The sequence below is a fragment of the Ensifer sp. Root954 genome (genome assembly GCF_001429005.1).
Lineage (GTDB): Bacteria > Pseudomonadota > Alphaproteobacteria > Rhizobiales > Rhizobiaceae > Ensifer > Ensifer adhaerens.
This window is the reverse complement of the sequence record NZ_LMJM01000045.1, coordinates 269-57939: the sequence shown is the minus strand read 5'-3', so window position 1 is coordinate 57939 and position 57671 is coordinate 269. Positions and strand designations below refer to the sequence as shown.

The following is a 57671-nucleotide window of genomic DNA, read 5'->3' as shown; positions in this document are numbered from 1 at the left end:
CATTGGTAACGGGTGGCGGCCGCGGTCTCGGCTTTGAAATGGCAAAGGCGCTCGCACGGGCAGGAGCAGCCGTCGCGATCAACGGCCGCGGTTCCGCCACACTCGAAACGGCCCGTACCCAGGCTGCCTCGGAAGGCACCGCACTCGACATCGTTCCCGGCGACGTTTCGACGGATGTGGAAAAGATCGTCGCTGCCGCCGCCGGCAGGACCGGCCAACTCGACGTCCTCATTCACGCCGTCGGCGAGCGCGACCGGCGCGGCACCGACGTCATGGATCCCGCCGCCTTTGCCACCCTCGTCAACACGGACCTGACGGCAGCCTATGCGATGGCGCGGGCAGCACTTCCCTATTTCCGCCGCTCCTCGTCCGCCCGGCTGATCTTCGTCACCTCGATCGCCGCCTCCGTCGCGCGGCCGGGCGACCCCGCCTATACCGCGGCAAAGGGCGGTCTTGATGCCCTCACCCGTTCATTGGCGGTGGAACTTGGATCGGCGACGCTGACGGTCAACGCGATTGCGCCCGGCTGGTTTGCAACCGAGACCAATGCCGCACTCGCCTCCGATCCCGCACTGCAGGCCTTCGTCGATATCCGAATTCCCTTGAAACGCTGGGGCCGACCGGAGGAGATCGCGCCGGCCGCCGTGTTCCTGGCCTCGCCTGCCGCCAGCTTCGTCAATGGCATAACCTTGACGGTGGACGGTGGCATGACCGCGCAGATGTGAGCGTCATCGTAGACCTTTTCCCGTGCAGCGGCTGCTTTCGGAATTCGCCTTGGCGCTGTGTGCTTGGATCCGGAATGCCCGTAGATCGGCGCGGCAGCGCCGCAGTCTTTCCGGGTGATCGTCTTCACCACCGCTCGGAACCGGCCGCCAGGCCTTCGGCAAGCAGTGTAGCGAGGTTCGACGCCGGCTTGTCGGCTTTGGCCTTCAATCGCAAACTGAATTCCGCATTCGGCAATGCCGGGAGCGAAAGTGTCTGGGGTGCGACCGCGATCCCCTCTCCGAGAAACCGCGCCGTGCGCGCGGTAACGGCAATCCCGCTTCGCACGGCTGCGCGCAGACCCGAAAGGCTGGGGCTTGTCGCCGCGATGCGGTAGCGACGACCTGTCTCATCGAGGGCTGCCGTCGCCGCAGCGCGAAAGCCGCAGGGCGGATCCAGCACCGCGATCGGCAACTCGCTGTCAGCCGTGGACGGAGCATCCGATGACGACAGCCACAGCATCGGTTCGCGCAGAATGGCAAGTTCGTCGGGCGTCGGCCCCTCCCGCATGACGATCAGCACTTCGATCAGCCCCTGATCGTAGGCCGAAGTCAGTTCACGGGATCTGCCGACCCTGAGATCCAACCGCACACGCGGGTGGGTGCGCCCGAAGCGGCGCAAGAGATCCGGCAGATTGCTGTCGGCAAAATCCTGGGTGCAGCCGAGCGCCAGACGGCCGTCGGTGCTGGCACCCTTGAGGCTCAGCCATGCATCCCGGTGAACTTCGAGAATCCGGCGTGCATGAACGACCAATTCCTCCCCGGCCGGCGTGAGAATTCGCCCCCGGCCTGAGGGCGCGAGAAGTGGCTCGCCGATCATCGTTTCCAGGCGCTGCATCTGGGCGGTCACAGCCGAAGGCGTCCGCCCAACGGCCGTGGCCGCATTCGCAAGAGAGCCACTCTCGGCGAAAGCAAGAAAGGTACGAAGCAGATCGGGATCGAAGGCTTGCATTACTTCAATGTAATCGAAGTTATCATATTAAACAATTCGATTTTTCCGAAGATAGAGACGTGGCAGATTGGGCTCACACACGAAACAGGAAACCCGAAAGGAACCACCCAATGCCCATCATCAACGTCACCGTCAGCGGCAAGCCGGACACCGCACTCTCGTCACGGATCGCCGCTTCGGTCAGCGAATTGACGGCAGCGCATCTGCGCAAGGATCCGACGATCACGGCAATCGTCGTCACCTATGCGGATCCGGAACACTGGTTCGCTGGCGGAAAGTCGCTTGCCGAACAGGATATCAACAGCTTCTGGCTCGACATCAAGGTCGTCGACGGCACCAACACCAAGCAGGAAATGGCTGCTTATCTCGAAGCCATCTTCGGGCGCTTTGAACAATTGCTCGGACGGGTACACCACGAGAGTTACGTTCTCGTCCACGAAGTTTCGGCTGCCGCCTATGGTTATGGCGGCAAGACGCAGGAATTCCGCTACATCAGCGGCAAGCTCAAATCAGGCGCCTGAAGCCCCCGGGGCGCCGCTTCGCGCAACTTAAACTCGGAGCGCCCGAAGCCATGGCCGGGCCGCTTCCTTCCTCCACCCGCCGGCTCAGCGCGCGCCATGTCATGGAGCTGCTGGTTGCGCTGGTGGGTGGCGGGCCCACGGTGCAGAGCCGTTGACAAGTCCCGCCTGGGCCATCGTCGGCGTCCCAAGAATGGAAGTTTAGCGCAACGCGTTCGGACGAGAATGCGCGCTGGCCCATCGGCAATCGTTTGCCTGTGGCGTCACCGCCCCTCTTAGCGGCCGGCAAACGTCGCTACCCGCAGGCCGCCTCACCGCGGAGATCACTGCAGCAGTCGTGCAAGCCCGGCTCGGAGATCGGTCACGCAGCGATAGGCCAGTTTTGCGTGGAGCGCTTCGACGCACCCCCGCGAGCGCCTGACTTCACCCAACAGGCCGTCGATATAGGTGATATCCGAGCGGCTGCCGGTTTCCTCGATCATGATCCGCGCAAGGTCGCTGATCGATGTCTCGACGCCGCTGCAAACATTGACGATGCGCGCGCCCGTGTCCCAGCGGCCAAGCGCGTGCAGCACAGCCTCCACAACGTCGTCCACATGGACGAAATCGCGGGTCTGACGGCCGTCCCCATGGATCGTGATGTTTTCACCGCGCTCTAGCCGTTCGGCGAACTTCGCGATCACGCCGGAATAGGGAGACGATGGATCCTGCCCCGGCCCGTACACGTTGAAGAAACGCAGACCCAGGCTCGCTATGCCGTAGACCTCATAGGCAGACCGCGCGTGAAGTTCGCAGGAAAGCTTGTCCGCACCATAAGGCGACAACGGAATGCAACGTCCGGCTTCCGAAAGCGGCAGTTCCTGGCTTGCCCCGTAAACCGCAGCCGATGAGGCATAGACAAGCGGAAAATGAGCCCCGGAGTGGGCAAGTTCCTCGATGATCGTGAGGAACCCCGTTATGTTGATTGCGTGCGATGACGTCAGTTGCCGCTTGCACCGTTCGACCGACGAGATCGCCGCCAAATGGATACAGGCGTCCACATTGGCGAGCGCACGGCGCACGGCGTCGCGGTCGAGCACCGACCCTTCGATGAAGGTCGCAGCCTGCGGGACGTTTTCTCGCTTTCCCGAACTCAGATCATCAAGGACGGTCACGTCATGGCCGGCCTTTATCAGCCGACGCGCGAGGTGTGCGCCAATGAAGCCGGCTCCACCGGTAACCAGTATCCTGTTCAAGCCGTTTTCCCTCGCGACACCTCATCGCGATCGGAGGCGCCTGGATCTTAAGTGTAGGTGGATGCCTGAGCCGCCGAGCCGATCGTGGAGCGCGACCGGCACTCGACCAGTGCGTCCGCGACCAGACCTTCCGTCTGGGTTGCAATCTTCCTTGTCGCCCAGACGGCGTCAAGGCTCCCGCAGCCAGGTTTACCGTTTCGCAGAGACTTGAGAAGGAACAAGGCTAAGGCTTGCCTTCGAAAAGACCTATAGGGAGAGCGTCAGGGCGCTGGACAGCCGAGGATCAGGTCTTCAACCTCGGATCCGGAGCCGACGCGCATCAGCACCGTAAACGCGCCGTCGGCGCCCACTTCGAAAAGCGTGCCCCCGTTTTCGCCCTTCTCGTTCGTCCGGGTCACGATCAGCAGGCTTCCAGCGCCGCTCAGATAGGATCGAATGTTGGACACTGCCGACCGGATCTGCGCGGCAGAGAAGTAACTCCTGTTGAGAATGTTCGCGGCTCTGACGAGATCGAAGCGGCCGGCGAAATCCGGTGAGCGCCGCATGATGTCATCCTCGACAAACGCGATGGAATCGTCGCGCGACAACGACCTGGTGATCATCTGGACCGGCTCGCTCCTTCCGCTGCGGATCAGCGCGCGCAGGCGCGGCTGCAGCATGGATTTCGCCAGATGCCGCGGGATGAAGGCAAGGGAGACATAGTCGAGCCGTCGGATCCAGGGCCGGATCGCAAGACCGGCGACATCATATTGCAGCGGCCAGCCTTCCGGATCGGCAAGAACGCGAACCCCCGGCGCCACCTCGACGATGTGCGCGTCGATGAAGAGATCGGTGGCTGTGATCTTCGGCTTCGCCCCGCAGGCCTCCAGGTATCGCAATAGCTCGACCGTCGTCACACCGGTAGAAACACCGACATCGAGCACCTCCCGCAACTGCGTCGCCCGCTGCGAAAGCAAGGGCCTGAATGCGGTTTCCAGCTCGCGAAAGCGCGACGGCTGCGTGAGTTTGAAGGTGCCGTTTCGCATCTTCAGTTTTGCGAAGAACTCCGACTCCCGGACCCAGTCCGTCGAGCCGTCGTTTCCAGAATAAAATTGCCGGGCGCTCATCACCATGGTCGGACAACCTGTAAAAATTGCCTGCGGCTCTCGAACCCAGAGGGCATCTGTCAGCGACCGTATACTTTGCCGCCTGCCTTTCCAGACAGGGGCTCAGCGCCCGCTACAGTGATCCCGAGGGTAGATTGGCCGACATCGGCTCCCAAAACATGAAAACGACAACAGTTAATTTCAGTATATTCGAAAACAATGCAGGGATAATACCAACTCCCCCGGAGATTCCAAGTTACATTTCAGCAGTTGCTTTCAAATGAGCCGCTGCGTCATGCCATGCCCCCGTTCGCCAGATCGTGCCGCCTTGTTTCTTCTCTGCTTCCCTCCGGCCGAACGCGACGACGACTCAGCGCAGGTCCTGTGAAGGGTGCGAGGAACGGTGGAACCGAGGGGCGCCGGCATCTGCGCCGGCCGCCGTCAATGACGGCGGACCGGGCTTGATCAGCTCGTAAAGGTCCTCGTAGCACGAGACGGTCCGGTCGATTGAAAAGCCTTGTGCACGGCGGCGCGCATAGGCCGTCGCATTGCGATACTTCTCATCATCGCTGGTAAGTTCGCGAATGCGGTCGGCGAGTTGCCCGTGGTTCTTCGCCGGGAACCGGTAGTCGTCGTTGTCAACGACCACGGCCAGCCCGCCGACATCGCTGACCAGGACCGGCAGGTCCGACGCCATCGCCTCGACCACGGCCACCCCGAAGCCTTCCCAATGGGACGATTGCACATAGAGATCAATGTGGCTGAGGAACGCCGGGATATCCCGGACCAGCCCGGAAAAGTGGACGCGCTCGCGCAGTCCCAGAGCTCCGGCCAGTTCTTCCACGATCGGTCGGCGGTCCCCCACACCGGCAAAGACCGCATGGACCTTGTCCGGAAGCCGCTGCAGGGCCCGCACGATGGTTTCCTGGTCCTTCTTCTCCGTGAAGCTTCCGACCATGCCTATGTAGAAGAGGCCATCCTCTCTCGGCTTGCGGTCGCGCGCCGACGCAAACCGGTCCAGGCTGACACCGTTTTCGACGATGTGGATTTTCGCGGTCATGGGCGCCAGCCATTCGGACAGGTGGTCGCGGACAGGTGCGCTGATTGCCGCAACGCAGTCATAACGGCCATAGACCCACCGTTCGATACCTCGCAGCCACCGCCTCGCCCTTCGGCGGTTCCAGGTGTTGTGTTCGGTGTAGATTTTCCGAAAAGGCAGAAACGCGCAAAAATAGAGGGACGGAAACAGGTGGACGTGCACGACGTCCGCCGCCCGCATCGCGCGCCATGCTCTGGCAATCGAACGGGGGCTCGACAGCTTGACCGCAATGATCGTCACTGCAGCAAAAGCCGCGTCTTCCAGGAGTTCGTTGTTTGCTCCCTTCCACACGATCACCGTTGCCGAAAACCGCGCCTGCCGCTGCGCCATTTCCACGACCAGGCGCTCGGCGCCGCCGTTTCCATTAAGGTCGTTGATGATGTGAACGACGCTGCCCGCCATCGTAAGACGATCGCCTCAAATATTCCTCAAAGGCGATTATGCATAGCAATGATCAATTCAACAACTATTAGTAATGTATACATCGAAAAATATGCGCTTCTCATTGGCGCGCTAGAAACGCTTGCAGCCGGAAAGTTCTGACAAAGCATCGTCGCGGTTGTTCTTTGTTATCGAACACTCGCGACTATTTCGGACAAGGTGAAATGTTCCTGTCAGATCAGTGCCATGCGCTCAAGAAGCAGCTTGTTCACAGCATGCACATCAAACTTTGATTGGGCCAGTTCCCGAGACCTGAGCCCCATGTCTGTGATCAGTGAAGGCGCCCTCAGGAAGCGGCACATGGCTTCGGCCAGTTGCTTGGCGTTGCGCGGCTCCACAAGGTAACCATTGAGCCCCTCGACCACTGTCTCGTCGCAGCCCGGCAGATCGGTTGTGACGATCGCGCGCCCGCTCGACATCGCCTCAAGAATGCTGCGCGGTATGCCCTCGCGATAGTAGGACGGAAGGACGAAGACGCTGCAATCGCTGAGATGCGGGCGCACATCCGTGGTTTCGCCGAGATAGTTCAGGCTGCCGTCCTTGACCCATCCATCGATGGTTTCAGCGGAGATCGCCGCCGGACTGGGATCGAACTGTCCCAGAAGACGAAATTCGGCCTCCGGGAACTGCTGGCGAACGAGGCGCGCGGCCTCGACATACTCGCTGATCCCTTTGTCCTTCAGCAGGCGGGCGACAAGCAGAAAAACCGGGCGCCCGCGGGGCGGGCTCGAAAAGGCATAGTGGTCGAGGTCGACGCCTGAGCCCGGCACGAGCGTCAGCGCGCGCTGGTCGGAAATCAGCCTGCAGCTCTCGATATCAGCCGAATCCGCACGATTATAGGCAAAGACCCCGCCGGCCCCCTTGAGCGCCAGCCGGTAGAGCAGCACGCTCAGTTGCTTGATGCGGCGCCCGACCCACCGCTTTCCTGCGGCCTCCGAGTAGACATGGCCAAGGCCGGTCACGAGAAAATACCGTCGCTTGACGCCGGCCAGACGAGCGGCAATGCCGCCGTAGACGATCGGCTTCATCGTATAGGGGATCACGACATCGATCTGCCGCGAGCGTAACAGCCGCCAGTAGGACCAGAGCGTCGCGAGATCCGTCAGTGGGTTGAGCCCTGTGCGGCTCATGGGCGAGCGGACGAACTCTACACCGATCGCGGCAAGCTGCCGGACGACGTCCTCGTCCTGCTCCGGCCCGACGGCCAGGACCGAATGGCCGGCCTCCACCAGGCGCCGCAGCAACTCCAGGCGAAAATTGGTGAGCGAGCGACTGTAGCTCGAAAGCACCGCGATCCGCTGTTTCGGAACCACGCCGGCAACCGCCGATCCCGCGGCGGCAGCCGCCCGCTGTGGCGGCAGCCTGACCGGAGAATAGTCGCTCGCGTCAATCAACATCAGGGCGCGCTCCATACAAGCGTTCGAAAGATCGTACAGATCACATCGGCATCGGCGTCGAAGGCGGCCCCCGCCTAAGGCTCGACAGCGCTGCTTGCAGGACATCGTCGGTGAGATGCGCGGCATCGGCGTCGGCGGCCACTTCCTCCCCGTCGTCCGGCGAGGGCGCGCCAGCCGTGCCTTCAGCCGGATGTTTGTCGAAGCCGGGAATGAGGCTGTTCATGATCGCAAAGACCATCGCCTGATCGCCGAGTTCAGCAAAGAGCTTCAGGCGCGCGAACATCTCCTTGAGCGTCGCCAGGGGCACGGCGTTCGGCATCGCGCCGAGCACACCTGGAATAGGTGAACTGATGCGTTGCTCGCCGCTGTCGAACAGCTCCTCATAGAGCTTTTCGCCGGGCCTGAGACCGATGATCTCGATATCGATATCCTTGCCCGGCGTAAGGCCGGCAAGGCGTATCATCCGCTTGGCGATGTCGATGATCTTGATCGGTTCATTCATGTCCAGAACGAAAATCTCGCCCTTGCCGATTTCGCCTTCCAGACCATAGGCCGAAGCCTGCAGCGTCAGTTCGACGGCTTCACGAATGGTCATGAAGAAGCGCGTCATGCGCGGATCTGTTACCGTCAGCGGACCACCCTTGGCGATCTGCCGCTTGAACAACGGGATCAGCGAGCCGCTCGATCCGAGCACGTTGCCGAAGCGAACGGTCATGAAGCGCGGGCCGGAACCCTTCTTCAGGCAATGAAGGTCGAGCGCCTGGCAATAGAGTTCGGCCAGCCGTTTGGTCCCGCCCATCACGCTCGTCGGGTTGACGACCTTGTCGGTCGACACCTGCACCATCGCCTGCACTTTGAAGCGGCGGGCGGCGTTCGCGACGTTCATCGTGCCGATCACATTGGTCAGCACGCCCTCGCAAGGGTTAAGCTCCACCATCGGCACATGCTTGAGAGCTGCGGCATGGAAGACCAATTCCGGCCGGTACTTGGCAAAGACGTCGTTGACGCGATTGGCCCGGCGTACGTTGCAAAGGTTTGCCGTCCGCTTGACGGCCGGATAGCGCTCGCCGAGTTCCATGTCGATCGCATAGAGATTGTATTCGCAGTTCTCGACGAGGATGAGTTCGGCCGGTTCACGCGCCGCCACCTGCAAGGTGAGTTCGCTGCCGATCGAACCACCGGCGCCGGTGATCAGGACGCGCCGACCGCGGACGAGGCGAAGAATTGCCTCGTTGTCGAGGGCTGCCTGCGGGCGCTCCAGAAGATCCGTCAGCTCGATCGAGCGTAGTTCGAAACGGCTTTCCTGCTTGGCGCTCTTGAGTTCCGTGATCTGCGTCAGGCGCGATACGGTCATGCCACGCGCTTCGGCGCGCCGCATCACATCCTCAGCGGCTTCGCCGAACGCCGAAAGCGCTTCGGTAAAGACGACATGGCGCGGCAGCTGTCCACTTTCTGCGAGTGCGCAGACCACAGTTTCGAAATCGCTGAGCGCGCCAAGGATCGGAATGCCGCGCAAGGTCATGTCCGTATGCTCCGGCGTCACTTCCAAGCAGCCGACCGGCTTATGGCTGCAATGCGGATCGCGGCGGAGCGCTCTCAGATAGAGATCTGCCGCATGGCCGCTGCCGACGAGCAAGGTCGGGATGCGGTCGGCATTGTCCTCGGCGACCGGCTGCCGCCGCGTTGGGCGCAGCGCCAGTTCGTCGAGCCGGAAGCTCAGTCGCGAAGCCGAAAGGAATGCGGTCAAAAGCAGCGCCTCGAGCGGCACAACGCTTCGCGGCATATCCTGGAGGCGGTTCGCAAAGAACGACATCAACACCAGCGCCGCCGAACTGATCAAGACGGCCTGAAGGATCGAGCGCAGGTCCGAGACGGAGCAGTAGCGCCAGTCGCGAGCGTACAATCCCGCAATCGGAAAAGCGAGCGCACAGGCCAGAAGATATTGCGGTCCGGTCGTTAGCAGCGCCCAGATAAGCTCCGGTCGCGTCGACATGGCGTCGAAGCCATAGCGCAGAAAAAAGGCGGCCACGAGCGCCAGGGCTGCAGACGCGATGTCCATCGCATAGAGAACGCGCGATCGACGAACCTGCTTGACCGACGATACGGTCGTTCTTGCCGCCAGGCGCAGAAGCGCACGTCCGACGGCGGCAAACCAGGTGAATATGGTGAGGAACCTTGCCCAGTATCTCGCCATAGACGGCGGAGACGGGGCGACGGCTTGCGTGGGCTGGGCAGCGGCCTCGTTGCGATGCATGCGACACCCTTCGATCCATAGAACGCCAGTCAACCGCCGCGCCGAGAACGGACGGACGAATGACGCGCCTTGAGACGTCATGTCTCGTTGAATTTGTTTGGAATAAACTTCTGATACCGATCAGATCATACAAAGTTACCTGAAATTTATTTTATCTATGCACTGATACAAGCTTTGGTCCTAGCAATAAGATACGCCAACTTCGCCAAAACTCTCGCACGCCAAAAACTGCGTGTAAATTATCTTTTCGTTTTATCGGAAGCAATTTCCCTAATTATCTTAGAACTCAATAGTATTACTGCAAATTAATCCATAATCCTTTGGGATTAACTAGCGACCATTCCATCACCCAAGAGACAGAATGCACCGCGCAAACGAAAGAAATAAAACTTAAGTTACGAAATCAAATCCGCGTATTTTTCAATATTAAATGGACGATAATTTTAGAGTATGAAATAATAATTAGAACACCAGAAATAACACCCAATGATATACATCAGATAAATCTTGGCGCGTCCGGAGATGGCACTCCAATACCCCAGCATGCAGCCTGGAACCGCTCTCAGGTGACGAGCGGGGGGCGACGACAGGACCTCGCCAACCACCGGAAAGGGACCAGCCATCCTGCCATCCAAAGAGCGCGTCCCTGCGACCCCAGCCTAAATGTCGACCCACTGCATTCCCGCCCGGGAAAGACCTTGTGGGGTCATTCCCCCGCAAAGGCGCGTCGATAAGAGTCGGAAATCGGCCGGATCAGATACTCAAGGAAGGTGCGGTCGCCGAGTTCGATAAAGGCGTCGATCGGCATCCCCGGATGCAGCTGCTCCATGCGCACGCCGGGCGGCAGCGGCGTATCCAGGCGCAACACGGCTCTGTAATAGGGCTCGCGCGTCGCCGGATCGGTGAGGCGGTCGGCCGAGACATGGGCGACCGTCGCAGAAACCTCTGGCGTCAAGCTGGTATTGAGCGCCGAGAGGCGGACCCTTGCCGGCTGACCGACATGGACGACGTCGATGTCCTGCGGATGAATACGCGCATCGATGACCAAGTCCCCTGTCGGCAGGATCTCCATGATCTTCTCGCCGGGACCGACGACACTGCCGACGGCATTGTAGACCGAGGCGACGACGACGCCGTCCACCGGCGCTTTGACGACGGTGCGCTCGAGCACACGGCGCGCGGCTTCGACTTGTTCTTCCACGTCGGCAAGCCCGGTCTTCACCTCGTTCATCGCGGTCACCGCCTGCTCGACGCGCTGGGTCTTCAGCCGTTCGATCTGCTCACGCGCTTCTGCGACTTGGGTGCGGCTCGACGAGGATTCTGCCTGTAGCATGCCGACCTGGCCGAGCAGGTCCGCCTCGACGCGAAGAAGCTGCGTGTACTCCGTGCGGTTCGTCAGCCCCTTTTCCAGGAGATTGAACTTTCGCTCGGCTTCACTGCGCACGATCTGCGTCTGCTTCTCGACGGCCGCCTTCTGCGCGGCCAGGCCATCGAGCGCATCGTTGATGCTTTCGACCCGTTGCTGCAGAATAACGGTCTCGGAGGTGAAGCGGGCAAGCCGGGTCTGAAACTCCTTCACCTGCTCTTCGGTCAGGTCACGGCTTGCGGCCGACATCGTGGCTGGCGCGTTGCCGATCGCGATCGTCAGGTCCCGCCGCCCGTCCCGTTCGGCGGCAAGGCGCGCCTCCCGCGCCTTCAGCGCCACCCATTGCTTGGCAAGGCGGTTGAGCTGCGTGCGGGCGACGGTGTCGTCGAGGACCACGAGCGTCTGCCCCCTTGCGACCGCATCGCCCTCGCGAACCGCGATTTCGCTGACGATCCCGCCTTCCAGATGCTGCACGAGAACATTGCGGCCCGTGGCCGTGATCGTGCCGGAAGCGACTGCGGCACCGGAGAGCGGCGCCGTTGCCGCCCAATAGCCAAAACCGGCAAGGATGAGGACAAGCGTTCCATAGCCGAGCCGGGCGACCAGCCCGGTATCGGTCACGATTGTCTCGCGCCAGGAGCGCCGAGTGGTCGCCGCCGTCATGGCCGATCCCCGGTTCTGCCAGGCAGGAAGGCGGAAATGTTTGTCGGCGGCGGGTTCGTCTGTCGCTTGACAGCCGCCGCCTTTGCCGCCCGGTCCGCCCTTTCGGACTGCGCCCGACGCGCCACCTCGTCCGTTGGGCCGAAGTCATCAATCCTGCCATTCTTCATCACCAGGATCCGGTCACACGTCGTGGCGATCGAAATGCGGTGCGTGACAATGACGACCGTGACGCCGCGCGCTTTCGCGTCTCTCAGCGCCCGTCCGAGTGCCGCTTCCCCTTCGCTGTCGAGGTTGGCGTTCGGCTCGTCGAGAACAAGAAGACGCGGGGAGCCGTAGAAGGCGCGCGCAAGCCCGATGCGCTGCCGCTCGCCGCCGGAGAGATTGTTGGAACCGGGCCCGATCGGGGTCTGATAGCCCTTCGCCTGCGACAGGATGAGATCATTTGCATGAGCCGCGCGCGCGGCCGCAACGACCGCCTCGTCGGCTGCATCCGGCTCGAAGCGAGAGATATTGGCGGCGATCGTGCCCGGCAGCAGCTGCACGTCCTGTGAGAGATAGCCGACGAGGCCGCCGAGCTGCGCCGTGTCCCAGGTTCTCAGGTCCGCACCGTCGATGGTGATCGAGCCCGCTGTCGGGGCAACGGCGCCGGTCAGAAGCCGCGCGAGCGTCGATTTGCCCGCCCGGCTCGGGCCGACCACTGCAACGCTTTCGCCGGCAGCGATCGTGAAATTCAGCCGTTTCAGGATCGGCTCAGGGTCGGCTCCGGCGTCGGGCGAAACATAGAGCAAATCACGCACGGCGATATCGCCGGCGGGGTTCGGCAGCAGAAGCTTGCGGCTATCGACACTGCCGGCCTCGATCACCTTTTCGAACCGCGACCAGGCGCTGCGCGCATCCATTGCCTGCTTCCAGATCCCGACCAGCTGATCGAGCGGCTGCAGCGCGCGGCCCGATAGGATCGACGACGCGAAAATCATGCCGGCAGTCATCTGCCCCTTTAAGACGAGGGTCGCGCCAACAGCGAGGATCGCCATCTGCAGGATCATTCTGATCGATCGCGATATGCCGCCGAAGATTGCGTTGACGACGAGGCTTCCGTCCGCTGCCGCGGTCGCGGCAGCAAACTGGCGGCCCCAGACCTCACCGACATTGTTCGTCATGCCCATCGCACGCACAGTCTCGGCATTGCGGCTGAACATCTGCGCCGTGAGATTAGCGCTGGTTATACGCTCCTGTGCGAACTGCGACGCCTTCTTGTTCATGTACTGATTGAGGAAAACCAAAAGCAGGATCACGATCGCGCCGATCGTCGTCATCAGAAAGAGCAGCGGATGCAGGAGATAAAGGAGTGCGGCGAACACCGGCGAGAACGGCAGGTCAAAGAGGACCGGCGTGCCGCGTGAAGCGACGAAGCCTCTAACGGTCGCAAGATCGCGCAAAGGCTGGATATCGCCCGGTTCCCGGCCCGTTGCCGCGACCACGTTCGCAAACGCGGCCGCCCCGAGCTCGCTGTCGAGCTTGGCCGCCATGCGCACCGCATAGATCGCCCGAATCACATCGAGCAGGCCGAGGAACGCGAAGGCAAGGAACGCGATAATCGTGAGATAGACGAGCGTTTCGATGCTCGAAGAGGGCAAAACCCGATCATAAACCTGGATCAGGAACAGCGGCGAGGTCAGCGCCAACACGTTGACGACCGTCGAGAACAAGCCGAGATCTATGACGCTGCGCCGGAACGCAGATCGTAAACTGCCGCTTGTGATTCTGTTGTCTACCATGCTGCAACGACACCGTTTCCAGGAATTTGAGTGGGGCCGTATCGATGGAAGTGTTCCCCGATGTCAACGTGCCGGAGGTTGAGTAGGTACTATACATCTGTTGTAGTGGTTGCTTATAGATGCTATTTTAGACCCCCACCATTTAACACGACAGATCACAGTTTTCACACGCTAAGGTCGCTTGCTGTCATTGCGCGGCGGTCGGTAAAAGCAACGGCGCGTATTCTGCCCCACTAATAAAGGATGGAAACATGATCGTTAAGGGAAGACCCGTAGCTGACACGCTTTATGGCACGAACGTAGCTGACACAATTTATGGATATGGCGGCGACGATAGCCTTTGGGGCTATGCCGGAGACGACTATCTCGACGGTGGCGACGGCAACGACCGCATGTACGGTGGCGACGGCAACGACTTCTTCAAGGCCGGTCCAGGCGACGATTATGCTGAAGGCGGCGTCGGCAACGACTCCTTCGATGGCGGCCTTGGCAACGACCACTTCATCGGTGGCCTGGGCAACGACATCTTCGACGGCGAGGACGGCGACGACATCCTCGACGGCGGCGATGGCCACGACACCATGCTCGGCGGTGCCGGCAACGATACCTTCTACGGCGGCGCCGGCGAGGAATATATCGATGGTGGCGCTGGCAATGACATTATCTATGCCGGCGACGGCAATGACGGTTTCGTCAATCGCGTCAACCCGGCAACCGGCCAGGTAACGACGCAGGCCGTCGGTGGCGGTGCCGGCGACGACTACATCTATGGCGAAGGCGGCAACGACGCGCTCAAGGGCCAGTCCGGCAATGACCACGTCTATGGCGGCATCGGCGATGACCGGGTCGACGGCGGCGACGGCGACAACTATCTCGATGGCGGCGACGGCAACGACATTCTCGATTCCGAGAGCGGTCGCGATGAGGCCCATGGCGGTGCCGGCGTCGACAGGATCAGCGTCGGCGCAGGCGACGATCTCGTCTACGGTGATGGCGGCAACGACAGCATCAGCGGCGAAGACGGTAACGACACGCTGAATGGCGGCGATGGCGATGACCTGTTCTATGGCGGCTCGGGCAACGACACGATCCGCGGCGATGCCGGCAGGGATACCCTGATCGGCGAAACCGGCTCAGACTTCCTCTGGGGCGGCGCTGACGCCGACCGCTTCGTACTCAAGGGCGCGGGCGCACTCGATGGACGGGATACCATCATGGACTACCAGGATGGTCTCGATCGCATCGTGCTCGAAAAGCTCGGCATCACCCGCTACGCCAACACCGGTGGCCCCGGCACGGTCTATGCCTATGACGACCCGAGCGGCGACGTGATCCTGAAGGCACAGGATTCGGCCGGCCACGCCTTCCAGATCGTCGTCGACGATCCGAACGGTACCCTGTCTGCGGCCAACTTCAGCGCGGCGGACTTCACCTTCGCGTAAAAATACCGGCGGCCGCGGGTTTGAATACGCGCTCCGCGGCCGCCACTTCCGCCAGTTCCTGCCTGTACTGGCAGTCCAGTTCGCGAAAAGCTCACCGAGAGACCGCTTCACCAGCGGCGAGTGACCGCAATGCCTCGTCCAGTTCGTCTAGATCGCTGATCCGCCTATCGGCTTGGTGCGCCTCGTCCGGCGCCGCCGTGCGGTGAACCCGCGCGTCGCGCGCGACCATCACAGTTTGCCATCCGCGCCGGCGTGGCGTGACGAAATCCTTGAGCGGATTGTCGGCGATGTAGACGAGATTGTCCTGCTTGACGTCCGCCCAGCTCTCGATCGCCTCATAGGCTCGTGCATGCGGTTTCCAGAATTCTCTCCCCCAAAGATCAGTGAAGATCACCCGGTCCACCAAGGCTTCGAGCCCCAGCGCCTTGACCTTGGCCTGTTGCGTGGCCGCCGGCCCGTCGGTGATGATCGCTCTTCGGCCGACGCGCGCATGCTCCAGATAGCGGCGAGCATCGTCGGCGAGAGCTATCTCCGGCCGGTGTCCGCGGTAGACGGCAACCAACTGGCCGACCAACGCTTCGTCGACGGCAATGCCCATCGCTGCCAGCGCCGTATCGAAAACGCGTCCGCTGTGCCCGCTCGCAGCAGCTGCCTCGCAATGCCCGGCAAAGCCTTCCGCGCCCAGATGGTTCGCCAGCCAGGCATCAACGGCCCTGAAGCCGCTTGCGGCAAAATCCCGCTCCAGATAGAGCGTATCGTCGAGATCGAAGACAAGCACCTGCTCGCCCATCCGTCTATCCCCTGAAGACCGCTGCATCGTATCGCAGCATCAGCACACCTTCTCGCCAATCGTCGTGGACCGTTCTCGGCAAGCCTGCCACTTCCTCCAGCAGCCATTGGGCAAAGGTCGCGCCGGCATGATCCACAAGCGGATAGCCGCCGCCGAAACGGGCGTTGATTTCGATCACCCGAGCGCCCGTCAGGCGATCGTCCATAACCTGGAAACAGAAAGCACCGCGCAAGTCCGGCAACGCCCGTAAAATACCCTCAGCCATCGCCCGATGCGCCGTATGTCGCTCGGTAACGCCCTTTTCGACTTCGCCTGCCCTAATGCGCAATCGCCGATGCGAAATGACCGACTGCAATGTGCCGCCGTCATCGACGAACGCATTGACCGTATGCTCCGGGCCGTCCAGATATTGCTGCAGGATCATCGGCTCTGCGGTCGTTTCAGGCAGATCGGCCATTGAGCGCACCATGCTGATCGAGCGGCTTGCGCTCCCGGCATTGGGCTTGAGGAACAGCGGCCAGTCCCAGCGGGAGAGCTCGCCGCGAACCTCCTCCAGCATGCCGGTTCGCGGGACCGGAACCCCGGCCGCGTCGAGCACACGCATGGTTTCGAGCTTGTCGCGCACAACGTCGATGACCGGCGAAGTGCTCACATGCACGCGGCAATCGAAGCGGGCGAAATCCCCCGCCGCTGCCGCAAGCGGCACCAGTTCGGGATCGATCGTTGGTACGAGCAGGCGCACATCATGCGCCCGCGCGATCTCCGCCAGGCGGCCCGTGAACTCCGGGTGATTGTAGGCGGGTACCGCGAAAGCCCGGTCTGCAACGGCACAGGCCGCGCTCAGGTCAGGATCAAGATCGCAGGCCAGAATCTGGAGATCGATGTCCAGCGCGCGCGCTGCCCGGCGAAAACACTCGATCAGGCCAACACGCCTTCCCGCGGAAGAGACAAGGATCTTGAACGATCGGTACGCCATACACGCCTTCTCCTTGACTGTTAGGACGAGGGGCCAAGGCAATCACTGTGGCCCCGCCTGACTGAACCCGATGCAATGCCCGTGCGATTACGCTCCCAACTTGCTGTGCACCGGGGGGCGCCGGCCGTCGGCCGTGCGCCACGCGGTTACCTCGATGCACTGCCGATCTCCGCACATGACGGTAAAGCCATCCGCCGTATGGGTCTGAACTTGCGCGGCAAGGCCGATGTAACGGAAGGAGTCCGCGAAGGGCCGCGCCGCATCGATATGGACGACCTTTCCGTCCGGGCGCGAAAAGGCGCCGGGATAGGGCTCGCCGACCGCCCTGATCAGTCGCAGCACCTCCGCTGCCGGGAGCTGCCAATCGATCAAGCCATCCTCGGCGACACGCTTTGCACAATAGTTTGCCAGGCTGTGGTCCTGCTCGACCCGCGGCGCCTTGCCGGCCGCGGCCAATTCAACGGCCTCCGGCACCATCTCCGCCAGATTGCGCACATGCTTACCGTAGAGACTACGCGCGGTCTCATCCGGCGCGACGGAAAACAGACGCTGCAGAATGATGGGGCCGGAATCCGTGCCCTCGTCGATCCAGAAGAGCGACGAACCCGTGGTCTTTTCGTCAAGCAGGATGGTCCAGGGGATAACACCCCTGCCTCTCAGACGCGGCAGCGCCGACGGGTGAAACCCGATCACGCCCAGCCGCGGGATGGCACGGAAGGCCTGACGGCAGATCTGCGACCAGCCGAAGACCAGGACGAGGTCCGGGGCGCTCGCGCGGATGGCTGCGAGCGTGTCTTCGGCATTCACATTGGTCGTATGGCAGACCGCGCTGCCTGCCGCGCGCGCCGGCGTCGTCAAGTCCGCGAAATCGGAATGGCGATCCGCAGCCTCCGGCGGCAGCGTAACCACCAGGGACGGCAGCATCCCCTTCGCCAACAGGGCATTGAGCGCGATTAGGGATCCTTCGACGGCACCAACCAGAGCAAAACGCATTTTGGTTCTCAAATGCACAATGTGTCAGAGCGCAATATACAACTCGGATCACAACCAAGGGAAGAAATAACCCATCCGGGCGATATTAATGTATTTCAAGTATGATATGACGGGATGCTATTTCAGAGCCGGGCTATACTGCAAGAGAATAATTGCATGACAGTGTCTGCCGTTGTATCTTGAAATCACTGCTTTTCTAGGGTGCGCCCTGGAAGGCCAATTTAGAGTACGAACCTATTTCAGAAATGATCGCGTCCGATGTGTCCTCCAAAATCGAGGCAATAGGAAGTTAATGTCCTGGCGTGCATAGCGCGCCCAGGAATTTAATGCTTGTGACCAGCGCCGGGATACACACCAGTGTGCCCTGTCGTCAGGCTCAGGGAATGCGGAGGAAGGCCCAAACGGCGGCGCAACTTCGGATCCACGGTATGATATTGCATTTGATCACTAATTTCAGCGCAAGCGCCGGAGCTGAGACGATGCTCGCGCGCCTGCTCAAGGCGTCGTCTGACGAACGCGTCATGGTCGTATCGCTGCTCGATGTCTCGGCGCGAAACCGTGACCTCGCGGACAATCCGCGCGTCGAGTATGTGGCGCTCGGCGCACACTCGCTCCCGGCCATTCTGCAGGGCACGATGCGGCTTGCCAATATCATCCGCCAGGAAAAGCCGAGTGTCATGCTTTGCTGGATGTACCACGCCATGGTGGTCGGCACGGTCGCTGCCAAACTTGCGCGACGGGCAACGCCGGTCATCTGGAATGTTCGCCAGTCGCTGGATGATATCGCCTCGCTGTCGCGGAGCTCGCACATGGCGATCGCCGCTGCCCGCGCGCTCTCCGGCTCGGCCTCCGGCATCATCTACAATTCGTCGCGCGCCCGCGAAATGCACCGCGCCTATGGCTACCGCAACCTGAATTCGGTCGTCATCCCGAACGGCTTTGAAATTCCGGCGGTGGCGGCAGGCCACGAAGCACCGCCCCGGCGGATCGGCATCGTCGCGCGTTTCCACCCGCAGAAGGATCACGCCACCTTCTTTCGCGCCGCCGCCTCGGTGTTGCGCACCCATCCCGACACGCGCTTTCTCGCCGCCGGACGGGGACTAGCCTGGGACAATCCCGAAGTCGTCCAGCTGATTGCAGATGCGGGATTGCCAAGCGAGGCCATCGACCTCAGGGGCGAAGTTGCGGACATGGAGGATTTCTACCGCAGCATCGACATTCTCGCCCTGTCCTCCAGGACAGAAGGCTTCCCGAACGTCGTTGCCGAGGCGATGAGCTACGCAAAAATGGTGGTGGCAACGGACGTCGGTGACGCGGCTGAGGTTGCCGGCAATGCCGGGATCGTCGTGCCCGCCCGCAATCCCGAGGCCTTTGCCGACGCCATGCGCAAGGTGCTCGACCTTTCGCCGGAGGAGTATGCCCGCTACGCGCTTCTCGCCCGCGATCGTATCGAAAGCGAATACACGCTGCACAACATCGAACGGCGTTACTCCAATTTCCTGAGGAACTTCTAGCAGCCACCGCACGGCTCAAGCTGCGGAAAGAAAATTCGGAGAGGGGGACCGACACATGAACGACAACAACAAAGGGGCTCGACCTAAGCGAATGCCGGCGGACTTGGCGCCGACAGTCAGGCGGGCAGCATGACCACGCCGATACGCACAGTCATCATCGACGACCATCCGCTCGTCATCGTCGGCGCCCGCGCGACGATCGAGACGACCAACGATATCGTCTGCGTCGGCTCGGCCGGAACGGGTGCGGAGGCGCTCGCGCTGATCAAGGAAACCGGGCCGGACGTTTCGGTCATCGATATCGCCCTTCCCGACATGAGCGGCCTTACGCTGGCGGAGCAAATCCTCAAGCAGCAGCTTTCGGCCTATGTGGTGGTGATGACGATTTATCCGGAGCGCTCCTACGCACAGCAGGCGCTTCAGATCGGCGTCAAGGGCTTCATCCAGAAATGCTCCGCGCCCGAGCACCTGCTGCTTGCCGTTCGCTCCGTCACGCATGGCGGGCTCTATCTCGATCCGCCAACCGCCCAGGAACTGACGCGCACGGCACCAAATCCCGGCTCGCGCGCGATGAAGACGGCCGGCGTGCCGGGGCTGACCCGTCGCGAACAGGATGTTCTGCGCCTCGTAGCCCTTGGGTACTCCAACAAGGAGATCGGCGCGCGCGCCAATGTCAGCGTCAAATCGATCGAAACCTACAAGGCCCGGGCGACGGAGAAGCTGCAGCTCCACACGCGGGCGCAGATTGTCCATTTCGCCTTGACCCACGGCTGGATGAGCGCCGTCTAGGCCGTGGTCGGGTCGGGTGCAGGCGGGATGCCCGTCTGCCCCAATCGAGACAGGAGCCGCCATTGCGAATTGTGTTTGTGCTTTCAGGGCTTGGTGCCGGCGGCGCAGAAAAGGTCGTCAACATCCTCGCGCGCCATCGCTCGGCCCGCGGTGACGACGTGCACGTGCTCGCGCTCAACGCGGAAACCCCGGAGACCTACTTTGCCTACGACAGGTCGGTCCGCGTCGAGGCGCTCGGCGGCGGCTCTTCGGTGCCCGTGTTCAGGACGGCTGCACGTATCGCCCGATTGCGCGCGCGCCTGCGCGCCCTGTCGCCCGACCTCGTCATTTCTTTTCTGACGAAGGTCAACATCATGGTCGTGCTTGCCAGCCGCGGCCTCGGCCTGCGGCTCGTCCTTTCCGAGCGAAACAACTTCAATACGCAGGACATGAACGGGCTGTGGCGATTGGCGCGGCCGCTGGCGGCTCGCCTGGCGGAGCGGCTGGTGATGCAGACGACGGAAGCGGTCAATTCGCTGCCGCCGGCTCTCAAAGCCAAGGCCGTGATCATCCCCAACCCGATCACGCTTCAGCATGTGCGTGACAAACAGTCAGGCACCACCACCCGGGTGCTAGCCGTCGGCCGCCTGGACAGGCAGAAGGGCTTCGATCTGCTGATAGACGCCTTTGCCGATATCGCGGGGCGCGCGCCGAACATGACGCTGACCATCTTCGGCGAGGGCCCGGAACGGTCGGCGCTTGAGGAACAGGTCCGACGCCTCGGCCTTTCGAACCGAGTTCGTCTGCCGGGCACGACGAAATCACCGGTCGAATGGATCAACGCCGGCGATATCTTCGTCCTCAGTTCGCGCTTCGAAGGCTTCCCGAACGTGCTGCTGGAGGCGATGTCCGGGGGCCTTGCCAGCATCGCCTTTGATTGTCCGTGGGGGCCGTCGGAAATCATCGACACGCCGGCGGTCGGTATGCTCGTCCCCAAAGAAGACATTCGCCGCCTGGCAGACGCGATAGCCCGCCTGGCGGCCGACGCAACACTGCGGCACCAGATCGGCGCCATGGGCGCACGGGCGGTCGCCGCGCGCTACGCGATCCAGTCGGTCCTTCAGCAATGGGACGACGTCATCGCTGCGCCTGAGGAGGCCCAGGCGCTTTACCCGGCAGCGCGCGTATCGACCTGATACGGCACCGCCTCAGGAGGCGACGCCGCATCACCCGATCACGACCCGGGCGGCGTTGCTGGCTTCAGGTAGAGGGTCGGGATCCCATATCTGTCCTTGAAACCGAGAGACGCGGACTGCACGTAGCCGTGGCTTTCCGCATAGGCACGCATCGGCTTTTCCAGTTCGTCTTCAAAGCCAAGCAGAAACGCCGCCGGCGGGTCTTTCTCGAACAGCGCTTCGATCGTCGATGGTGACGTCATCTTGTAGTACTTCGCCAGCTCGGGGCTCGTCATGTCGGCGGTGCGGTAGGCAAACGGCCCTGTCGCCAGCTCGGCATAGACATCGAGGCCGCCTTCCAGCGGATAGATGGGCGCGAGCGTCGCAACCTTGCCGGTGACGCCGGCAGCCTGCATTCTCTCAGCAATCGTCACGCCTCCCTCATGCACGCGCATCGTCGTCCACTGCTGCGGATGGGTCGCCTTGCCGAGGTATTGACCAAGGCGCGGCGCGTTGACCGCAAGGACGACAAGCACGGCCGACAGCAGGATCGGCCGCACCATGGGGAGTGCGCGCGGACCAAGTGCCTCGAGCAAAAGGCCAAACGCCAGCGGAAGGCAGACGAGCGGCGGCGCAAAATACTGGGGGAACCCGGGCGTCGGAACGAAGCTCAGCACAAAGCTGCAGACGAGCACGCCCGCAAGCACGAGCACCTCCCCCATGCGCAGCTGTGGTTCGACCGCCACGTTGTCGGTGCGCCGGGCAAGAACGATGAACGTGACGGCTATGAGCGCGGCAAGCGCCACGGCCACGGCCGGTGCAAGCCATATATCCTGCGCCATGACCAGTTTCTGGGCGAGCGACATCGCCCCGCCCTCCCCGTCGCCGCTCATCAGCCGCCAGTATTGCGGATGCGGACCGGTATGGTAGCGCACCACATGCGCCAGGAAGAGTTGCGGATCCCTGACGAGATAGAAAAGGATCGGCGCGCCGCCGACAAGACCGCCGACCAGCAGCGGCGCCGCGACCTTGGCAATACGATCCTTCAGCGCCAGCGATCGCGGCAGAAGGAATGCGGCCACGGCCACGGCCGGGATGAAGGCGATGGCGCTCAGCTTGAAACACACGGCCAAGCCCAGCAGAAACCCGGCCTGCGCCACCAACAACGAACGGCGCTGTTCATTACGCAGGGCGAGAAGAAAGAGGCTGAGGCCGAGAAAGGCGAACGGCCACGGCAGGAAATTGTTGGTGGCGCCGACACCCGTCTGCGTCAGGAACAACTCGTTCACCAGCGACAAGATGCCGACACAGACAGTTGCCCAAGCCGAACGCGTCAACACATACACCACGCCGCCGACAGCGACTGCCATAAGGATCCAGGCCAGGAAGACACCGAGGCGACCGCTTAAGAGCAGGTCGCTGGACCCGGTCAGCTTGCTGATGCCGTAGAAGTACCACGCGGAGGCCGGCGGATGATTGTAGAAGAAATCGGCGTAGAGCGCCTGGTCGTTCAGGAGTCTAGCCGGCGGGACATACAGCTGCTCGTCTCGCCGCATCTCGAAATTCATGATCCGAAGAAACAGAAAATAGAAAACGAACAGGAAAAACAGAGCCGCTGCAACTTGATAGAAAATCCCGACCGATTTTCCTTCAACAGAGTCCTGTCTTTCCGAAGAAACACTTGCTGGATAGGTCATGCAAAAACTCCGAAAAAATAGACGAAGTATAAAATAAAGGCCGGCTGTGGGAACGATGCAGTCGCACACGGCTTCAAATGGATCACACAGGATCGTAATGCGCAGCGGCGCATGGCCTAGCGGGACAACCCCGACAAGCGTGCAGGGATAAACCTGACACGTAAAAAGGCTTGCGGCCAAGCAGAATATAAGGTATTTCTTGTATATTAGTTACTTAACATAACGGAAACCCTGGGACTTATCCAGACATATTCCGTAGCGCGCAGGTAACCACCTGCTTTTATTGACGTGCATTTTTATCAGTTATTGAAAACGCTCAAATCGCGCATTGGATCGCGATTGCTCATGAATAAAACCTGAGACGTCAACACTATCCCAAACATATCTTCTTGGAGACCGCTATGAAAGTCGTTCTCTTTGCGGGAGGGCTTGGCTCGCGCCTGGCCGAGGAAACCACGCGTATTCCCAAGCCGATGGTCGAGATTGGTGGCAAGCCCATCATTCTTCACGTCATGGACATTTACAGCCACTGGGGGCACCGCGACTTTGTCGTTGCCGGCGGCTATAAATGCATGTCGATCAAGAGCTTCTTCCATAACTTCCATCTGTCGACCGCAGACTTTACCGTTGCGCTCGGAAGCGGCTCGATGGTGCTGCACCCCAATCATCCGCTCGACTGGAATGTCTCTGTCGTGGACACCGGCCTGTCGACGATGACCGGAGGGCGGCTCCTGCGCCTGCGCGAGTGGCTCGACAACGAGCCATTCATGGTGACCTATTCGGACGGCGTCGGAAACATCGACATCGAGGCGCTGCTGGCGTTTCACCGCTCGCACGGGCGCCTTGCGACAGTCACCGCCGTGCAGCCGCCGGCCCGTTTCGGCAACCTCGAGATCGAAGGCGACCAGGTCGTCGAATTCACCGAGAAGGTGCAGAAGAAGGAAACCTGGATCAACGGCGGCTTCTTCGTCTTTGAACCCGGCGTCCTCGACTACATTCCGAGCCTTTCCGAACCGCTCGAAATGTCGCCGCTGACCAATCTCGCCAGGGACGGTCAATTGTTTGCCTACAAGCATCACGGCTTCTGGCATCCGATGGATACGATCCGCGATCGCGATTACCTGAACGGGCTGTGCGAAAGCGAAGATCCGCCGTGGCTGCACTTTGAACGCGATCACCTGTCCGCCGCGACAGCCGCACCCTCCACCCATCACGTACGGATGTAGGACATGGCTTTGATCACCAGCGAGGTCGACCTTGCCGAGGCGTTCCGTGGTAGAAAGATCCTGATCACGGGACACACCGGTTTCAAGGGAGGCTGGCTCTCGCTCTGGCTGAGGCGACTGGGTGCATCGGTGGTCGGCCTCTCGCTGCCACCGTCGATACCGTCCTTCTACCTGGCGACCGGCCTCGGCGACGTTATCGACGGCCATGAAGGCGACATCCGGTCTGCCGCCGACGTGGCGAGGGCAATCGACGGACAGGATTTCGATCTCGTCATTCACATGGCCGCGCAGGCCGTGGTTCGCGCCTCCTTCGAGAACCCGGTCGATACCTATGCGACCAATGTCGTCGGCACCGCCATCGTGCTCGATGCCGCAAGGCGCATGAAGTCCCTGAAGGGCGTGATCGTCGTCACCAGCGACAAGTGCTACGAGAACCGTGAATGGGTCTGGGGTTATCGTGAAAACGACCCGATGGGCGGGCGCGATCCCTATAGCTCGTCGAAAGGCTGCGCCGAACTCGTCGCAGCGGCCTACCGATCCTCGTTCTTCAATGACCCCAACGGTCCGCAACTCGTCAGCGTGCGCGCCGGCAACGTCATCGGCGGCGGCGACTGGGGTGCCGACAGGCTCGTGCCCGATCTGGTCCGGTCGGTGGAAGGCGGCAGCCCCGCGCGGCTGCGCAATCCATCGAGCATCCGGCCATGGCAGCACGTCTTCGAACCGCTTCGCGGTTACATGATGCTGGCGGCGCACCTGCTTCATGGCAGAACGCGCTTTGCCGGCGGCTGGAATTTCGGCCCCGACCAGGAAGCGACCGTCAATGTCGGAACGCTTGCCGACATGATCGTCGGCCAATGGGGCGACGCACCGCCAAAATACATTGTCGAGCCGCAGGTAAACGCGCCGGCGGAATCGACCATCCTGCGCCTCGATAGCACCAAGGCCCGCACGGAACTCGGCTGGAAGCCGGTGCTGCGCCTGCGCGACACCGTGGCCATGACTGTCGCCTGGTACCGCAAGTACCGGGAGGATCCGAGAAACATCCGGTCGTTCTCGGAGCATCAGATCGAGCAATACGCCGCCGCCTGGAAACAGGAAGTCGAACACGAAGCAAGACCATTGCCATTGCGCGACATCGGAGATTGGAAAGATGCGAGTTAATTACGGACAGTCCGTTTACGGTCAGGAAGAGATCGATGCCGTTGTGGCAGTCCTGCGCTCATCGACACAGATGGGCAAGGCCGTCAGGACGATGCAGGAACGTGTCGCGACCCTCTTTGCGAAACGGCATGGCATCATGGTGAACTCCGGTTCGTCCGCGAACCATCTCGCCATCGAAATCGCCGACCTTCCGAAGGGATCCGAGGTCATCACGCCCGCATTGACCTTTGCGACGACCGTCGCCCCGATCGTGCGCGCCGGTCTTATCCCAGCATTCGTCGACGTCGTCGAAGGCACCTACAATATCGACGTCGATGCGATCGAGCGGATGATTACCAGGAAGACGAAGGCGGTGATGATCCCGTCTCTGATCGGCAACCTGCCCGATTGGGATCGCATTCGCGAAATCGCCGACGCGCACAAGCTGTTGGTTATCGAAGACAGCGCCGACACGCTGGGCGCTACGATCAGGGACAGCAGCACCGGCGCGCGTTCCGATATCAGCACGACCAGCTTCTACGGCTCGCATGTCATTACCGCGGCGGGCAACGGCGGCATGGTCTGCGTCAACGACGACGAGCTGGCGCGCAAGGCGATGCTCTATCGCTCCTGGGGCCGCACATCCTCGCTCTTTGTCGAATCCGAGACCATCGAGAACCGCTTCAACATCGATCTCGACGGTTTCGATTACGATGCGAAGTTCGTGTTCGAGGTGCTGGGCTTCAACATTGAACCGTCCGAAATGGGCGCAGCATTCGGGCTTGTCCAGCTCGATCGGCTGCAGCAGAACATCGACGCGCGCGAGCGCAACTTCGCCAAGCAGCGCGCCTTCTTTGAGACCTACGAGGACTGGTTTGTGCTGCCGGAGCAATTGCCCCTTTCGCGAACCGGGTGGCTGGCCTACCCGATGACCGTGCGCGCCGATGCGCCGTTCACCCGCCGGGAGATGCAGATCTTCCTGGAACAGCGCGACATCCAGACCCGTCCGGTGTTTACCGGAAACATCCTGCGCCAACCGGCGATGAGCGGCGTTCATAGCAAGGTCGAGCCGCGCGGCTATCCGGTCGCCGACGATGTGATGCGTGGCGGCATTCTGCTTGCCTGCCACCACGGCCTGACGCAGGCGCACCTGGACCATATCCACCAGTCCTTCCGTGATTTCGCCCAGCGGTATGCAAGCTCCGGCGCCACGAAGCGCCGGGATCATCAGCCGGCCTCGTTCTTCTGAGCGAACACGAAACGCGCTTCCCCGGCCAAGGGGAGGCGCGTCAGACGGATCTTCGGTCCTCGGCGGTCACGCGTAGATGAGAAGAGGCGCATGTCGAGAATATTGATAACCGGTGCCGCTGGCTTCATTGGTTCGCATCTAACGCGGACCTGCCTCGACGCGCGCCATGAAGTACATGTGGTGGTGCGGCCCGGCTCGGAAGACAGCCGGCTCGAGGCAGTCGACGGTGCGTTCATCCGGCACAATTTCGACCTTCAGTCCGACGATGCCATGCGGCGTTGCCTGCAGGAGGTCGAGCCGGAAATCGTCTTTCATCTCGCCGCCCGCACGCGCCGACGCGAAGAGGCGGAGCTCAACGATGCCAAGGCGGGCATCCGCGAACACCTCAACGCGTTGCTCGGTCTGCTCGGCGCGGCAAGCGCGCTGCGCCACCCGCCGCGAAAGATCATCCGAACCGGATCGCTTGCCGAATATGGTGCGACACCCGCCCCCTACGAAGAAGACAGCCGCGAGATCCCGGTAAATGCCTATGGGGCCGAGCTGACGGCCGCGACCCATTTCATCGGCGGGTTGCAGGCACGCCTGCCATTCCCGGTGATCACCGCGCGGCTGGCACTTGTCTTTGGCCCGAGGCAATCGACCGAGTTCATGATCCCGTCCTTCATCGAGCGTTGCCTTGCCGGCCAGCGCTGCCTCGTCCGCCATCCCAGCGACCGGCGCGACCTGCTCTATGTCGACGACGTTGTCGAAGCGCTGCTGCGGATTGCCGATGCGCCGGTCAGCACCCGGCTCGTCAATGTAGCAACCGGCATCGCCCCACCGATGCGCGAGGTCGCGCGCCTCATCGTCGAACAAACGGGCGCCGATCCCGCCCTCATCGAATACGGCTCGGCCACCTCGACAGGGGGCATCCGCGATTTCCGGGCAGCACCGGGGCGCGCCAAGGATCTGTTCGGGTGGAGCGCCCGCATACCGTTTGCGGAGGGACTGGCCCGCACCATCGCATGGCACCGAGCCGTCGTGCCTCCGGCCTCGACCGACGGCCACGCTACGCGCAAGACCGTTTGAGGGTGGTGACAACGAGATGAAAAAGAGACAGAAAATCTCGATCCTGGTACCGGCCTATAACGAGGAGGCCAACGTCCGGCGCGCCCACGAGGCGATCGTCGACATGTTCCGCAGTCTCCCGGAATACGACCGCGAAATCATCTTCACGGACAACCACTCCACCGACAGAACCTTCGAGATTCTGACCGAGATCGCGAGCGAGGATCCGAGCGTTCGGGTGATCCGCTTCAGCCGCAACATCGGCTATCAGCGCTCGTTGCTCGTGGCCTACAAGGCGGCGACCGGCGATTGCTCGGTGCAGATCGACTGCGACCTGCAGGATCCGCCGCACCTCATACCCGGCATGATCGATCTCTGGCTAAAGGGGAACCAGGTGGTCTACGGCATTCGCCGAACGCTCACCGACGGCTGGCTGACAACCCATATCCGCCGGGCTTTCTACTGGTGCATCAATGCACTCAGCGAGGACGATCTGCCGCTCAACGCCGGCGAATTCAGGCTCGTCGACCGGTGCATCCTCGACGAACTGCGCAAGGTTGACGACACGTCTCCCTATCTGCGTGGCCTCATCAGCGCCATGGGGTTTTCGCAGGTCGGATTCGAATACGACCGTCAGGCCCGTGTAGCCGGCGAAAGCAAGTTCCCGTTCAAAGCGATGCTCTCGCTTGCCGTCGATGGCATTCTCAACCATTCGCTGACGCCGCTCAGGCTCGCCTCGATGGCGAGCCTGGTGATGGGCACTGCCACGCTGCTGCTTCTGTTCGGCTACCTCGTCGGCAAGCTTCTGTTCGGGCAGGACTGGCCCGCCGGCTTCGCGACGACCACAATGCTGCTTTTGCTCTCCATCACGCTCAACGCGATCTTCCTTGGTATCATGGGCGAGTATGTGGGCCGCATCTTCATGCAATCGAAGCACCGGCCCGCCCCGATCATCGAAGCTTCAATCAACAATGACGAACACCGGCGGCCGACGCGGGCGATGCCGGATTGGAGGCGCGGCGATGTCGCTGCCGACAACAAAAGACGCTAGCTCCCGGCAGGGTGCCGGCGAAACGCTTGCCCGGTTTGCGGCGGTGGGCGCCGTGACGACCCTGCTCGACATGGCTCTGTTCAACACGTTCTATTTCGCGGGGGCGCCGCCAACGCCGTCGAACCTCGTTTCCTATTCCTGCGGCATCGCGGTCAGCTACATGCTCAATCGCGCCTGGACCTTCCGCGCCGCCCATAGCCACGTGCAAGCGGTGAAGTTCGTCGCCGCCACCCTGACGGGTCTGTTGATATCGACCGCGATCGTCGCGGGCCTTGCCCTTCTGATCCCGGCACCGGTCGCCAAGGTGATCAGCGTTCCGATCGTCTTTGTCTGGAATTATCTGGCGTCGCGACTTTGGGTCTTTCGCGGCTCAGAGGCGCCAAGTACAGAAACAAGAAATAACGCCTAAATCAACAAGTATTATTTACGCTTACAGTTCTTTAAAACATGATTTTCAACTGAAAAAGAAGATAGAATTTCGAGATATTAGAATTTTTTATTTTGCAGCTTTGGAGTATTCTCCCGATGTCCTTAACTCATTTGCAGCGCCTGGAAGCCGAGGCGATCCACATATTCAGAGAGGTCGCCGCGACCTTCGCGAAGCCGGTCATGCTCTATTCGGTGGGCAAGGACTCCTCCGTCATGCTGCATCTGGCGATGAAGGCATTTTATCCCGGCAAGCCGCCCTTCCCCTTCCTCCACGTCGACACCACCTGGAAATTCCGCGAGATGATCGAGTTTCGCGACCGCACTGCGGCCGAACTTGGCATTGACCTGCTCGTCCATATCAATCGCGACGGCGTCGAGCAGAAGATCAACCCCTTCACCCACGGCTCCAACGTGCATACGCATGTGATGAAGACGATTGCGCTACGTCAGGCGCTCGACAAATACGGATTCGATGCGGCCTTCGGGGGCGCGCGGCGGGACGAGGAAAAGAGCAGGGCAAAGGAGCGCATCTTCTCCTTCCGCAACGCCCAGCACGCCTGGGATCCGAAGAACCAGCGGCCCGAGCTCTGGAAGAGCTACAACACGCGCGTCGGCCCATCCGAATCCATTCGTGTCTTTCCCCTGTCCAACTGGACGGAACTCGACATCTGGCAATACATCCTCAAGGAAAACATCCCGATCGTACCGCTCTACTTCGCCGCACGCCGGCCGGTCGTCGAGCGGGACGGCATGCTGATCATGGTGGATGACGAACGCATGCCGCTCCACGCGGACGAGAAGGTCGAGCAGCGCCTGGTGCGGTTTCGCACGCTCGGCTGCTACCCGCTCACCGCTGCAATCGAATCCAACGCCACGACACTCCAGGACATCGTCCGCGAAATGCTGACCGCCCGCACGTCGGAAAGGCACGGCCGCCTGATCGACGCGGACGAAACCGCATCGATGGAGAAGAAGAAGCGGGAGGGGTACTTCTAATGACCGCCAGCATTCCCGCAACACCGGGCAGCGTGCTCGAATATCTGGCCAAGCAGGAGAAGAAATCGCTTCTGCGGTTCATGACCTGTGGTTCGGTCGATGACGGCAAGTCGACGCTGATCGGCCGGCTGCTTTACGATAGCAAGTTGCTCTTCGACGACCAGCTCGCAGCACTCAAGCGCGAGACCAAACGCAACAGCACAAACCACGGCGACATCGATTTCGCGCTCCTGATCGACGGCCTGGAGGCTGAAAGAGAACAGGGCATCACCATCGATGTTGCCTATCGCTTCTTCGCCACCTCGCGCCGCAAGTTCATCGTGGCCGACGCGCCAGGGCACGAGGAATATACCCGCAACATGGTCACGGCGGCGTCCACGGCGGCCCTTGCCGTCGTGCTCGTCGACAGCCGCAAGGGTATTCTTCGGCAGACGCGGCGCCACTCCTTCATCGCGTCCCTGCTCGGGGTGCGCCACGTCGTTCTCGCCGTCAACAAGATCGACCTCGTCGGTTTTGACCGCAGGGTCTTCGACACGATCGTCGCCGACTACAGGGCCTTTGCCGAGAACCTCGGCTTCTCGACGATCACGCCGATCCCGATTTCGGCGCGCTTTGGCGACAACATGACGGGGCGTTCGCCGAACATGCCCTGGTATGGCGGTCCAACATTGCTGGAGCATCTCGAGACGGTGCCGATCGAGGAAGAGGCAGCCGAAGCGGAATTCCGTTTCCCGGTCCAACTTGTCCTTCGCCCAAATCTCGACTTTCGCGGCTTTGCCGGCCAGGTGGCATCGGGCAGCATTGCTGTCGGCGATCCGGTCGCGGTGGCAAAATCCGGCCAACTCTCCAGGGTCAAGGAAATCGTCACTTATGACGGAAAGCTTGCGCGCGCGGTCGAGGGCCAGTCTGTCACGCTCGTGTTGGAGGACGAACTTGATATCTCGCGCGGCGACATGCTCGTGCCGCCGGAAGACCGGCCGCATGTCGCCGATCAGTTCATGGCGCATGTGATCTGGCTTCACCCGGATGCAATGCTTCCCGGACGCAGCTACATCCTGCGCACGGAGGTCGACAGCGTCAGCGCGACCATTACCAGCCTCAAACACCAGATCGACGTCAACACCTTTGCCGAGGAAGCGGCAAAATCGCTGCGCATGAACGAGATTGGCGTTTGCAATCTTTCCACTCAGGCGCCGATCGTCTTCGACAGCTACAAGGACAACCGGACCACCGGCAACTTCGTGCTGATCGATCGTTTCACCAACGCCACGGTCGGCGCTGGCATGATCGACTTTCCGCTCCGTCGCGCGCTCAACGTGCATTGGCAGGCCCTCGACATCAACAAGAAGGCCCGTTCCGCGCTCAATCATCAGACGCCGCGCGTGCTGTGGTTCACGGGTTTCTCCGGCTCGGGGAAATCGACGATCGCCAACACTGTCGAGAAAATGCTGCACGCCCAGGGCAAGCACACGTTCCTGCTTGACGGCGACAATGTCCGTCACGGCCTCAACCGCGATCTCGGCTTCACCGAAGAAGACCGCGTCGAGAACATCAGACGCGTGGCCGAAGTCGCGAAACTCATGACCGAAGCGGGCCTGATTGTGCTCGTGTCGTTCATCTCGCCGTTCCGCTCGGAGCGCCGCATGGCCCGCGAATTGTTCGGCCCGGGCGAATTCATCGAGATTTTCGTCGACACCCCGATCGAGGAATGCGCGCGCCGCGATCCCAAGGGCCTCTACAAGAAGGCGCTCGCCGGCGAGATCAGCAACTTCACCGGCATCAGTTCGCCTTACGAGCGCCCGGAGACGCCGGAAATCCACCTGCTCACCTTGGGCCGCGAAGTCACGGCGCTTGCAGGCGAAATCGAGGCCTATCTCGACAATCAATAAGCGCCAGTTCGGCGCAGCAGACGACGCCGCCAGCGGCAGTACGGAGAGAGACGATGATCGATACGCTCACGGCCGCAGCGATAGAGGCTGGCAAGGCCATTCTCGACGTCTACGCGCGTGATATCACGGTCGATGAAAAGGCCGATTGTTCGCCGGTCACCGAAGCCGACCGATGTGCCGAAGAGATCATCCTTGCCATTCTGGCTCGAACTTTCCCCGATATCCCGGTGGTCGCCGAGGAAGCCGTCGCGGCAGGCGCCGTTCCCGAAATCGAGGGCCAGCGCTTCTTCCTCGTCGACCCGCTCGACGGCACCAAGGAATTCATCAATCGACGAAGCGATTTCACCGTCAACATCGCCTTGATCAGCGACGGCGAGCCGGTGGCGGGCGTCGTCTTTGCGCCCGCCCGGCTCGTCGGCTATGTCGCCGAAGGGGGACGGGCGACGAAGTTTCAGGTGACCGCCGACTTTGCCGTCACCGAGACCACGGAAATACGGTGTCGAGAACGGCCTGAAAATCTGACCGCGGTTGCCAGCCGTTCGCACAGCGATGCCGAAACGGCGGATTTTCTGGAGCGGAACGCAATCCGCGACTGCACGTCGATCGGCTCGTCGCTCAAATTCTGCCTGCTGGCCGAGGGGCTCGCCGATGTCTATCCCCGTTTCGGGCGCACGATGGAATGGGACACAGCCGCCGGCGACGCCGTGCTGCGCGCTGCCGGCGGGCGCGTCACGACGCTTGACGGGCAACCGTTCCGCTACGGGAAGCGACGCCAGGCAAATGATTGCGATTTTGCCAATCCCGGCTTCATCGGCTGGGGGCGTGATTGCGGGCCGGAGGTTCGCGAAAAGGAAGCGGACTAAAAGGAAAAAGGCTAGAGTGCCTGAAAACGAGGTTCAAACGCACGGCCTCGTGTCGGTTGAAGGTGACGGCATGCCATGAACATGTTCAACCATACCCTTTCGGCCGGACTGAGTGCTCGTCGCGAAGCCGCGCGCCGCGATGCGCCTGGCATCGTGCTCACCAAAAAGATCGAGTTCCTGCTGCTGGTCGGCGCCGTCTTCTTCTGCTCGATGAACTATTTTCGCTATGGCGATACGAACTTCACCGTCGCCGATTTCCTCGCCTTGCTTTGCTTCTGCTTTGCGCTGCTCAACCGCAACATCGATTTTCAGCTGTTCGGGCGTGTCAGCAGCGGATTGTGGTGGCTGGGACTGACAATGCTGGTCTCCGGCCTGCTGGTAAGCAGCATTGCAGGCCCGGACCCGATGCGCGGCATCGTCGTCGTCACCCAGTATCTCTACGCCTATCTCTTCGTAGTGCTGTTGTTCAGCGGTCGTACGCTCGATCAGCTCGTGCTGCTCGCGAAGACCTATGTGTTCTCAATCCTCGTCCTGTGTTTCCAGGGCATCTATCTCATCCATATTGATGGCCGCACGAACACGAACTTCGTCAGCGGCAACGGCCGCTTCAGCGGCCTGATGGAGCGTGAAAACGAGTGCGCGGCGGTGATAGCGCTCGCGGTCCCAATCCTGCTTGTGTTGATGACGACGAAGCGGATCAACCGCATCTATGCCGTCTTTGCCCTATTGATTCTGATTTACGGGATCCTGCTGACCGGCTCCAACACCGGCCTCATCGCTCTCGTCTTCGGCATGAGCGTATTTGCCGTCATCGGCGTCAACTGGAAGCGGCTTATCGTCAACGTCGCCCTTTTGGCCGGCATGGTTCTCGCGGTCTTCACATCCGCCCGTGACTATCTTCCAGCCGCGTTCCAAAAGCGCGTGCTCGGAGCGCTCGAAAGCGGCGATATCGGCCAGGCCGGCACATTCGATCATCGCGTCGAGCTGATCTATGAAGCGATGAACATGACCGACAGCACCTTGCTGCTCGGAGTCGGCGCGGACCAGTACCGGATCGCAAGCGCCATTCACCAGCCGGTTCATAATCTCTATCTGCTCTTGTGGACGGAAGGCGGCCTGGTCTCGGCGCTCGGTCTTCTGGTTATGCTGCTTTCGGCCTTCGGCCCGGCGCTGGCCGTGGCGCGGCTTCCTGGCGGGCGACCGTTTGCAGGCTGCATCGTCGCCAACGTCTCCATGCTGCTGTTGGTCGCGAATGCCGTGCCGCACGCCTATAGCCGCTTCTGGCCCTTCCCGCTCGTGCTGCCCGTGGCCCTTGCCTGCGCCTACATCGCGTTCTCACGCTCGGCAAAACCGGCGGCGGACGCCTTTGCTCAGCCCGAACCGGTGCCACAACCCGAACTGCGACAGAAGGACCTTATCGCTCAGGCACGCTCTGGCGTGCCGCGCTGAGCCGGCGTTCGCTGATCCGATCTCCGAGGATCATCACCAGAACAGTTTCGGCGATGATCTTGAGATCGACCCAGGCTGATCGGTTGGCAATGTACCAGAGATCAAGATCGAGCTTGTCGTCGTTCGAAAGAATGGCGTTGCCGCTGATCTGGGCCCAGCCGGTGAGCCCCGGCCGAACGCTGCAGCGGCGAACCCCGCGCTCGCCCAGCGCGTCGATCGTCTCCGGAAGGATCGGCCGCGGGCCGATGAGGCTCATGTCGCCGATAAGGATGTTCCAGAACTCGGGCAACTCGTCCAGGCGCGTCCGGCGAAGCAGAAGCCCGAACCGTCCCGTGCGCTCGGCGTCGCTGAGGGGGCGGCCTTCGGCGTCTCGCGCATCCGACATCGACCGAAACTTCATCATGCGAAACGGACGCCGGTCGAGCCCCGCCCGGGTCTGGTAAAACAACACGGGCCGCCCAAGCCAGATGGCGACCGCAATCCCGACCACCAGCATGATCGGCAGGCTCAAGAGGCCCGCGACCAACGCAAAGACGATGTCAAAGCACCGCTTCATCTCCAACTCCCATGCACCGGTCGGCACATGGCCGGGCAACCGCGTCGCGGCTGCTCGACCGTTTCCGAAATCGCGGTTTTATGCCCGCGCTTCCATTTCAAGCACCGGCGCGCGTTGACCCAGAGCGGGAAGAGACGCTTCGGTGACGACGGCATGCAAGAAGCGGGCGGCCTTGGTCATCGCCTCTTCGCTCTGCGCCGGATCGACGAGAAGCGCGATACTGGTTTCGCCGAGCCTTCGTGCGACCGGGAGCCGCTCGGACGGCGAAAGCCCAAGATCGGTAAAGCACTTCTCCAGGTAGACCTCCGAGCAGCTTCCGGAAAAACACGGCACGCCTGCCGCGTTCATCGCCGCGACGATCCAATCGCGGTCGTGTCCGGGCTTCAATGCCTCCGGGCGAACGAACGCGTAGTAGCGGTAATAGGCGTGGCGATATCCCTTCGGCAACGTCGGCACGCGCAACGCTGCAAGCTCTAGGGCCACCTCGCCGAGGATCGCAGCGTTGCGAGACCTTGTCGCATGCCATCCCGGAAGGCGCTCCAATTGCCTTGAGCCGAGAACGGCCGAAAGCGATGTCATCCGCCAGTTCGTGCCGATCGTTTCATGCAGCCAGCGGAAGCCCGGCGGGTGCTCTCTGAGGAATGCTGCGTCGTAGGATTTGCCGTGGTCCTTACGGCTCCAGGCCTTCTTCCACAGTGTCTCGTCGTCAAGAGCGATCAGGCCACCCTCGCCGCCGGTTGTGATGATCTTGTCCTGGCAAAAGGAGAATGCGGCGATATCGCCGAAACTTCCGACCGGCTTGCCGTCAATCTCCGCGCCGTGGGCCTGCGCGCAATCCTCGATCACCCATAGTCCCGCCTGTCTGGCAAGGGCCATGATTTCCGGCATGTCGCAGGGAAACCCGGCCAGGTGAACCGCGATGATGCCCTTTGTCCGGCTGGTGATCTTCGGTGCGATCGTTGCGGCGCTGATGTTTTGGCTATTCTCGTCGACATCGGCAAAGACGGGAACGCCGCCGCAAAACGAAACGCACGACGCCGAGGCGACGAAGCTGCGCGGTGTCACAATCACCTCGTCGCCGGGTTCGAGACCGAGCGCGAAAAGCGCCAGCTCCAGCGCAAGCGTACCGTTTGCAAGCGCGATGGCGTGCTTGCGCCCGAGTGCACGGGCATAGGCCTCCTCGAAGGCTGCGACGTGCGGCCCGGTCCAGGCATTCACCTTGCCCGACCTCAGGACCGCTGCAACATCCGCAATCTGTTCCTCGTCATATACCGGCCACGTCGCCACAGCTTGCTCCCTCGCTCGACTGAAAACTCCGGAAATATCAGATGACCTGCCGAACCATCACGAAGGCCTCGGCGGCCGACTTCAGCACGGTTGCGCCGCGCAATGTGGCGAGCGCGTTCAAGGTCTCAAGGCTGCGCTCATGCGGCGCCGCCCGAACCTGGGACTTGAACGCCTTCATCGCCGCAAGCTTTCGATCGATATGGTCGCTGATGTCGACAAACACATTCGGTGCGAAGCCCGGCGTCACATAAGGCGCGTTCCAGTTTGTCTCCGAAAGCGTCTCGTAAGCCAGGATCACCTTGGGATAGCCGGGCTGATGCGGTCTTGCGGCCACCATCGACGACAGGAAGATCAACTGATGGTCGATATGCATGTCACCGACAAAGGGGATGATCAGCGTCTGCGGCGCGATGGAGCGCACCAGCTCGAACAGCGCGGCGTTAAGCGCCGAATGGGAGGTTTCGGAAAGGGCTGCGGCGGGAAAGCCCAGCCAGCGCGTTTCCTTGACACCGAGAATCCGATGCGCCTCATGGGCTTCGGCCTGAACGGCTTCCACCGAGGCGCGATCATAGGCCGGTGGTTTTCCCTCCGTGACAACAGCCACGAAGACGTCGCTTCCTTGCGCCGCCAGCCGCGCCATCGTCCCGCCGGCACCCAGAACCTCGTCGTCGGGATGTGGCGCGATGACCAGCGTTCGTCCGAGCGTTTCCATCAGGCTCATCTTGCCGCCCTCACCAACACGCCGATCGCCACCGATTTCAGAACCGTTTCCCGACGATGACGGTCATCCTCGTCGTCAAAGCCCGACGTCAGCCCACATGCAAACTCGCCCCTCACGCAACTCTCCGTCTATGCACGGCCGAAGCCCCTATTATTCCGAAGCTACAGGCCGGCGATCGACACGAAGATGACATCGCCAGGCAGCACCGCGGTAACTTTCGTGGCCTCGATGCTCTGTCTGCTCTTGGCCTCGCCGCGACCGGTCTCCCGGTCGATCTTGTAGAGAAACGATACCTGTTCCTGCTTGCTCGAATCGACCTCGGCAGCAGCCATCAGGACCATCTGCTCCTTGGTTGTCTGACGCTGCGTTTCGAGCTTTTTGAGCGTGGCCTCGCGCTCCTGGAGCAAGGTCAGGATCTCCTTCTCGCGGTTTGCCTTCAAGGTTTCGAGCTGTAGCTTCAGGTTCGCGAGCTCGCGGTTGGAGCGCCCGATCTCGGAGATAAGCTCCAGCAATCGCGATTTTTCGCTCGAGGTCGCCATCTTCACCCGCGAAAGCTCGGATTCCGTGTTCAGCTCCCGTTTCCTGAGCGCGAGCGTCCTCGCCTCAACCTGTTCGTTGAGCGCGACGACCTCCTCCTGCTGCTCCTTGAGCTTGTCGAGGATCGTGAGGCTCGCCTCGGTCTGCATGATGCTCTGGTTGAGGATCTCCATCTGGTTCTTTGTCGACAGCAGGTCCGTCTTCAGGATCTTCTCCTCGATCGCGACCACGGGACCGACGGAAGCTTCATCGACATACATCTTGACGCCTTCCGGAATATCCTTGAGGTCGACCTTCTCGGAACCGCGCAATTGTGCGTAAAGCCGGGCGGTGTAGATCGCCTCCCGCACGATCTCGACATCCGTTTCCTCGATCGTGCCGCGCAGCTTCGCCTGGGCGATGATGCGGTCAGCCGGATTGCTCATCGCCGTCTGCGGTCCACCGGCAAGGCCGACGGCCTGCTCGACCGTCAGTCCCGGATAATAGGCGAAGGAGCCCGGCGTGCGCACTTCGCCAAGGATCAGCACAGGTCGAACCGTTACGATAGAAAGCGACAGCTTTGGATCGGTCAGCAACTGGCGGGACAGATATTCGCTGCGCAAGGCGTCAACCGCCTCGGGAATGGTTCGCCCCTCGATCTTGAACGCGCCGATCAAGGGAAAGGCGGCTGCTCCATCGGTGCCGATCGTCAAGGGCGTCGGCAGCTCGGCATCATCCAATATGTCGAAGGACAGCACGTCCCCGACCGAAACCCGGTAGGCGGCAGGCGCCGCTTGGATCGTGGGCACGGCTGTTGCAGCGCCCGATGGGGTGGCGCTGGGCGTACTGGCGGTTGATGCGCCGGCAGCGTGAAGGGGACCCGTCAGCGACAACGTCGCCGTCGCGACGAAAGCGATATGACTGACGATGCGAAAGATTGTTTGAGCCGGAAACTTCATGCTTCCCTCTAATGAATAAATCCGAACTTCACGGTGGTTCAACCGCACCAAAAGAAGCGGAAATTAAACTCCAACAATGGATGAATTTATTTTACGAGACCTCTGTAATTTCTTTCGGTCACTATGATATGCTTCAAAAACAGGTTCCACTGCACAATTTTTAATTGCATATGGATAAGTAATTAAATTTTCCCAGAAACAGGGAAACAAATTTTCCTCGCAGTGCGAGAACACTAAAACACATATTAGCATTCTTCCATGAAACAGACGTAATTGCAACCTCGAAGCAGGATGTAATTTTGTGATATTATTGGAATCACTACTAAAAAAGACAAGAAAGTATCGTTTAGCCTGGCAAGCCGAGGCGGACCTCCACGGACGGCTCAAGAACATAGCGCACCTGCTGACCGGCAACTTCGCCAGCGCCTTCATTGGCCTCGCCGGCTTTGCCCTGACAGCGCGTGCGCTCGGCCCTGCCGACTATGGCCTCCTGGCCCTGTCCTTCGCCTACACGCGCGGCATCGAGCGCTTCGTCAGCTTCCGCTCCTGGCAGCCGCTCATCAAATACGGGGCGAAGGCCCTTCAGCTCGGCGAGACTGACGACCTCAAGGCATTGTTCAAATTCGGGCTGCTGATCGATCTCGCCACCGCCCTTGCGGGATGGGGTTTGGCGGTGCTGATCGTGCTATTTGCCGGGCCGCTTTTCGGCATTTCCGAAGAGATGAGCCGCTTTGTGCTGATCTACTGCGCGGTCCTGCCTTTCCAGGTGACCGGCATGCCGACAGCGGTGATGCGCCTTTATGGCCGCTTCAAGATTGTCGCCTATGGCCAGGTCGCCGCCAGCATCCTCAGGGCACTCCTGTGCCTTGCCGGCGTCTATCTCGGCTGGGGGCTGTTCGAGTTCATGCTTCTGTGGATGGCGTCGCAGATCTGCAGCAGCCTGAACAGGACCGCCTGGGCTTTCCGCGAGTTGCGCAAGCAGGGGCTGACCGGCGTCATGTGGGTGCCGCTCGGCGATATCCGGACCCGCTTCCCCGGTTTCTGGAGCTTCTCGCTGTGGACCAACATGGCGCTCATCATCCAAGCCTGCGCCTTCGAATTCGACACGCTTCTTGTCGGTTATCTCGCTGACCCGGGATCAGCCGGCCTCTACCATATCGCCAAGCGGGTGGCGAAGATCGCGCAGCAGGCGGGCGAGCAGGTTCAGGCCGTGCTCTATCCGGATCTTTCGCGCGTCTGGGCAACCGAGGGGATCGACGAATTTAGGAAGACCGTCAGCCAGACAGGATGGCTGCTCTTCGCCTTCGGCGTCTGCGCCCTCATCGGCGCGCACCTGACCATTGAATGGGTGCTGCGCGTGACGGCCGGCCCGGGTTTCGAAGCGGCCGCCTCTCTCGTCATGGTGCAGTTCGTCGCCGTCATCATGTTTCTTTGCGGCAGAACCCTCTATTCGGCCCTGCTCGCCATGGGGCACGAAAAGATCCTGCTGCAAAGCGCACTTCTTGGGGGCGTCCTCTTCCTCTTCACGGCAGTCGTCCTCATCCCACGTGTCGGTGCCGTGGGCGCGAACGTTGCGCATATCGTGATGTCCGGCGTCTGGTTTGTGCAGATGGCGATCGCCTATCGCCGCAAGCTGGACAGCAAGCGCTGACCTCTAGCAATCGGTTTTCCGTTTGCCGGGCTCACCGTCAGCCTGACCCGCCCCCCCTATCGACGCGAGCGAACTCATGTATCGCACTGACTTTCGACGAGTTTACGCCGACCGGAGGGAACAAGAACTTTGCCAAAGCGGCTGCACCGATCGTTCGGACGCAGACGTTAGCGACGATCACCGCACACCGAAAGCTGCTTCGGCACGAAGCCAGGCCAACGCGCGCTCGAACGAGCCGGCAACGGACGCGACTGTCGAACATCAAGGCTTTCGCTATTTAACGATGGGCCGATCAACAGACCGGCTCAGGCGACTTTGGCCGTCGGCGCTCGCCAGTTGCGAACGCCCCTTCCCGCGCGGCTTGACGGCGGCGCCTACTCCGACCGGTCGCAGTAGTTCATGACGCTGCCGAGAATAACCGCGTGGTTCAGCGACAACCGTTGCTGAACATTGGCGAGCTGGCGATCCGTTGTACCGCCCGAGCGGCAGACCAGAATGACGGAATCGACGTGCGACGCGAGCCAGATCACGCCTTCGTTTTCTTCGACGGCCGGCGCGTCGACGATGATGAGATCGTAGCTGTCGCGCAGTTCGGCACAAAGGACATCGAGGTTCATCAGGCCCGGCCGCACCGAAATGAACTCAAGGTGGGGATAGGCCGGCGACGTCGCGATCCGGCTCTTGATATCGACCTTGCCTTCGAGCGGCGCCGTGATCGCGGTATCCTTGGTGTTGGCACCGGCAATGTTCGGCGCGCTCTGCGCCGACATGTCGAGGTCGATGACGATCGGGCGCAGTCCGTCGACCTTTGCCATTGTCGCCATGCCGAGCGCGACTGTGGTCTTGCCGTCTCCGAGCGCCGGCGAGCACAACATCACCACCTTGCCGCCCGCCTCATGGTCGATCGTGAGCCAGGCCATGCATAGCGTGCGCATGGCGGTCGCCGCCGGCGACTCCGGATTGTTCAGCATGTAGTGATAAAAGGCCGACGAATTCCGCAAGCGCTTGCGCATATCGGGGACACTGGCAAGGTTCGGTCGGTTGAGCAGTTGCTCGGCGTCGCGCGGCAGGTACAGCCTGCTCTCCAGCGAGTCCGAAATGATCACCCCGACGACCGCGAGCAGAACGGCCCCGATGCTGCCGGCGACGATCACCAGCGTGTTGTTCGGGAACGTCGGCTTTGTCGGCACTTCCGCATAGGACGCGATCCGCGCGGTCGGCTTGTACTCGCCTCTTTCGGGATTGAGCGCACCCAGCCTGAGCACGATCTGGTCGTAGATCGCCTGTTCCGACTGAAGGTCGCGGGCAAGTTCACGCCGACGGATTTCGGCAAGGTTGCGCCCCTGGACCTTGTCCTGCAGCGCGCTCAGTTCCGTCTGGAATTTTTCGGCGCGCACCGTTGCCACCTTGGCGTTGTTTGCCAGCTCGTGCACGAGGCGCTGCGCCTCGTTGCCGATCATGGTGCGCACGGACTCAAGCTCGTTCGTGGCGTCGAGGACCAGCGGGTGGTTCTTGCCGAACTTGGCGCCGAGCTGCGCACGCGTGCGCTCGAGCCGCGCCTCTTCACCACGCAACTGGTCAAGCTGCGTCGAGGTCAACGCACCGCCGGCCAATTCCTTCCCGTCGGCAGACACCAACTGCTTGGCCTCGTTGTATTTCGCAACCGCGCCGGCTTCCTCGACGCGCAAGGTCACATATTGCTCGTTCAGCTGCAGCATGCGGGCTCTTAGAACATCATCCTGCGGATCGAAGGTCAGGTCGCTGTCGCGGGCAAAGGCGGCGATATCGCGCTCCATGCCGGCAATTCGGGTCGCGCTGTTGGCCATCTCGCCGCGCAGATACGCAACCGTGTTGTTCGTGGCCTCTTCGGTCTTTTTCGCCGTCCAGGAGAGATATTGCTCGGCGAGTGCATCGGCGATCGTGGCCGCCTTCAAGGGGTTCGATTGCACCACGCGGATCGTCAGCGCGAGGCTTTCCCCGGTACGGGTGACGACATAGGAGTTCAGCAGCGTCGAGATGGCGCGGTTGCGCTGCACATTTTCCGAGATCAACCGCTCCTTCTGGGTGCTCTCTGCCGGGGCGCCGAAAATGAACTCGGAGATGTTGGCGAAGAACGACTGCAGGAACGTCTCGTGCTCGCTGCGGGTTTCAGGCAGGTAAGTGTTGAAATCGGGATCGTTGACCAGGTTGAGCGCATCGACGACGACGCCCACGAAGACACGCGAGCGGATCACGTCCAGCTCCGTTTCCATCACCGACCGGTCGCGTTCGAGCTTGCGCAACTCGACCTGCGCCTCGTAGGGGCGGACGTCGTTGCGGTCGAAGACGATGGCCGAAGCTGCGGTATAGGAGCGCGGCAGCAATGCGGCCGTCAGCAGCGTCGCAAGCAACGCAAACCCCAGCAGCGAGAAGAAGATCACGCGATACCGGCGGAAAAGCTCGACCAGATCGCGGATGCCATATCCGCGTGGCGCAACACGCGCCTCCCGATACTGAACCGCAGGCATTTGGCCTCGCCCTGGAGGCGCTTCGACTTTGCGATCGATGGTCAGCATGAGAGCCCTAACATATAAATTTGATAGAAATACCTGACGTCAAAGAACTGTAGCCACGCTCACACAGAATCCGCGCGGCAAAAGGCAAGGCCACGCAGGTAAATTACTGACATAGAAATAACATTCAAATTTAGAAAACTATATTATACCACGTCCGGAAGAGCAATAGTTGGTTGCCGCCGAACCACGGAACGATTTGACCTCCATGGTTGCGACAAACATTCTCGGGCACGTCCGACAATTGCGGCCGCTGCAGAAGAGAAACCGTAGGCCACCTCTAGTTCGGGTAGCGACCGGCAATCCGCTCCTGCGACAACCATTCCATGAACTGATCGAAGCGCGTGCCCCCACCGGTCGAGGCAGGCTCCCAGGCGTCATTCACACCGACGACGCCGCCGAATTTTTCCTCCACGCTATCGGCCATGCCATCGCCGTCCTCGTCGGCATAGGCATCTGCCTCTTTAATCGCGGGGATCTCGCCGGGCGCAACCACCATGCGCCCTGCTCCCCTCTCGCCTTGTGCACCCATATCCTTGATCCAGGCGACATCGAGATCGTCGCGGGGAAACGCACCGGACTGGCCGCGAACCTCTTCATATGCCTCACCGGCTGCAAGGAGCGCATCAACCGCCAAGGGGCAAGGCGGGCGGTTCACCACGAATTGGTCTGTTCCTGGCGAAAGCAATTGAAGCGACTTGGATGGCGGCGCCCACAACTCGTTGCCGCTCTCGTAGATCTGCGGCTGGCCGGCGCTTTCGACATTCTGCCACTTGATTGCGTAGGTTTTCTCGATCGTGCTCGGACCCGCCTTGAAGTAGTTGCCGACATAGGAAATCGGCGTGCCGCCCGGATACTGCGAGAACACCTCGCCCCACTCGGAACGTGCATTGAAGAACACGTTGTTGACAATCTCGATGCAGGATTTTCCGTAGTGGTTGTTGTCGGGATTCCGGTCATTGTTGGAAATGCAGGCGTTTCGCCAGAAGGTAATGTTCTGCGGGACTCTGGGATCGGCGCCGAGAAGGGTGCACTTGCTGTGCTTGTTCAGCCCCTCGGCAAAGATCGAATTCGCGATGGTGATGTCGGTCGTGTTGGAATAGGTGCTGACGTTCTCGTCGGTCGCCCAGGACATCGACGTATGGTCGAAATAGACGCGCTGGCTGTTTTCGATCACCGCCGCATGGACGTTCTTGACGGAGTTCGGCAGCCGCGGCCGAATGCGCAGATGCCGGACGATCACGTCGTGCGTCTGCTTGGCAACAAGCGGGGTATGCCTCAGTTCGTCATTCGTCTGGTCGATGGTCAGCAAAATGCCGCCACCCGGCGCCGTCTGCCCGAGGATCGAGACCGAGTTGTTATCCTCGCCGATCACCAGCGAGGATTTGAGCTGGATGATGCCGGAAACGCGAAACACGCAATTTCGTGCCCCAGTCGCCTCGATGCATTCGCGCAGCGTGCCCGGGCCGGAATCCTCAAGGCTCGTCACCTGGATGATGCGGCCGCCGCGGCCGCCCTGCGCCATCTTGCCGTGCCCTTCGGCACCGGGAAACGCGACCATCTGCGGCTCGCTGGCGGAAGCCGCGACACCCAAGAAGGCGGAAAGCAGGGCAAGCGTGCGCGCACCATGCTGAAAAGCCTTTGCGCGTCGAGTCTGTTGCTGGAAAGACCGAGAACCGAAATGGCCGGCCGACCGCGGCGCACGTGGCGATGTGCGCGGCATGACAATCTCAATCGGCATACAGTTTACTCCCAAAGCCTTTTGGCGAGGCCCCGCTCCAGAAGCTTGAAAACGCTCGTGCAGGGCAATTCATTCCGCCCTATATCGTCAATCAAAAGAATATTTTTCGCGCAATTCGGGGCGAAGCTTTCCACTTTTGTTATAGTTCGTCAATTCGATTTATTTGCATCACCCGAATTAGGTATATAACTCGCGCTTTTGACCTCTCGAAGTAGCATTGAGACGGTGCTACAGTCTCGCGAATATTTAGTTTACTTTCGGGACCTCGTTTCGTGTCTCAAAAAGCAATTACCGTCGGATTTCCATTTTCGGGTGATGACATCGGGGGGAGCCATATTTCCGCGCTCAACCTCATATCGTCGTTTGACAGGGACCGGATAACCCCCATCGTCTTCGTGCATCATCCGCGCAAGGCGCTTTCCAGATATCTGGACGAAAACAAGATCGACTATGTCACGATCGAGGACATCGACATCCTCTCGCCGCAACGGGATCGTCCTTTCGCGACGCAATCCTTCTCGGCGCTGCGCTATCCGATCTCGATTGTGAAGATCATCAAACTCCTGAGACGGCACAAGATCGACATCGTGCACACCAACGACGGCGCGATCCATACCACCTGGGCGCTTCCAACTTACTTGGCCGGCGCCAAACTTCTGTGGCACCACCGTGGCGACCCCCGCGCCCGGGCGGTCAACATGCTTGCGCCGCTTCTTGCCAAGCACGTGGTCACGGTTTCGCGATTTGCGCAGCCGGCAAAGCCGTTGCTCCCGCTTGAGGGGCGTATCTCGGTACTGCACAGCCCCTTCCGGCATCCGGATCAGGTCCCCGATCGGGAGGAAAGCAGGCTCGCGCTGGTGCGCGAACTCGGCCTGCCGGAGGAGACGCGGTTCCTCGGCTACTTCGGGCTTCTCAACGAGCGCAAGCGCCCTCTCCGTTTCGTCGAGGCGGTGCACGCCTTTCACCGCAGCAATCCGGATTTCCCGATAGCCGGCCTGCTTTTCGGCGCACCCGAACAGGCAGGGCCGCGGCTCGACCTTGAGACAGCAGAACGCGCGCGCGCTCTCGGGATCGCCGACAAGATCCACCTCATGGGATTTCGCCATCCGGTCGCGCCCTATATGTGCGCCGTCGACATTCTCCTCGTGCCGGCCATGAGCGAGCCGTTCGGCAGAACGCTCATCGAAGCCATGATGTACGGCACCCCGGTCGTCGCCACCAATCACGGCGGAAATCCCGAAGCGATCGAGAACGACGTGACCGGTTTTCTCGTCGAGCCGGAAAACCCAGAGGCTTTCGTCGCCCCGATGGAGCGCCTGCTGAAAGACCGTAACGAGTGGCAGCGCATCAGCGAAACGGCGCGCACCTCGACGCTTGCCGCCTATGGCATCAAGCCCCATGTCGACGGCATCGTCAGCATTTATCAGCGAATTCTCGGAAGACGGCCGTCCGACATCTCGGCACACGCCGCGCACTGAGCCCACCGACAGCGGAAAGAAAGAGAACGACATGCAGCTCTCGGATATCGATTTCCTGATCATCGGCGCCGCCAAGAGCGCGACCACCTGGCTACAGCAGTCGCTGCAGCAGAACCCTTCCGTCTATATGCCGGATCCCGAGCTCCACTTCTTCAGCCGCAACTTCGAAAAGGGCGACGGCTGGTATCTGGGGCAATTCGAGCCCAAACCTGAACAGACCATCGTCGGCGAGAAATCCAATTCCTACCTCGACGAGCCGGAAGCAGCTGCCCGCATCAAGAAGGCGCTGCCGCGCGCACGGCTGATCGCGCAGCTGCGCAATCCCGTCGACCGCGCCTATTCCGACTACTGCATGCTTTATCGCCGCGGGGAAGTCGGCACCGACATCACCCGGTATCTCGATCCACGCCAGGCAAAGGGAGGACGTTTCCTGGTCGGCGGTCTCTATTGCCGCCAGCTCGAAGCCTATCTCGATCTGTTTCCAGCCGAAAACCTGCAGGTTCTCCTCTATGAGCATATGCGCCAGAACCCGCAGGCGCATCTCGACGCGGTCAGAGACTTTCTGCAGCTGTCGTCGCCGCTTTATCCGGTCGTCAATAAAGTCAAGGACAAGACGGTGCCTGTCGTGCCGCCGAAGCTGCGCCGACTTCTTCAGCCGCTGAAGCCGATCGCGGCACCGTTCCGCAGCAACCCCATCGTGAAGGGCCTGCGCTCGATGGTCGCCCGCGAACTCGACTATGTGCCGCTGCCGACGGATCTGCGCAACCGGCTGGTCGAATTCTACGCGCCGGAAACCGAAAGGCTCGGCGCGCTTCTGAAGCAGGACCTTTCAGGCTGGCTGCAGGCGGCCGCCGGTAGCGCGCGACCAGCGGCCTGATGCAGGCGCCTAGCCCTCGGCGCGCCGACCAAATCGCAGACTGAGAACGAGCGGTACGGCCACCAGATAGACGGCGACGACCGACAGCCAGATGGCGCCTGGCCATTCCTGCCTGAAGACGAAATAGAAGCTCGAGAATGCGAGCGGACTGGCAATCGATGCCAGGCTTACCGCCGACGCCAACACGCCCTGAAACTGGCCTTGCTGGGTCTCATCGACCTGTCGGGTTGCAAGGGACTGCAAGGCCGGCGCGCCGATACCGCCAAGAACGAATACCGGCATGATGGCGAAGATCATCCAGCCTTCCGTCGCAAATGCCATGACGACCAAGCCAACGCACGCGCCGGCAACGCCCGTCAGGATCGTCGCGCGTTCGCCGAGCCTTCTCACCGCCGGCCCCGGGAGGAAAGCCTGGGCAAGGGCCTGACAGACCCCAAAGGCACCGAGCGAAAGACCGATCCACAGCCCGTTCCAGTGAAAGGCATCGCTGCCCCACAGCGCCCAGCAGGTGCTGTAGGCCTCGCCGGTCGCACTGAAGGTGATGAACAGAACGACGATCGGCATCAAGCCCTTGGCGGAGAAGGCCCAGCGGAGCGGACGGAGCGGATTGAGCGCGGCCAGGTCGATCTTCTGCCGGCCGGGAATGCGTGATTCCGGCAGGACGAAAAGCGCCAGCAGCAGATTGCAGGCGTTGAGAACGGCGGCTGCAATGAAGGGCAGCCGCAAGCCATGGTCGCCGAGGATACCGCCCAGCACCGGGCCGACGATAAAGCCGATGCCAAACATGGCGTTGAACAGGCCGAAACGGCGGGCGCGTTTGTCCTCCGGCGATATGTCGGTGATATAGGCGGTCGCCACCGCCAGGTTGGCGCTTGTGAGGCCGGCGATCGCGCGACCTGCGAAAAGCATCCAGAGGTTGGAGGCGAAAGCCAGAAACAGGTAGTTGATGGCGGCTCCTGCGAGAGAAAGCAGCAAGACGGGCCGCCGGCCGATGCGGTCGCTGAGCGCACCGAGCACCGGTGCAAACACGAACTGCATCACTGCATAGAGGGCCGTCATTGTGCCGATGAGCGGCGCGACGTCGTCCGTCTGCGTGAGCTCCTTAAGCAGCGACGGCAGAATGGGAAAGATCAGCCCGATGCCGACGGCATCGAGGATAATGGCAGCAAAAATGACGATAAATGGCTTCTTCATGGTGAGGGGTGTGGTCATGGCACGCTCCGGTAGACGCGAGGGTGCGGCACCGCCAGGCGCCAATGGCTCGCGAGCAGGGGCTGACGAAATGTCAGATATCTGGTTTCTGGGAGACGCTGGCCGATCCGCGCCGAAATAGGCGGGGATGGCATGTACTCGACCGCCTGGACGCCAATTCGTCCACCTGTTTACTCCGCCACTGAGCGGATCAAGGGAAGCGGTCGCTTTTCGCGACGGGCAATATTTACGTCAGATAGCCGCACGCCGCAATCCCTCTCCGCGCACGCCTATAACATGAGATTTAAACTCCACTATTGCGCTTGGCTCTGTGGCCCGCTATCCCGGTGCCCAGCGCCGGGCACCGGCCGGCTCATCGCCCGTGGCCCGCCGAACCAAATCATGGAGAAGTCGACGCTCGGCCGATCGCGTCATCGCCGTCCCATGTTGATGGAGGGGCAGCCCCGATCCCGTCGCTGATTTGGAGGCCGGGAGGCCGTACTTTTCCCGGCTCCGCTGCCGCTTAGGCAACCTGCGCGTCGGGCTCTGCGTCCGTGGCCAGCACGACCGTATTCCTACCCATGCGCTTGGCTTCATAAAGCGCGTCGTCTGTTTTCTGCAGTAGTCGCTCGAGCGTCGTATCGGCGGCGATCGCCGACGCTGTCCCGAGGCTCGCGGTCACGCAGCCATCGGTCAGGCCGCGATGCGGTATGCGCAGCCCTTCGATTGCAGACCTGATCCTCTCTGCCATCGCCAAAGCCTGCAGCGGCTCCCGTCCAGGCGCCAGCACCAGTATCTCCTCGCCGCCGAAACGGAAGACGAAAGCGGCCTCGTCGACGGCGGCGCGGATGCACTGCGAGACTGCGCGGATGCAGGCGTCACCTTCAATGTGGCCATGAACGTCGTTGAACCGCTTGAAGTGATCGATATCGAGCAGGATCGCCGAAACTGCGGTCTCCCCCGGCGCTTCGTTCCACAGCATGCCGCCGATCCGCGCCAGCGACCGACGGTTCAATAGCCCCGTCAGTTCATCCCGTTCAGCGTTGCGTTCGAGTTGCTGGCAAAGGAGGCTGCCTCTCAACTGATTGAGAAAATTCTGCCGGTCCTTCTGTTCCAGAAAATAGGCACTCACCGCCAGGAATATCGACAGCGTCAGATAGAAGGTGATGATGCCGGAATAGGTTACGTCGTCGAAGGCGCCGGTCATATGCGTCGTGGTGAAGTGCGACGCGCACATCAGCGCAAGCCCCGAAAGAACGGCAGAGAAACGCGGCCGGAGCGCGATGACGAAGAACAGGAAGGCAGCGGAATTGCCGTTCTGGTAGACGAAAAGGTAAGGGCTGGCGCTCTGCGTGGCCACGGCCATGGGCAGGGTCACGCCCAGCACCGCGATCGCCACCGCCAGGACATCGTAAAGACGGGCATCCGGCCAGCGCCGCACCGCCAGGATGCAGGCGATAACGAAGGGCGTGAACACCAGGAAGCGAACGGTGAACAACCCGGTGAAGACATCCGGCAACATGGTGTGGTCGCCGAAATAGACGAGATCGTAGATAAAGATACCGATCACGCCCCAGATTGCGGCGAGCCGCACGCGCTCTGCCGCATAGTCCTTGCGGAAGAGCTCTTCTATTTCGGGCGAAAAATGCAGATAGCGAAAGCCCCGCGCGATCTGGCCTTCTACCTGGTCTAGCGTCACAACGCCCATCGCCTATTTCCCGAACAGCGGAAAGACTCGGCACAGACTAGCAGAGAAAGCTGAATATTCGTCTAAAGTTAGAACGGTTCACTGCCCGGGGCGCGCGGGCCGGCCTGAAGCGACGTCACGCCTCGGGAACCTTGATCAGCACCGTCCCTGCCGCATCGATCGGCCGGCCATCCTGCGTGCGGATATCGAGCTTAACCGGCAGGCCCGTTTCCTTCTCGACCAGCAAAGAATGCTCCTCGCCGGGCTGGAACAAGTGCCTTTCGCCGAACTGCCGCAAGGCGACCATGACCGGAAAGAGGTCGCGGCCCTTCGCCGTCAACTGGTACTCGACCCTCGTTTTCGCATCGCCTGCCGGAACCGTTTCGAGAATGCCGCGCTCGACAAGCGTTCTCAGGCGGTCCGTCAGGATGTTCTTGGCAATGCCAAGGCTCTTCTGAAAGTCGCTGAAGCGGCGGACGTCATCGAACGCATCGCGCACGATCAGCAGCGACCACCAGTCACCGATCGCATCCAGTGACCGCGCGCTGGGGCAATAGTCTTCCTTCAGCCGTCTGCGGGCGACCATGCATGAGCTCCTTTCGCAATTTTGGTTGCATTATGAAACCAAAATGATATCCATTCCTTGGTTTCATTATTAAACCAAAACAAGGAACACGTCCAATGGATGGTAAAATTGCTGCAGCGCCGGCCGGCGCTGCAAACGAAGTCTCGTGCCCGGTCGGCAGCGCCCGCCCGGCATCGCGGCTGACGCGTCCGATGATGACGCTCTTTGCCTTCGCCGCCGGCCTCGCGGTCGCCAACGCCTATTTCGCCCACCCCTTGCTCGACGTGATGGCCGCCGATCTCCATCTGTCGGAAACCCGCGCCGGCCTGATCGTCGGCGCGACCCAGCTCGGCTACGCGCTCGGCCTGATCCTGCTTGTCCCCCTCGGAGACATTTTCGATCGCCGCAAGATCATCATCTTTCAGTCGCTGCTGTCGGTCGCAGCCCTTGGCTTCGTCGCCCTTTCAGCCACCGTCGAAATGCTCATGGTCTCCATCGCCGCAGTTGGCATGCTTGCTGTCCTCACGCAGGCGCTGGTGGCCTATGCGGCCAGCCTCTCTCATCAGGCGGAACGGGGTCGGGTGGTCGGATTTGTCACCAGCGGCATCGTCATCGGCATTCTTTCGGCTCGCGCCGTCGCCGGATTTCTGACCGATCTGGCCGGCTGGCGGGCGGTCTATATTGTATCCTCTGCGCTCACCTTTTTGATCGCTCTGTTGCTTTACAAGCTGCTGCCGGATCAGCAGCGGGAAACGAGCAAGCTCCGCTATCTCCGCCTCGTCGCCTCCACCTTCACGCTAATCGCCCAGGAGCCGGTTCTGCGCGTCCGTGGCATCATCGCAATGCTGATCTTCGCCAATGTGACGACGCTGCTCACCCCGCTTGTCCTGCCGCTGAGCGTGCCGCCCTTTTCACTGTCGCATACCCAGGTCGGCCTCTTTGGCTTGGCAGGGATTGCCGGAGCACTTGCTGCCTCTCGCGCCGGACACTGGGCCGATCTCGGATTCGGTCAGCGCACGACCGGTATCTCGCTGGCGTTGATGCTCGCCGCGTGGTTGCCGATTGCGCTGCTGGACCAATCGCTCCTGTGGCTCGTTGCCGGCGTCCTCGTCCTCGACTTCGGCCTTCAGGCGGTGCACGTGACGAACCAGGCACTGATCTATCGCGTCCGTCCGGAAGCCCAGAACCGGCTCACCGCCGCCTACATGCTCTTTTATTCGCTCGGCAGTGGGCTCGGATCTTCCTTTTCTACCATCGCCTATGCCTATGGGGGATGGCATGGCGTCTGCCTGATGGGAGCGGCACTCAGCCTCATAACCCTGCTGTTCTGGTTGATAACGAAACCCGCAGGTCCGCGAGGCGGCGCGATGCTGAACGGCTAGCTTCGCCACCACGCGCACTACGCATGGCCGCCCTCGGCGGGAGGCGGTCATGCTTTTGGCCCGCCAGCCCTCCCCCGCTTTGCCAGACGTCTCGACATCATACGCGCCGACCGCACGGAACCCTTCCCCAAACCGGGCGTTTAGGTTGCTTGAGCGTCATCTATCGGGGATCAACGCAATGTCAGACGCCGAAAACACGTCCGACAGCGATGTAGTAGCCAAGGGAAATGTGTGGCCGGCATCTCACGACGAGATGCGGTCGTTGATCGACAACTTTGACTGGTCGCCGACCCCTCTCGGACCGATGGAGAATTGGTCGCCGACGCTGAAGATTATGATCCCCTTCCTCCTGCGCAACCGGTTTCCGCTCCTGCTGTGGTGGGGGCCACAGTATGTCTCGATCTACAACGAGGCCTATCGCCCTGTGCTCGGCGCCAAACACCCCTGGGCACTCGGCAAACCGGTCAGCGAATGCTGGAGCGAGATCTGGCATGTCCTGAAGCCGCTGATCGACACGCCCTTCAATGGCGGTCCTGCCACCTGGAACGATGACATCGAGCTCGAAATCAATCGGCACGGCTTCCTGGAAGAAACCCATTTCACCATCGCCTACAGCCCCGTGCCGGACGAAACCGCAGAAAACGGGATCGGCGGCGTGCTCGCCACTGTGACCGAAATTACCGAGAAGGTGATCGGCGAGCGCCGTATCGTCGTCCTTCGGGATCTTGCTTCTCGCTCGGGCGATGCACGATCGCCCGACGAGGCCTGCGCGATCGCAACGGAAACATTCAAGAAGCACGAACGAGACGTGCCCTTCGCGCTTCTCTACCTCGTGGAGCCCGGCCGCAAACGAGCAAGGCTTTCCGGATTGGCAGGCCTTAAGCCGAATCACGCGCTGTGCCCGGCAGAGGTAGAGTTGGCGCTAAAGGACAGTTCTGCAGGTTGGCATTTCGGTGCCGACCTGAAACCCAGCCTTGTCGATGATCTCGGACGCCGTTTCCCGGCCTCCGCGAGCAAAAACCATCCCAACCTGCCGCATACGGCGGCCGTGCTTCCGTTGCCCGCGGCCAATGCCCGCGATGCCGCCGGTTTTCTCGTGGTCGGCATCAATCCTCGCCTGAAGCTCGACGAGCACTACCACGATTTCTTGCATCTCATGCGAGCGCAGATCGCCAGCGCCATCGCCAATGCCCAGTCCTATGAGGACGAGCGTAAACGTTCCGAGGCACTCGCGGAGATAGACCGGGCGAAAACCGTCTTCTTTTCCAATGTCAGCCATGAGTTCCGTACGCCGATCACGCTGATGCTCGGTCACATCGAGGACCTGCTGGCCCGTAGCGGAGAGCGTCCGGACGATCACGACCGTCTGCTCATTGCCCATCGCAACTCGCTGCGCCTGCTCAAGCTGGTCAACATGTTGCTTGAATTCTCGCGCATCGAAGCCGGGCGCCTCCAAGCACGCTTCGAGCCGACGAACCTTGCAACGACGACGGCAGAGCTTGCCAGCGCCTTTCGATCGGCGATGGAAATGGCCGGGCTGAACCTGACCGTCGATACGCCGACGCTGCCAGAACCGGCCTATGTCGATCGCGAGATGTGGGAGAAAATCGTCCTCAACCTGCTCTCCAATGCCCTTAAATTCACGCTCAGGGGCGATGTCCCCGTCAAACTCGCGGACGATGGCGACAATTTCGTCCTGACGGTCCGCGATACCGGCATCGGCATTCCTGCCAACGAGATGCCCCGCCTTTTCGAGCGCTTCCATCGCGTCGAAGGCGCAAGGGGTCGCAGCCAGGAGGGCTCAGGCATCGGGCTCGCCTTCGTCCAGGAATTGGTGAAACTTCATGATGGAACGGTCTCGGCCGAAAGTCGCCTCGACGAAGGCACGACCATTAGCGTGACAATCCCCAAAGGCAGTCGCGCTCCTGCGCATCACCGCAACGGCAATGGCGAGGATCGCTCGTCGACGACCGTCGGCGCCGCGCCGTTCGTGGAGGAGGCGCTGCGATGGCTGCCAGATCATCCGTCCTCGGATGCGGGTCTGCCTGAGGTCGACCCGGCGCCGCATCCGCCGGAAAAACGAAACGGCAGCCGCCGAACCCTGCTGGTCGTCGATGACAACGCCGATATGCGCGACTACCTACGCCGCCTTCTCGGCGCGCAATACGATCTCAAGATCGTTGGCAACGGCGAAGACGCGCTCGCCGCCGTCGGGTCGCAAAAGCCGGACCTGATCCTCACGGACATCATGATGCCAGGCTTCGATGGGATCGAACTGCTCAGGCGCCTGCGCACGGACGCGCGTACCAACACCGTGCCGGTCATCGTTCTGTCGGCGCGAGCCGGTGAGGAGAGCCGTATCGAGGGCATGCAGGCGGGCGCGGACGATTACTTGATCAAGCCCTTCAGCGCACGCGAGCTTTTGGCCCGGATCGAGGCGCACCTGAAGATGTCGCAGTATCGCATGGAAGCCGCGGAGACCCTGCGCGCGAGCGAAGAGCGTTTCCGTGCTCTGGTCACCGCGAGTTCGGATATCGTCTACCGCATGGGTCCCGACTGGCACGAGATGCGGTTTCTGCAAGGCAAGGACTTCGTTGCCGACACCGACGAGCCAAGCGACAGTTGGCTCGAAACTTACATTCCGCCTGAAGACCAGACGCTGATGCTCGCGCGCATCGGCGATGCCATCGACAACAAGGCCGCTTTTGAAATGGAGCACCGGGTCATTCGCCGCGACGGCGGCCTTGGATGGACCCATTCGCGCGCCATACCGATGCTCGACAGCAACGGGGACATCGCCGAGTGGTTCGGTGCGGCGCGTGACATCACCGACCGCAAGCGGGCTGAAGAGACCCGGAAACGTCTGCTCAGCGAGCTCAGCCATCGGGTCAAGAACATGCTCGCGTCCGTCCAGGCGATCGCCCAGCATACGTTGCGCTCGGCCAAGAACCCCGCCGACTTTGCCGCCAGCTTCAGCGGACGCCTGCAGTCAATGTCGCGCATGCACTCGCTTCTGACCCGAACGGCTTGGGAAGGGGCTGACCTCGGCGACATCATTCGCGATCAGCTCTTGTGGGGAACTGCCGACGAGCGCCGAGTCACGACCTCCGGACCACCCGTGCGTTTCGATGCGCAGACGGCAACGCATATGGCGATGGTCCTGCACGAACTCGGGACCAACGCAGCAAAACACGGTGCGCTTTCCTTAAGCAATGGAACGGTGTCGATCGATTGGAGCGTGAGCGACAATGCGCTTTGTCTCAACTGGACAGAACAGGGCGGACCACCACTCAAGACGCCGCTCGGTTCAGGCTTCGGCACCAGCCTGATCGAGAAGGTCGCGACGGGCGGCGGCGGAAGCGCCCGCCTGACGACCGAGGCAGATGGCATGCGCTGGGAAGTGCGGCTGCCGCTCGAAGCCCATGTTCCGCCGAGTACCCTGTCCAACTTGGAGGAGCCTGTGAGAGAAGCACCGGCGGCCGATGCCCCGGCCGCGTCGACGAAGCTGAAGGGAAAGCGAATATTGGTGGTGGAGGATGAAGCGCTGATCGCCTTCGAAATTGCCGCGATTCTCGAGGATGAGGATGCTGAGGTCGCCGGACCGGCGGCGACACCCGGCGATGCGCTACGCCTGATCGACGAGATGGCGCTGGATGCCGCCCTGCTCGACGCCAATTTGCGCGGCCAGCCGGTTGACGCGATCGCCACTGCATTGGCCGACAAGAAAGTCCCCTTCGTCTTCGTATCCGGCTACGGTCGCGAGGCACTGCCCCCGGGCTTTGCCGACACCGCTCTGCTGGCAAAGCCGTTCAACCCTCGACAATTGCTCGAGGCCGCGGCCCTGCTCGTCACCGAGCCCAAGGCCATCCTTCGTTTCCGGCACTGAGGGAGCGCGCTTGATCGAGCCTTCTTTCCTTCGGACACCGTTGCATTTCGGCTCGCTTGCGGTAGCTTTTCAGAACGCCCCGCAAAGCAGCGGCGGCGTTTCGCAACGTGTGGCCATCACCGATGCGGTTCCACTTCGGGTTCGTGGGAGCGATCAATATGCTGGTCGACAATAGTAGCGCGAACGCCTCCGAACAGCCGTATCGCGAGAGCGAGGCGCGGTTCCGCGAGATCTTCGAAAACGCCGGCGTCGCGGTGTGGGAGCAAGACTTCTCCGGAGTCTGCGATCTGCTGGATCAGCTTCGCTCGGAGGGCGTCGAGGATCTGCGCGCCCACCTGAAGGCTCACCCCAACCGCCTGGACGAAGCGATCGCGCAGGTGCGTATCGTCGACGTCAATCCTTTCACCGTGGAACTGTTCGAGGCCACCGAGAAGGACGAGTTGCTGCGTTCGCTCTCGAACGTTTTTCTGCCGGAAACGGCGCCGATCTTCTTAGAAGAACTGATGGCGCTCTGGCAGGGCCACAGGCGCTTCGGCAGTGAAGCCGTCGTGCAGACGCTGCGTGGGCGGCGGCTGGATGTGGTCTTCACCGTCACCTTTGAAGGCGCACGCTGCGAACGCACCTATGTCAGCATCCTCGACATCTCCCAGCGCAAGGCCGCGGAGCGCCGTCTGCAGGCGGTTGACCGCATAGCCAAGGCAATCGCCAGCAACCTTGATCTCGATCACATAGTTCAGACGGTGACCGACGCCGCCACCGAGCTTGCCGGGGCGAAGTTCGGCGCGTTCTTCTACAATCTCGCCGACCCGGACGGCGAGCGCTACACGCTCTACACCCTCTCAGGCGTACCGCGCGCGGCCTTCGAAAAATTCCAGTTGCCCCGCAACACCGCCGTATTCGAGCCTACCTTTCGCGGTCTCGGCATCGTACGCTCCGACGACATCCGAACCGACCCGCGCTACGGACAGTCCGCACCACATTTCGGCATGCCGAAGGGGCACCTGCCGGTGGTAAGCTACCTCGCGGTTCCCGTGGTCTCACGGTCCGGTGATGTTCACGGCGGGCTCTTCTTTGGCCATGATCTTCCGGCTGTCTTTACCGCTGAGACCGAGGCAGCCGTTACCTCGATCGCCGCGCATGCCGCGATCGCCATCGACAACGCCCATCTGCTCAAGGCGGCCGAACATGAACTGATGGTGCGTCGCACGACGGAACGCGCCGCCCAGCAACTGGCGGCAATCGTCGAATCCTCCGAAGATGCGATCCTGTCGATGGATCTGGACGGCATCATCACCAGTTGGAACATCGGCGCCGAGCGCCTCTACGGCTATACGGTCGAAGAAGCGGTCGGAAGCCCGGTCACGCTGCTGATCCCGGAGGATCGCCTCGGCGAAGAACTGGAGATCCTGGCAAAGGTTCGCGCCGGCCAGCGCGTCGATCACTTCGAAACCTTCAGACAGCGCAAGGATGGCGGGCTCATCCCGATCTCGCTGCGGATCTCGCCGATCCGCGACAATGCCGGCGTGGTCATCGGCGCCTCAAAGATCGCCCGCGACATCAGCGAGCGCCGGCAGGCCGAGCAGCAGAAGGACCTGCTGATCCAGGAGATGGCGCACCGGGTGAAGAACCTGTTCATGGTTTCAAGCAGCGTCGTGTCGCTGAGCGCCAAGGCCGCCGCATCTGCCGAAGAGCTGGCGTCTGCCGTCGTCGCGCGGTTGGGGTCGCTGGCGCGCGCACACGTGCTCACCTTGCCGACGGCGGATCGTGACGGCGCAGGCGAAGGCCGAGCGAACCTACAGGCGCTACTTTCGACATTGCTCTCGCCCTATGACGGCGAAACGCCACAGGGCCTTCGCCGGGTCACGACGCGAGGCTGCGATCTTGGCATCTCGCGCGCCGCGATTACCGGCTTTTCGCTGGTCGTGCACGAGTTCGCCACCAACGCCGCCAAGTACGGCGCCCTCTCGACCGCCACCGGTTCCCTCGACATCGAATGCATCGATCGCGGCGAAACCTTGGAACTCAATTGGACCGAACAGGGCGGGCCTCAGGTAACCCGGACCGAGACCGAGGGCTTCGGCACCAAGCTCGCCAAACTGACGATCGAAAGACAGTTCGGCGGCGAAATTCTTCGCGAGTGGCACTCGCAAGGCCTGATCATACGCCTGATCGTCCCCAAGGATCGCCTGCAGCCGCCGGAGTGAGGGCGCCTTGCAGGCCGCAGCCGCGATCGATGGCCGTGTGCACGTCCTCCCGGCTTGCGGCCATTATGTCCCACTGGAGCGTGCGTTTGCGCTGAATGCGATCCTTACGGGTCTGATCGGCTCTTTGACCGTTGCCTGGTCTGCCCGCTTGCGCCCGTCTGGGTTCTTTTCCCTG

Annotated in this window: 43 protein-coding genes (1 of these 43 cut by a window edge); 22 read left to right on the top strand and 21 right to left on the bottom strand. The window is 61.5% G+C overall.

Annotated elements, in window-relative coordinates; translation table 11 throughout:
- A protein-coding gene (locus tag ASE71_RS25435; RefSeq protein ID WP_060521014.1) for an SDR family oxidoreductase crosses the window boundary here: on the top strand, positions 1-725 show its 3' portion. It extends 25 nt beyond the left edge of the window; 725 of the gene's 750 nt are visible here — the last part of the coding sequence; the start codon falls outside the window, past its left edge; its stop codon occupies positions 723-725.
- A gap of 124 nt (positions 726-849) precedes the next feature.
- Here the strand turns inward: ASE71_RS25435 and ASE71_RS25430 are convergent, their stop codons facing one another.
- Entirely contained in the window at positions 850-1713 is an 864-nt protein-coding gene (locus ASE71_RS25430) for a LysR substrate-binding domain-containing protein (protein ID WP_060521013.1), read from the bottom strand.
- Positions 1714-1823: 110 nt separating this feature from the next.
- Here ASE71_RS25430 and ASE71_RS25425 point away from each other — a divergent pair, with 110 nt between their 5' ends.
- On the top strand, positions 1824-2234 hold the full coding sequence (locus ASE71_RS25425) for a tautomerase family protein (protein ID WP_060521012.1): 411 nt from the start codon (positions 1824-1826) through the stop codon (positions 2232-2234).
- Between the two features lie 320 nt (positions 2235-2554).
- Here the strand turns inward: ASE71_RS25425 and ASE71_RS25420 are convergent, their stop codons facing one another.
- From ASE71_RS25420 to ASE71_RS25390, 7 genes are all read right to left on the bottom strand, one after another.
- The gene (locus ASE71_RS25420) at positions 2555-3466 is read right to left on the bottom strand and encodes an NAD-dependent epimerase/dehydratase family protein (RefSeq protein ID WP_060521011.1); all 912 of its coding nucleotides are present in this window, start codon (positions 3464-3466) and stop codon (positions 2555-2557) included.
- Between the two features lie 260 nt (positions 3467-3726).
- Positions 3727-4578 (bottom strand): ATP-binding protein, encoded by an 852-nt coding sequence (locus ASE71_RS25415; protein WP_060521010.1) that lies wholly within the window; start codon positions 4576-4578, stop codon positions 3727-3729.
- A gap of 343 nt (positions 4579-4921) precedes the next feature.
- Positions 4922-6052 carry a glycosyltransferase gene (locus ASE71_RS25410; protein ID WP_060521009.1) on the bottom strand — a complete coding sequence of 377 codons (1131 nt, stop codon included), beginning with the start codon at positions 6050-6052 and terminating at the stop codon, positions 4922-4924.
- A 212-nt stretch (positions 6053-6264) separates the two neighbouring features.
- The gene (locus tag ASE71_RS25405; RefSeq protein ID WP_060521008.1) at positions 6265-7488 is read right to left on the bottom strand and encodes a glycosyltransferase family 4 protein; all 1224 of its coding nucleotides are present in this window, start codon (positions 7486-7488) and stop codon (positions 6265-6267) included.
- A gap of 40 nt (positions 7489-7528) precedes the next feature.
- Positions 7529-9682, bottom strand: a complete 2154-nt coding sequence (locus ASE71_RS25400; protein ID WP_060521007.1) for a nucleoside-diphosphate sugar epimerase/dehydratase — start codon at positions 9680-9682, stop codon at positions 7529-7531.
- A gap of 766 nt (positions 9683-10448) precedes the next feature.
- The gene (locus ASE71_RS25395; RefSeq protein WP_060521006.1) at positions 10449-11771 is read right to left on the bottom strand and encodes an HlyD family type I secretion periplasmic adaptor subunit; all 1323 of its coding nucleotides are present in this window, start codon (positions 11769-11771) and stop codon (positions 10449-10451) included.
- The gene (locus ASE71_RS25390; protein ID WP_060521005.1) at positions 11768-13549 is read right to left on the bottom strand and encodes a type I secretion system permease/ATPase; all 1782 of its coding nucleotides are present in this window, start codon (positions 13547-13549) and stop codon (positions 11768-11770) included. The genes ASE71_RS25395 and ASE71_RS25390 overlap by 4 nt, the downstream gene beginning before the upstream one ends.
- A 251-nt stretch (positions 13550-13800) precedes the next feature.
- On the opposite strand from ASE71_RS25390, the gene ASE71_RS25385 reads away from it, so the two are divergent.
- Positions 13801-14991 carry a calcium-binding protein gene (locus ASE71_RS25385; protein ID WP_060521004.1) on the top strand — a complete coding sequence of 397 codons (1191 nt, stop codon included), beginning with the start codon at positions 13801-13803 and terminating at the stop codon, positions 14989-14991.
- Positions 14992-15082: 91 nt separating this feature from the next.
- Here ASE71_RS25385 and ASE71_RS25380 read toward each other — a convergent pair whose 3' ends face one another.
- The 3 genes from ASE71_RS25380 to ASE71_RS25370 form a co-directional block, all read right to left on the bottom strand.
- A complete protein-coding gene (locus ASE71_RS25380; RefSeq protein WP_060521003.1) occupies positions 15083-15781 on the bottom strand; it encodes an HAD family hydrolase in 699 nt (232 codons plus the stop codon).
- A gap of 4 nt (positions 15782-15785) precedes the next feature.
- Positions 15786-16757, bottom strand: a complete 972-nt coding sequence (locus ASE71_RS25375) for an ATP-grasp domain-containing protein (RefSeq protein WP_060521002.1) — start codon at positions 16755-16757, stop codon at positions 15786-15788.
- A gap of 87 nt (positions 16758-16844) precedes the next feature.
- On the bottom strand, positions 16845-17750 hold the full coding sequence (locus tag ASE71_RS25370) for a methionyl-tRNA formyltransferase (protein ID WP_060521001.1): 906 nt from the start codon (positions 17748-17750) through the stop codon (positions 16845-16847).
- Positions 17751-18178: 428 nt separating this feature from the next.
- On the opposite strand from ASE71_RS25370, the gene ASE71_RS25365 reads away from it, so the two are divergent.
- The 3 genes from ASE71_RS25365 to ASE71_RS25355 all read left to right on the top strand — a co-directional run bounded on the left by ASE71_RS25365 (position 18179) and on the right by ASE71_RS25355 (position 21228).
- Positions 18179-19264: a glycosyltransferase gene (locus ASE71_RS25365; protein ID WP_060521000.1), complete on the top strand. Its 1086-nt coding sequence runs from the start codon at positions 18179-18181 to the stop codon at positions 19262-19264.
- Positions 19265-19393: 129 nt separating this feature from the next.
- Positions 19394-20053 (top strand): response regulator transcription factor, encoded by a 660-nt coding sequence (locus ASE71_RS25360; protein ID WP_060520999.1) that lies wholly within the window; start codon positions 19394-19396, stop codon positions 20051-20053.
- Between the two features lie 71 nt (positions 20054-20124).
- A complete protein-coding gene (locus ASE71_RS25355; protein WP_060539342.1) occupies positions 20125-21228 on the top strand; it encodes a glycosyltransferase family 4 protein in 1104 nt (367 codons plus the stop codon).
- Between the two features lie 38 nt (positions 21229-21266).
- Here ASE71_RS25355 and ASE71_RS25350 read toward each other — a convergent pair whose 3' ends face one another.
- Positions 21267-22904 (bottom strand): glycosyltransferase family 39 protein, encoded by a 1638-nt coding sequence (locus ASE71_RS25350; RefSeq protein WP_060520997.1) that lies wholly within the window; start codon positions 22902-22904, stop codon positions 21267-21269.
- Positions 22905-23305: 401 nt separating this feature from the next.
- Here ASE71_RS25350 and rfbF point away from each other — a divergent pair, with 401 nt between their 5' ends.
- The 10 genes from rfbF (at position 23306) to ASE71_RS25300 (ending at position 34243) form a co-directional block, all read left to right on the top strand.
- Positions 23306-24130 (top strand): glucose-1-phosphate cytidylyltransferase, encoded by an 825-nt coding sequence (gene rfbF / locus ASE71_RS25345; protein ID WP_060520996.1) that lies wholly within the window; start codon positions 23306-23308, stop codon positions 24128-24130.
- A 3-nt stretch (positions 24131-24133) separates the two neighbouring features.
- Positions 24134-25291, top strand: coding sequence for a CDP-glucose 4,6-dehydratase (gene rfbG, locus ASE71_RS25340; RefSeq protein WP_082566503.1), 1158 nt, complete (start codon positions 24134-24136; stop codon positions 25289-25291).
- Positions 25281-26519: a DegT/DnrJ/EryC1/StrS family aminotransferase gene (locus ASE71_RS25335; RefSeq protein ID WP_060520995.1), complete on the top strand. Its 1239-nt coding sequence runs from the start codon at positions 25281-25283 to the stop codon at positions 26517-26519. Before rfbG ends, ASE71_RS25335 begins: the two co-directional genes overlap by 11 nt.
- 90 nt (positions 26520-26609) lie before the next feature.
- Complete coding sequence (locus tag ASE71_RS25330) at positions 26610-27587, top strand: NAD-dependent epimerase/dehydratase family protein (RefSeq protein WP_060520994.1); 978 nt, start codon at positions 26610-26612, stop codon at positions 27585-27587.
- A gap of 16 nt (positions 27588-27603) precedes the next feature.
- Positions 27604-28617 (top strand): glycosyltransferase family 2 protein, encoded by a 1014-nt coding sequence (locus ASE71_RS25325; protein ID WP_060520993.1) that lies wholly within the window; start codon positions 27604-27606, stop codon positions 28615-28617.
- Positions 28589-29026, top strand: a complete 438-nt coding sequence (locus tag ASE71_RS25320) for a GtrA family protein (protein WP_060520992.1) — start codon at positions 28589-28591, stop codon at positions 29024-29026. The genes ASE71_RS25325 and ASE71_RS25320 overlap by 29 nt, the downstream gene beginning before the upstream one ends.
- A gap of 116 nt (positions 29027-29142) precedes the next feature.
- Entirely contained in the window at positions 29143-30042 is a 900-nt protein-coding gene (gene cysD / locus ASE71_RS25315; RefSeq protein WP_060520991.1) for a sulfate adenylyltransferase subunit CysD, read from the top strand.
- The gene (gene cysN, locus ASE71_RS25310; RefSeq protein ID WP_060520990.1) at positions 30042-31931 is read left to right on the top strand and encodes a sulfate adenylyltransferase subunit CysN; all 1890 of its coding nucleotides are present in this window, start codon (positions 30042-30044) and stop codon (positions 31929-31931) included. The genes cysD and cysN overlap by 1 nt, the downstream gene beginning before the upstream one ends.
- 53 nt (positions 31932-31984) lie before the next feature.
- On the top strand, positions 31985-32794 hold the full coding sequence (gene cysQ, locus ASE71_RS25305; RefSeq protein ID WP_060520989.1) for a 3'(2'),5'-bisphosphate nucleotidase CysQ: 810 nt from the start codon (positions 31985-31987) through the stop codon (positions 32792-32794).
- A 75-nt stretch (positions 32795-32869) separates the two neighbouring features.
- Positions 32870-34243 (top strand): O-antigen ligase family protein, encoded by a 1374-nt coding sequence (locus ASE71_RS25300; protein ID WP_060520988.1) that lies wholly within the window; start codon positions 32870-32872, stop codon positions 34241-34243.
- Here ASE71_RS25300 and ASE71_RS25295 read toward each other — a convergent pair.
- The 4 genes from ASE71_RS25295 to ASE71_RS25280 all read right to left on the bottom strand — a co-directional run bounded on the left by ASE71_RS25295 (position 34209) and on the right by ASE71_RS25280 (position 38282).
- Positions 34209-34799 (bottom strand): sugar transferase, encoded by a 591-nt coding sequence (locus ASE71_RS25295; protein ID WP_060520987.1) that lies wholly within the window; start codon positions 34797-34799, stop codon positions 34209-34211. The genes ASE71_RS25300 and ASE71_RS25295 overlap by 35 nt on opposite strands.
- Before the next feature lie 78 nt (positions 34800-34877).
- Positions 34878-36086, bottom strand: coding sequence for a DegT/DnrJ/EryC1/StrS family aminotransferase (locus tag ASE71_RS25290; protein WP_060520986.1), 1209 nt, complete (start codon positions 36084-36086; stop codon positions 34878-34880).
- 37 nt (positions 36087-36123) lie between these two features.
- Positions 36124-36807 carry a PIG-L deacetylase family protein gene (locus ASE71_RS25285; RefSeq protein WP_060539340.1) on the bottom strand — a complete coding sequence of 228 codons (684 nt, stop codon included), beginning with the start codon at positions 36805-36807 and terminating at the stop codon, positions 36124-36126.
- Positions 36808-36968: 161 nt separating this feature from the next.
- On the bottom strand, positions 36969-38282 hold the full coding sequence (locus tag ASE71_RS25280) for a polysaccharide biosynthesis/export family protein (protein WP_082566501.1): 1314 nt from the start codon (positions 38280-38282) through the stop codon (positions 36969-36971).
- Between the two features lie 301 nt (positions 38283-38583).
- Here ASE71_RS25280 and ASE71_RS25275 point away from each other — a divergent pair, with 301 nt between their 5' ends.
- A complete protein-coding gene (locus tag ASE71_RS25275) occupies positions 38584-39933 on the top strand; it encodes a lipopolysaccharide biosynthesis protein (protein ID WP_413814651.1) in 1350 nt (449 codons plus the stop codon).
- Positions 39934-40307: 374 nt separating this feature from the next.
- Here ASE71_RS25275 and ASE71_RS25270 read toward each other — a convergent pair whose 3' ends face one another.
- Positions 40308-42440, bottom strand: a complete 2133-nt coding sequence (locus tag ASE71_RS25270; RefSeq protein ID WP_060634983.1) for a GumC family protein — start codon at positions 42438-42440, stop codon at positions 40308-40310.
- 325 nt (positions 42441-42765) lie between these two features.
- A complete protein-coding gene (locus ASE71_RS25265; RefSeq protein WP_060520983.1) occupies positions 42766-44226 on the bottom strand; it encodes a polysaccharide lyase family 1 protein in 1461 nt (486 codons plus the stop codon).
- A 272-nt stretch (positions 44227-44498) separates the two neighbouring features.
- On the opposite strand from ASE71_RS25265, the gene ASE71_RS25260 reads away from it, so the two are divergent.
- Positions 44499-45704 carry a glycosyltransferase family 4 protein gene (locus tag ASE71_RS25260; RefSeq protein ID WP_063891265.1) on the top strand — a complete coding sequence of 402 codons (1206 nt, stop codon included), beginning with the start codon at positions 44499-44501 and terminating at the stop codon, positions 45702-45704.
- 31 nt (positions 45705-45735) lie between these two features.
- On the top strand, positions 45736-46581 hold the full coding sequence (locus ASE71_RS25255; protein ID WP_060520981.1) for a sulfotransferase family protein: 846 nt from the start codon (positions 45736-45738) through the stop codon (positions 46579-46581).
- A gap of 9 nt (positions 46582-46590) precedes the next feature.
- Here the strand turns inward: ASE71_RS25255 and ASE71_RS25250 are convergent, their stop codons facing one another.
- The 3 genes from ASE71_RS25250 to ASE71_RS25240 all read right to left on the bottom strand — a co-directional run bounded on the left by ASE71_RS25250 (position 46591) and on the right by ASE71_RS25240 (position 50045).
- Positions 46591-47775 carry a TCR/Tet family MFS transporter gene (locus tag ASE71_RS25250; protein WP_060521312.1) on the bottom strand — a complete coding sequence of 395 codons (1185 nt, stop codon included), beginning with the start codon at positions 47773-47775 and terminating at the stop codon, positions 46591-46593.
- Positions 47776-48295: 520 nt separating this feature from the next.
- Entirely contained in the window at positions 48296-49480 is a 1185-nt protein-coding gene (locus tag ASE71_RS25245) for a GGDEF domain-containing protein (protein WP_060520980.1), read from the bottom strand.
- A gap of 115 nt (positions 49481-49595) precedes the next feature.
- Positions 49596-50045, bottom strand: coding sequence for a winged helix-turn-helix transcriptional regulator (locus ASE71_RS25240; RefSeq protein ID WP_029742867.1), 450 nt, complete (start codon positions 50043-50045; stop codon positions 49596-49598).
- 95 nt (positions 50046-50140) lie between these two features.
- Here ASE71_RS25240 and ASE71_RS25235 point away from each other — a divergent pair, with 95 nt between their 5' ends.
- The 3 genes from ASE71_RS25235 (at position 50141) to ASE71_RS36285 (ending at position 57496) form a co-directional block, all read left to right on the top strand.
- Positions 50141-51406, top strand: coding sequence for an MFS transporter (locus tag ASE71_RS25235; protein ID WP_082566498.1), 1266 nt, complete (start codon positions 50141-50143; stop codon positions 51404-51406).
- 178 nt (positions 51407-51584) lie between these two features.
- Positions 51585-55292, top strand: coding sequence for a response regulator (locus ASE71_RS25230; protein ID WP_162251897.1), 3708 nt, complete (start codon positions 51585-51587; stop codon positions 55290-55292).
- 158 nt (positions 55293-55450) lie between these two features.
- Complete coding sequence (locus ASE71_RS36285) at positions 55451-57496, top strand: PAS domain S-box protein (RefSeq protein ID WP_162251895.1); 2046 nt, start codon at positions 55451-55453, stop codon at positions 57494-57496.
- Positions 57497-57671: the final 175 nt, after the last annotated feature.

Bases quoted from the DNA above. Each gene is read 5' to 3' on its own strand.
- rfbF (WP_060520996.1), top strand. From the start codon at position 23,306: ATGAAAGTCGTTCTCTTTGCGGGAGGGCTTGGCTCGCGCCTGGCCGAG.
- ASE71_RS25300 (WP_060520988.1), top strand. From the start codon at position 32,870: ATGAACATGTTCAACCATACCCTTTCGGCCGGACTGAGTGCTCGTCGC.
- ASE71_RS25240 (WP_029742867.1), bottom strand. From the start codon at position 50,045: ATGGTCGCCCGCAGACGGCTGAAGGAAGACTATTGCCCCAGCGCGCGG.
- ASE71_RS25415 (WP_060521010.1), bottom strand. From the start codon at position 4,578: ATGGTGATGAGCGCCCGGCAATTTTATTCTGGAAACGACGGCTCGACG.
- ASE71_RS25425 (WP_060521012.1), top strand. From the start codon at position 1,824: ATGCCCATCATCAACGTCACCGTCAGCGGCAAGCCGGACACCGCACTC.
- ASE71_RS25350 (WP_060520997.1), bottom strand. From the start codon at position 22,904: ATGACCTATCCAGCAAGTGTTTCTTCGGAAAGACAGGACTCTGTTGAA.
- ASE71_RS25285 (WP_060539340.1), bottom strand. From the start codon at position 36,807: ATGAGCCTGATGGAAACGCTCGGACGAACGCTGGTCATCGCGCCACAT.
- cysN (WP_060520990.1), top strand. From the start codon at position 30,042: ATGACCGCCAGCATTCCCGCAACACCGGGCAGCGTGCTCGAATATCTG.
- ASE71_RS25235 (WP_082566498.1), top strand. From the start codon at position 50,141: ATGGATGGTAAAATTGCTGCAGCGCCGGCCGGCGCTGCAAACGAAGTC.
- ASE71_RS25410 (WP_060521009.1), bottom strand. From the start codon at position 6,052: ATGGCGGGCAGCGTCGTTCACATCATCAACGACCTTAATGGAAACGGC.
- ASE71_RS25325 (WP_060520993.1), top strand. From the start codon at position 27,604: ATGAAAAAGAGACAGAAAATCTCGATCCTGGTACCGGCCTATAACGAG.
- ASE71_RS25230 (WP_162251897.1), top strand. From the start codon at position 51,585: ATGTCAGACGCCGAAAACACGTCCGACAGCGATGTAGTAGCCAAGGGA.
- ASE71_RS25270 (WP_060634983.1), bottom strand. From the start codon at position 42,440: ATGCCTGCGGTTCAGTATCGGGAGGCGCGTGTTGCGCCACGCGGATAT.
- cysD (WP_060520991.1), top strand. From the start codon at position 29,143: ATGTCCTTAACTCATTTGCAGCGCCTGGAAGCCGAGGCGATCCACATA.
- rfbG (WP_082566503.1), top strand. From the start codon at position 24,134: ATGGCTTTGATCACCAGCGAGGTCGACCTTGCCGAGGCGTTCCGTGGT.
- ASE71_RS25430 (WP_060521013.1), bottom strand. From the start codon at position 1,713: ATGCAAGCCTTCGATCCCGATCTGCTTCGTACCTTTCTTGCTTTCGCC.
- ASE71_RS25385 (WP_060521004.1), top strand. From the start codon at position 13,801: ATGATCGTTAAGGGAAGACCCGTAGCTGACACGCTTTATGGCACGAAC.
- ASE71_RS25395 (WP_060521006.1), bottom strand. From the start codon at position 11,771: ATGACGGCGGCGACCACTCGGCGCTCCTGGCGCGAGACAATCGTGACC.
- ASE71_RS25250 (WP_060521312.1), bottom strand. From the start codon at position 47,775: ATGAAGAAGCCATTTATCGTCATTTTTGCTGCCATTATCCTCGATGCC.
- cysQ (WP_060520989.1), top strand. From the start codon at position 31,985: ATGATCGATACGCTCACGGCCGCAGCGATAGAGGCTGGCAAGGCCATT.
- ASE71_RS25265 (WP_060520983.1), bottom strand. From the start codon at position 44,226: ATGCCGATTGAGATTGTCATGCCGCGCACATCGCCACGTGCGCCGCGG.
- ASE71_RS25295 (WP_060520987.1), bottom strand. From the start codon at position 34,799: ATGAAGCGGTGCTTTGACATCGTCTTTGCGTTGGTCGCGGGCCTCTTG.
- ASE71_RS36285 (WP_162251895.1), top strand. From the start codon at position 55,451: ATGCTGGTCGACAATAGTAGCGCGAACGCCTCCGAACAGCCGTATCGC.
- ASE71_RS25380 (WP_060521003.1), bottom strand. From the start codon at position 15,781: ATGGGCGAGCAGGTGCTTGTCTTCGATCTCGACGATACGCTCTATCTG.
- ASE71_RS25390 (WP_060521005.1), bottom strand. From the start codon at position 13,549: ATGGTAGACAACAGAATCACAAGCGGCAGTTTACGATCTGCGTTCCGG.
- ASE71_RS25330 (WP_060520994.1), top strand. From the start codon at position 26,610: ATGTCGAGAATATTGATAACCGGTGCCGCTGGCTTCATTGGTTCGCAT.
- ASE71_RS25400 (WP_060521007.1), bottom strand. From the start codon at position 9,682: ATGGCGAGATACTGGGCAAGGTTCCTCACCATATTCACCTGGTTTGCC.
- ASE71_RS25255 (WP_060520981.1), top strand. From the start codon at position 45,736: ATGCAGCTCTCGGATATCGATTTCCTGATCATCGGCGCCGCCAAGAGC.
- ASE71_RS25405 (WP_060521008.1), bottom strand. From the start codon at position 7,488: ATGTTGATTGACGCGAGCGACTATTCTCCGGTCAGGCTGCCGCCACAG.
- ASE71_RS25365 (WP_060521000.1), top strand. From the start codon at position 18,179: ATGATATTGCATTTGATCACTAATTTCAGCGCAAGCGCCGGAGCTGAG.
- ASE71_RS25370 (WP_060521001.1), bottom strand. From the start codon at position 17,750: ATGCGTTTTGCTCTGGTTGGTGCCGTCGAAGGATCCCTAATCGCGCTC.
- ASE71_RS25320 (WP_060520992.1), top strand. From the start codon at position 28,589: ATGTCGCTGCCGACAACAAAAGACGCTAGCTCCCGGCAGGGTGCCGGC.
- ASE71_RS25245 (WP_060520980.1), bottom strand. From the start codon at position 49,480: ATGGGCGTTGTGACGCTAGACCAGGTAGAAGGCCAGATCGCGCGGGGC.
- ASE71_RS25280 (WP_082566501.1), bottom strand. From the start codon at position 38,282: ATGAAGTTTCCGGCTCAAACAATCTTTCGCATCGTCAGTCATATCGCT.
- ASE71_RS25360 (WP_060520999.1), top strand. From the start codon at position 19,394: ATGACCACGCCGATACGCACAGTCATCATCGACGACCATCCGCTCGTC.
- ASE71_RS25375 (WP_060521002.1), bottom strand. From the start codon at position 16,757: ATGGCGTACCGATCGTTCAAGATCCTTGTCTCTTCCGCGGGAAGGCGT.
- ASE71_RS25335 (WP_060520995.1), top strand. From the start codon at position 25,281: ATGCGAGTTAATTACGGACAGTCCGTTTACGGTCAGGAAGAGATCGAT.